General features: G+C 59.0%; 61 protein-coding genes and 6 pseudogenes (2 of these 67 cut by a window edge). 30 read left to right on the plus strand and 37 right to left on the minus strand.

Translation table 11 applies throughout. The features are described from left to right. Together B4V06_RS03025 and B4V06_RS03030 are read left to right on the plus strand one after the other, a co-directional pair. Window positions 1-548, plus strand: the 3' portion of a protein-coding gene (locus B4V06_RS03025) for a methyltransferase family protein (RefSeq protein WP_199708864.1). 148 nt of this gene lie to the left of the window's left edge; 548 of the gene's 696 nt are visible here — the last part of the coding sequence; its start codon lies off the left edge, out of view; its stop codon occupies window positions 546-548. 169 nt (window positions 549-717) lie between these two features. Then, window positions 718-1,911 carry an NAD(P)/FAD-dependent oxidoreductase gene (locus B4V06_RS03030; protein WP_498167354.1) on the plus strand — a complete coding sequence of 398 codons (1,194 nt, stop codon included), beginning with the start codon at window positions 718-720 and terminating at the stop codon, window positions 1,909-1,911. A 95-nt stretch (window positions 1,912-2,006) separates the two neighbouring features. Here B4V06_RS03030 and B4V06_RS03035 read toward each other — a convergent pair whose 3' ends face one another. Continuing rightward, a complete protein-coding gene (locus tag B4V06_RS03035) occupies window positions 2,007-3,005 on the minus strand; it encodes a universal stress protein (protein WP_158589919.1) in 999 nt (332 codons plus the stop codon). Between the two features lie 295 nt (window positions 3,006-3,300). Here B4V06_RS03035 and B4V06_RS03040 point away from each other — a divergent pair. The 6 genes and pseudogenes from B4V06_RS03040 (at window position 3,301) to B4V06_RS03065 (ending at window position 7,642) form a co-directional block, all read left to right on the plus strand. Further along, a pseudogene (locus tag B4V06_RS03040) lies at window positions 3,301-4,578 on the plus strand (IS4 family transposase). 14 nt (window positions 4,579-4,592) lie between these two features. Further along, window positions 4,593-5,203 (plus strand): annotated as a pseudogene (locus B4V06_RS03045) (IS1595 family transposase); the annotation flags it as partial. Between the two features lie 141 nt (window positions 5,204-5,344). Continuing rightward, complete coding sequence (locus B4V06_RS03050; RefSeq protein ID WP_498167358.1) at window positions 5,345-5,845, plus strand: halocyanin domain-containing protein; 501 nt, start codon at window positions 5,345-5,347, stop codon at window positions 5,843-5,845. Window positions 5,846-5,919: 74 nt separating this feature from the next. Continuing rightward, window positions 5,920-6,336, plus strand: a complete 417-nt coding sequence (locus tag B4V06_RS03055; protein ID WP_498167360.1) for a DUF411 domain-containing protein — start codon at window positions 5,920-5,922, stop codon at window positions 6,334-6,336. A gap of 185 nt (window positions 6,337-6,521) precedes the next feature. Further along, window positions 6,522-7,220, plus strand: a complete 699-nt coding sequence (locus tag B4V06_RS03060) for a DUF1405 domain-containing protein (RefSeq protein WP_498167363.1) — start codon at window positions 6,522-6,524, stop codon at window positions 7,218-7,220. 113 nt (window positions 7,221-7,333) lie between these two features. Beyond that, window positions 7,334-7,642, plus strand: coding sequence for a plastocyanin/azurin family copper-binding protein (locus B4V06_RS03065; protein ID WP_498167366.1), 309 nt, complete (start codon window positions 7,334-7,336; stop codon window positions 7,640-7,642). 23 nt (window positions 7,643-7,665) lie between these two features. Here B4V06_RS03065 and B4V06_RS03070 read toward each other — a convergent pair whose 3' ends face one another. The 4 genes from B4V06_RS03070 to B4V06_RS03085 all read right to left on the minus strand — a co-directional run bounded on the left by B4V06_RS03070 (window position 7,666) and on the right by B4V06_RS03085 (window position 10,222). Then, window positions 7,666-8,178 (minus strand): metal-dependent hydrolase, encoded by a 513-nt coding sequence (locus B4V06_RS03070; RefSeq protein ID WP_487331468.1) that lies wholly within the window; start codon window positions 8,176-8,178, stop codon window positions 7,666-7,668. Window positions 8,179-8,235: 57 nt separating this feature from the next. Continuing rightward, a complete protein-coding gene (locus B4V06_RS03075) occupies window positions 8,236-9,534 on the minus strand; it encodes an APC family permease (protein WP_498167369.1) in 1,299 nt (432 codons plus the stop codon). A gap of 92 nt (window positions 9,535-9,626) precedes the next feature. After that, the gene (locus B4V06_RS03080) at window positions 9,627-9,926 is read right to left on the minus strand and encodes a hypothetical protein (RefSeq protein WP_498167372.1); all 300 of its coding nucleotides are present in this window, start codon (window positions 9,924-9,926) and stop codon (window positions 9,627-9,629) included. Then, the gene (locus B4V06_RS03085) at window positions 9,923-10,222 is read right to left on the minus strand and encodes a hypothetical protein (RefSeq protein WP_498167375.1); all 300 of its coding nucleotides are present in this window, start codon (window positions 10,220-10,222) and stop codon (window positions 9,923-9,925) included. Before B4V06_RS03085 ends, B4V06_RS03080 begins: the two co-directional genes overlap by 4 nt. A 181-nt stretch (window positions 10,223-10,403) precedes the next feature. On the opposite strand from B4V06_RS03085, the gene B4V06_RS03090 reads away from it, so the two are divergent. Further along, window positions 10,404-11,738, plus strand: a complete 1,335-nt coding sequence (locus B4V06_RS03090; RefSeq protein WP_498167377.1) for a permease — start codon at window positions 10,404-10,406, stop codon at window positions 11,736-11,738. A gap of 170 nt (window positions 11,739-11,908) precedes the next feature. On the opposite strand, the gene B4V06_RS03095 is transcribed toward B4V06_RS03090, so the two are convergent. The 5 genes and pseudogenes from B4V06_RS03095 to B4V06_RS03115 form a co-directional block, all read right to left on the minus strand. After that, window positions 11,909-12,589 carry a methyltransferase family protein gene (locus B4V06_RS03095; RefSeq protein ID WP_199519517.1) on the minus strand — a complete coding sequence of 227 codons (681 nt, stop codon included), beginning with the start codon at window positions 12,587-12,589 and terminating at the stop codon, window positions 11,909-11,911. A 6-nt stretch (window positions 12,590-12,595) separates the two neighbouring features. Further along, a pseudogene (locus tag B4V06_RS03100) lies at window positions 12,596-13,149 on the minus strand (DoxX family membrane protein). Between the two features lie 95 nt (window positions 13,150-13,244). Then, complete coding sequence (locus B4V06_RS03105) at window positions 13,245-14,414, minus strand: NAD(P)/FAD-dependent oxidoreductase (RefSeq protein ID WP_277524700.1); 1,170 nt, start codon at window positions 14,412-14,414, stop codon at window positions 13,245-13,247. A 113-nt stretch (window positions 14,415-14,527) separates the two neighbouring features. Next, window positions 14,528-17,305, minus strand: a complete 2,778-nt coding sequence (acnA, locus tag B4V06_RS03110) for an aconitate hydratase AcnA (RefSeq protein ID WP_498167382.1) — start codon at window positions 17,303-17,305, stop codon at window positions 14,528-14,530. Window positions 17,306-17,406: 101 nt separating this feature from the next. Then, window positions 17,407-18,183 (minus strand): S16 family serine protease, encoded by a 777-nt coding sequence (locus B4V06_RS03115; protein WP_498167385.1) that lies wholly within the window; start codon window positions 18,181-18,183, stop codon window positions 17,407-17,409. Between the two features lie 101 nt (window positions 18,184-18,284). Here B4V06_RS03115 and B4V06_RS03120 point away from each other — a divergent pair, with 101 nt between their 5' ends. Further along, window positions 18,285-18,818, plus strand: a complete 534-nt coding sequence (locus B4V06_RS03120) for a hypothetical protein (RefSeq protein ID WP_310897838.1) — start codon at window positions 18,285-18,287, stop codon at window positions 18,816-18,818. Here B4V06_RS03120 and B4V06_RS03125 read toward each other — a convergent pair. Together B4V06_RS03125 and B4V06_RS03130 are read right to left on the minus strand one after the other, a co-directional pair. After that, window positions 18,811-19,236: a hypothetical protein gene (locus B4V06_RS03125; RefSeq protein ID WP_310897839.1), complete on the minus strand. Its 426-nt coding sequence runs from the start codon at window positions 19,234-19,236 to the stop codon at window positions 18,811-18,813. The two genes, B4V06_RS03120 and B4V06_RS03125, sit on opposite strands and share 8 nt — an antisense overlap. Window positions 19,237-19,296: 60 nt before the next feature. Further along, window positions 19,297-19,944 (minus strand): plastocyanin/azurin family copper-binding protein, encoded by a 648-nt coding sequence (locus B4V06_RS03130; RefSeq protein WP_142980476.1) that lies wholly within the window; start codon window positions 19,942-19,944, stop codon window positions 19,297-19,299. Between the two features lie 116 nt (window positions 19,945-20,060). Between B4V06_RS03130 and B4V06_RS03135 the strand changes: the two genes are divergently transcribed. Genes B4V06_RS03135 through B4V06_RS03145 form a run of 3 tightly spaced genes read left to right on the plus strand, consistent with a single transcriptional unit; the run spans window position 20,061 to window position 20,980 of the window. Continuing rightward, window positions 20,061-20,411 (plus strand): winged helix-turn-helix domain-containing protein, encoded by a 351-nt coding sequence (locus B4V06_RS03135; protein ID WP_142980477.1) that lies wholly within the window; start codon window positions 20,061-20,063, stop codon window positions 20,409-20,411. A gap of 2 nt (window positions 20,412-20,413) precedes the next feature. Beyond that, complete coding sequence (locus B4V06_RS03140) at window positions 20,414-20,701, plus strand: DUF7521 family protein (protein WP_142980478.1); 288 nt, start codon at window positions 20,414-20,416, stop codon at window positions 20,699-20,701. Window positions 20,702-20,704: 3 nt separating this feature from the next. Beyond that, window positions 20,705-20,980, plus strand: a complete 276-nt coding sequence (locus B4V06_RS03145) for a DUF7521 family protein (protein ID WP_115819528.1) — start codon at window positions 20,705-20,707, stop codon at window positions 20,978-20,980. A 12-nt stretch (window positions 20,981-20,992) separates the two neighbouring features. Here B4V06_RS03145 and B4V06_RS03150 read toward each other — a convergent pair whose 3' ends face one another. Genes B4V06_RS03150 through B4V06_RS03160 form a run of 3 tightly spaced genes read right to left on the minus strand, consistent with a single transcriptional unit; the run spans window position 20,993 to window position 22,766 of the window. Beyond that, on the minus strand, window positions 20,993-21,892 hold the full coding sequence (locus tag B4V06_RS03150; RefSeq protein WP_115819529.1) for a universal stress protein: 900 nt from the start codon (window positions 21,890-21,892) through the stop codon (window positions 20,993-20,995). 24 nt (window positions 21,893-21,916) lie between these two features. Then, a complete protein-coding gene (locus tag B4V06_RS03155) occupies window positions 21,917-22,450 on the minus strand; it encodes an SRPBCC family protein (protein ID WP_310926152.1) in 534 nt (177 codons plus the stop codon). A gap of 19 nt (window positions 22,451-22,469) precedes the next feature. Continuing rightward, a complete protein-coding gene (locus tag B4V06_RS03160) occupies window positions 22,470-22,766 on the minus strand; it encodes a hypothetical protein (RefSeq protein ID WP_310926151.1) in 297 nt (98 codons plus the stop codon). Between the two features lie 322 nt (window positions 22,767-23,088). On the opposite strand from B4V06_RS03160, the gene B4V06_RS03165 reads away from it, so the two are divergent. From B4V06_RS03165 to B4V06_RS03175, 3 genes are all read left to right on the plus strand, one after another. Beyond that, the gene (locus B4V06_RS03165) at window positions 23,089-24,486 is read left to right on the plus strand and encodes a permease (RefSeq protein ID WP_310926150.1); all 1,398 of its coding nucleotides are present in this window, start codon (window positions 23,089-23,091) and stop codon (window positions 24,484-24,486) included. A gap of 292 nt (window positions 24,487-24,778) precedes the next feature. Continuing rightward, complete coding sequence (locus tag B4V06_RS03170; RefSeq protein WP_498167392.1) at window positions 24,779-25,372, plus strand: helix-turn-helix transcriptional regulator; 594 nt, start codon at window positions 24,779-24,781, stop codon at window positions 25,370-25,372. Between the two features lie 127 nt (window positions 25,373-25,499). Next, window positions 25,500-26,924 carry a multicopper oxidase family protein gene (locus B4V06_RS03175; RefSeq protein ID WP_498167395.1) on the plus strand — a complete coding sequence of 475 codons (1,425 nt, stop codon included), beginning with the start codon at window positions 25,500-25,502 and terminating at the stop codon, window positions 26,922-26,924. Between the two features lie 222 nt (window positions 26,925-27,146). On the opposite strand, the gene B4V06_RS03180 is transcribed toward B4V06_RS03175, so the two are convergent. Beyond that, window positions 27,147-28,118: an ion channel gene (locus B4V06_RS03180; protein WP_498167397.1), complete on the minus strand. Its 972-nt coding sequence runs from the start codon at window positions 28,116-28,118 to the stop codon at window positions 27,147-27,149. A gap of 127 nt (window positions 28,119-28,245) precedes the next feature. Beyond that, the gene (locus B4V06_RS03185) at window positions 28,246-28,983 is read right to left on the minus strand and encodes a DUF4396 domain-containing protein (protein ID WP_142980806.1); all 738 of its coding nucleotides are present in this window, start codon (window positions 28,981-28,983) and stop codon (window positions 28,246-28,248) included. Window positions 28,984-29,310: 327 nt separating this feature from the next. On the opposite strand from B4V06_RS03185, the gene B4V06_RS03190 reads away from it, so the two are divergent. The 11 genes from B4V06_RS03190 to B4V06_RS03240 all read left to right on the plus strand — a co-directional run bounded on the left by B4V06_RS03190 (window position 29,311) and on the right by B4V06_RS03240 (window position 38,036). Next, window positions 29,311-29,607: a hypothetical protein gene (locus B4V06_RS03190; RefSeq protein ID WP_498167400.1), complete on the plus strand. Its 297-nt coding sequence runs from the start codon at window positions 29,311-29,313 to the stop codon at window positions 29,605-29,607. Window positions 29,608-29,668: 61 nt separating this feature from the next. Continuing rightward, window positions 29,669-30,031, plus strand: coding sequence for an SHOCT domain-containing protein (locus B4V06_RS03195; RefSeq protein ID WP_312621683.1), 363 nt, complete (start codon window positions 29,669-29,671; stop codon window positions 30,029-30,031). A gap of 524 nt (window positions 30,032-30,555) precedes the next feature. Further along, complete coding sequence (locus B4V06_RS03200; protein WP_312621682.1) at window positions 30,556-30,975, plus strand: DUF302 domain-containing protein; 420 nt, start codon at window positions 30,556-30,558, stop codon at window positions 30,973-30,975. Further along, window positions 30,972-31,301 (plus strand): SHOCT domain-containing protein, encoded by a 330-nt coding sequence (locus B4V06_RS03205; RefSeq protein ID WP_312621681.1) that lies wholly within the window; start codon window positions 30,972-30,974, stop codon window positions 31,299-31,301. Before B4V06_RS03200 ends, B4V06_RS03205 begins: the two co-directional genes overlap by 4 nt. A 922-nt stretch (window positions 31,302-32,223) precedes the next feature. Next, complete coding sequence (locus B4V06_RS03210) at window positions 32,224-32,445, plus strand: SHOCT domain-containing protein (protein ID WP_498167404.1); 222 nt, start codon at window positions 32,224-32,226, stop codon at window positions 32,443-32,445. A gap of 44 nt (window positions 32,446-32,489) precedes the next feature. Next, window positions 32,490-33,476, plus strand: a complete 987-nt coding sequence (locus B4V06_RS03215) for a beta-propeller fold lactonase family protein (protein WP_312621677.1) — start codon at window positions 32,490-32,492, stop codon at window positions 33,474-33,476. Window positions 33,477-33,500: 24 nt separating this feature from the next. Further along, window positions 33,501-34,223, plus strand: coding sequence for a class I SAM-dependent methyltransferase (locus B4V06_RS03220; RefSeq protein ID WP_312621675.1), 723 nt, complete (start codon window positions 33,501-33,503; stop codon window positions 34,221-34,223). 88 nt (window positions 34,224-34,311) lie between these two features. After that, window positions 34,312-34,620: a thioredoxin family protein gene (locus B4V06_RS03225; RefSeq protein WP_312621674.1), complete on the plus strand. Its 309-nt coding sequence runs from the start codon at window positions 34,312-34,314 to the stop codon at window positions 34,618-34,620. A 128-nt stretch (window positions 34,621-34,748) separates the two neighbouring features. Continuing rightward, a complete protein-coding gene (locus tag B4V06_RS03230) occupies window positions 34,749-36,092 on the plus strand; it encodes a M20 family metallopeptidase (protein ID WP_312621673.1) in 1,344 nt (447 codons plus the stop codon). Further along, window positions 36,089-37,204 carry an aminotransferase class V-fold PLP-dependent enzyme gene (locus tag B4V06_RS03235; RefSeq protein WP_312621671.1) on the plus strand — a complete coding sequence of 372 codons (1,116 nt, stop codon included), beginning with the start codon at window positions 36,089-36,091 and terminating at the stop codon, window positions 37,202-37,204. Before B4V06_RS03230 ends, B4V06_RS03235 begins: the two co-directional genes overlap by 4 nt. A 52-nt stretch (window positions 37,205-37,256) precedes the next feature. Continuing rightward, window positions 37,257-38,036: a plastocyanin/azurin family copper-binding protein gene (locus B4V06_RS03240; protein WP_312621670.1), complete on the plus strand. Its 780-nt coding sequence runs from the start codon at window positions 37,257-37,259 to the stop codon at window positions 38,034-38,036. 106 nt (window positions 38,037-38,142) lie between these two features. Here B4V06_RS03240 and B4V06_RS03245 read toward each other — a convergent pair whose 3' ends face one another. The 12 genes and pseudogenes from B4V06_RS03245 to B4V06_RS03300 form a co-directional block, all read right to left on the minus strand. Further along, window positions 38,143-38,388, minus strand: a complete 246-nt coding sequence (locus B4V06_RS03245; RefSeq protein ID WP_498167409.1) for an SHOCT domain-containing protein — start codon at window positions 38,386-38,388, stop codon at window positions 38,143-38,145. A gap of 191 nt (window positions 38,389-38,579) precedes the next feature. Beyond that, window positions 38,580-38,960, minus strand: a pseudogene (locus B4V06_RS03250) (DoxX family protein); the annotation flags it as partial. 164 nt (window positions 38,961-39,124) lie between these two features. Then, window positions 39,125-39,331 (minus strand): hypothetical protein, encoded by a 207-nt coding sequence (locus B4V06_RS03255; protein WP_498167411.1) that lies wholly within the window; start codon window positions 39,329-39,331, stop codon window positions 39,125-39,127. A 69-nt stretch (window positions 39,332-39,400) separates the two neighbouring features. Beyond that, window positions 39,401-40,228, minus strand: a complete 828-nt coding sequence (locus tag B4V06_RS03260) for an IS5 family transposase (protein WP_498167413.1) — start codon at window positions 40,226-40,228, stop codon at window positions 39,401-39,403. Window positions 40,229-40,269: 41 nt separating this feature from the next. Then, the gene (locus tag B4V06_RS03265; protein WP_498167416.1) at window positions 40,270-40,998 is read right to left on the minus strand and encodes a plastocyanin/azurin family copper-binding protein; all 729 of its coding nucleotides are present in this window, start codon (window positions 40,996-40,998) and stop codon (window positions 40,270-40,272) included. A 134-nt stretch (window positions 40,999-41,132) separates the two neighbouring features. Then, entirely contained in the window at window positions 41,133-41,486 is a 354-nt protein-coding gene (locus tag B4V06_RS03270) for an SHOCT domain-containing protein (protein WP_049983674.1), read from the minus strand. Window positions 41,487-41,492: 6 nt separating this feature from the next. Continuing rightward, the gene (locus tag B4V06_RS03275) at window positions 41,493-41,909 is read right to left on the minus strand and encodes a DUF302 domain-containing protein (protein ID WP_498167420.1); all 417 of its coding nucleotides are present in this window, start codon (window positions 41,907-41,909) and stop codon (window positions 41,493-41,495) included. A 105-nt stretch (window positions 41,910-42,014) separates the two neighbouring features. After that, window positions 42,015-42,362, minus strand: a complete 348-nt coding sequence (locus B4V06_RS03280; RefSeq protein ID WP_049986201.1) for an SHOCT domain-containing protein — start codon at window positions 42,360-42,362, stop codon at window positions 42,015-42,017. Window positions 42,363-42,425: 63 nt separating this feature from the next. Next, a complete protein-coding gene (locus tag B4V06_RS03285; protein ID WP_049983672.1) occupies window positions 42,426-42,743 on the minus strand; it encodes a hypothetical protein in 318 nt (105 codons plus the stop codon). Between the two features lie 273 nt (window positions 42,744-43,016). Beyond that, window positions 43,017-43,721, minus strand: coding sequence for a DUF7546 family protein (locus tag B4V06_RS03290; protein ID WP_498167423.1), 705 nt, complete (start codon window positions 43,719-43,721; stop codon window positions 43,017-43,019). 25 nt (window positions 43,722-43,746) lie between these two features. Continuing rightward, window positions 43,747-44,337 carry a helix-turn-helix transcriptional regulator gene (locus B4V06_RS03295; protein ID WP_498167426.1) on the minus strand — a complete coding sequence of 197 codons (591 nt, stop codon included), beginning with the start codon at window positions 44,335-44,337 and terminating at the stop codon, window positions 43,747-43,749. A gap of 125 nt (window positions 44,338-44,462) precedes the next feature. Then, window positions 44,463-45,857: a permease gene (locus tag B4V06_RS03300; protein WP_498167429.1), complete on the minus strand. Its 1,395-nt coding sequence runs from the start codon at window positions 45,855-45,857 to the stop codon at window positions 44,463-44,465. Window positions 45,858-46,185: 328 nt separating this feature from the next. Between B4V06_RS03300 and B4V06_RS03305 the strand changes: the two genes are divergently transcribed. Further along, entirely contained in the window at window positions 46,186-47,652 is a 1,467-nt protein-coding gene (locus tag B4V06_RS03305) for an amidohydrolase family protein (RefSeq protein ID WP_498167432.1), read from the plus strand. Window positions 47,653-48,025: 373 nt separating this feature from the next. Here the strand turns inward: B4V06_RS03305 and B4V06_RS03310 are convergent, their stop codons facing one another. The 4 genes and pseudogenes from B4V06_RS03310 to B4V06_RS03325 all read right to left on the minus strand — a co-directional run. Beyond that, the gene (locus tag B4V06_RS03310; RefSeq protein ID WP_498167435.1) at window positions 48,026-48,712 is read right to left on the minus strand and encodes an NAD(P)-dependent oxidoreductase; all 687 of its coding nucleotides are present in this window, start codon (window positions 48,710-48,712) and stop codon (window positions 48,026-48,028) included. Continuing rightward, on the minus strand, window positions 48,709-49,020 hold the full coding sequence (locus B4V06_RS03315; RefSeq protein WP_498167438.1) for a hypothetical protein: 312 nt from the start codon (window positions 49,018-49,020) through the stop codon (window positions 48,709-48,711). Before B4V06_RS03315 ends, B4V06_RS03310 begins: the two co-directional genes overlap by 4 nt. A 659-nt stretch (window positions 49,021-49,679) precedes the next feature. Further along, on the minus strand, window positions 49,680-50,834 hold the full coding sequence (locus tag B4V06_RS03320) for a DUF63 family protein (protein WP_049983668.1): 1,155 nt from the start codon (window positions 50,832-50,834) through the stop codon (window positions 49,680-49,682). Between the two features lie 72 nt (window positions 50,835-50,906). Continuing rightward, window positions 50,907-51,128, minus strand: a pseudogene (locus B4V06_RS03325) (Lrp/AsnC ligand binding domain-containing protein); the annotation flags it as partial. Between B4V06_RS03325 and B4V06_RS03330 the strand changes: the two are divergent. Then, window positions 51,117-51,657: pseudogene (locus B4V06_RS03330) on the plus strand (hypothetical protein); the annotation flags it as partial. The pseudogenes B4V06_RS03325 and B4V06_RS03330 sit on opposite strands and share 12 nt — an antisense overlap. 35 nt (window positions 51,658-51,692) lie before the next feature. Here B4V06_RS03330 and B4V06_RS03335 read toward each other — a convergent pair. The 4 genes from B4V06_RS03335 to B4V06_RS03350 form a co-directional block, all read right to left on the minus strand. Next, a complete protein-coding gene (locus B4V06_RS03335; protein ID WP_498167441.1) occupies window positions 51,693-52,943 on the minus strand; it encodes a tyrosine-type recombinase/integrase in 1,251 nt (416 codons plus the stop codon). Between the two features lie 27 nt (window positions 52,944-52,970). Further along, window positions 52,971-53,480, minus strand: a complete 510-nt coding sequence (locus B4V06_RS03340; RefSeq protein WP_186313453.1) for a DUF8154 family protein — start codon at window positions 53,478-53,480, stop codon at window positions 52,971-52,973. Then, window positions 53,473-54,168: a nucleotidyltransferase domain-containing protein gene (locus B4V06_RS03345; RefSeq protein ID WP_498167445.1), complete on the minus strand. Its 696-nt coding sequence runs from the start codon at window positions 54,166-54,168 to the stop codon at window positions 53,473-53,475. Before B4V06_RS03345 ends, B4V06_RS03340 begins: the two co-directional genes overlap by 8 nt. A 100-nt stretch (window positions 54,169-54,268) precedes the next feature. After that, the gene (locus B4V06_RS03350) at window positions 54,269-54,850 is read right to left on the minus strand and encodes a DUF7342 family protein (RefSeq protein WP_498167448.1); all 582 of its coding nucleotides are present in this window, start codon (window positions 54,848-54,850) and stop codon (window positions 54,269-54,271) included. Between the two features lie 889 nt (window positions 54,851-55,739). On the opposite strand from B4V06_RS03350, the gene B4V06_RS03355 reads away from it, so the two are divergent. Continuing rightward, window positions 55,740-55,772 carry the start of a ParA family protein gene (locus tag B4V06_RS03355; protein ID WP_271932952.1) on the plus strand. It continues 921 nt past the right edge of the window, so the window shows 33 of its 954 coding nt (coding positions 1-33); it begins with the start codon at window positions 55,740-55,742; the stop codon falls past the right edge of the window.

The raw sequence follows: 55,772 nt of genomic DNA on the forward strand, positions 1-55,772 counted from the left end.
CAGGAGCGGGGGTGGTTCAGGCATTCATCATCGCACTGTACGCTGAAATGTTTGGCTTCCCCCTGACGATCTACCTGCTGGTTCGTTACTTCGGTCTGGATCGGGCGTACGTCAGCGCCAATCTCTGGTCGACGCTGGTCGGAGTGGGTGAAACCGGGATGATCGTCTCGATGCTACTCGGCTATGCAGTGGCGTTCATTGGCGTCGGGTTCTTTATCCAAGGATGGAAACAGGTCTATCGAGCACGACAGGAAGACCGCCTGACCACAGACGGACTCTACAGATTTGTTCGTCACCCTCAGTACACCGGCTTGTTCATCGCCCTCTTCGGGGAAGGTATCATCCACTGGCCGACGATATTTTCTGTTGGTCTCTTTCCGGTTGTCATCGTGACGTTCGCATGGTTAGCGCGCAAAGAAGAACGCGAGATGCTTGATCAGTTCGGCAACGAGTATCGAACGTATCAACGGAACGTTCCGATGTTTGTACCTCGACGTGATCAATGGCGGCGGTTCGTCGGCGAATCGCGATTCGATCCAGATCAATGAAGACGACACCTCTCGACAAATCAGTGTCCCAGTCATCGCGAGAATCGAATGACAAGATAGACGACACAGCCAACCGTGTAACCAACAGCACCGCGTGCGTCGGTGCAGAGATACCTAGTCCTGATCGACTACCTCCGCGCCGACGACAGACTCGGTCAGGGAGCAGACGATGAGCCAGTCTTCGACAGTCGCGGTAATCGGCGGTGCGATAGCAGGGCTGGCAGCTGCCGACGGGTTCCACAACGCTGGATTCGACGTCGACCTCTACGAGCGGCAGTCCTACACCGACAAGCGCGTCAACTGTGGAGAAGCAATGACGAACGTCTCTGCAATACCGCTTGAACCGACAGCAGACCACGGATTTCTCAACCCACTTCAAGCGATGCAAGTCGAGGTGTACGATGGCACTAACGCAGGTCGCAGCTGCACTGGCAGTGGGGAATTCACCGCATCGGATGCCTATATCACCGACCGAAACGTCGTCGAACGCTCGTGGGCCGAACAACTTGGACGGACCGGCGTCAATATCTACGAGAACCAGTCGATCACGCGAACCGAGTTCCTTGAGTTCACGACCGACTATGACCTCGTCGTCGATGCCAGCGGCCAGCCATCGCTTTCCAGCAAGGCACTCGGCACAACTGAGGAGTATTCGGGGCACTTCGTCGCACTCAACGCTGATGTGGAGGGCGACTTTTCGGATCTCTACCCGAATAGCCAGATCGTTCTTGAGAACTACACGGGCTACGCGTGGGCGTTTTCGAAGACAGCACGACGAGCCAACGTCGGTATCGGGTGGACGTTCAGCGAGCGTCCTGATGACTACGTGGCTGCGTTCAGGGCGGCGTGTGACCGAAATGGATGGCCGGAACCGTCACGAGACCGAACGAACGTCGCGATTATCCCGGAGGGCCCGAGTCTAGATCCCAAACGGACCTACCTTCCAGACCGATCCGTCGTACGAGTTGGTGACGCTGCCGGTCTCGCGAACCGATTCACCGGAAAGGGAATTTCCCAGGCCGTACAATCATCGTATCTCGCAGCGGAATTGGCTACGCACGAACGGTTACACGAGTATCCAGACCGCCTGTACCGAACGATGAAACCGGAGTATCTGCTCGCAACAGTTGTGAGGTACTTCATCGAGACGCGCCAGCCACAGATCCTTGGGGCAGCGATTCGGGCAGCCTCCGGGATGGATATCGAAGCCGTTGATCGTTCCCCGCGAGACGTTCTTGCCCGACTGATACGACATCCAGTCCTGTTCGCCCGGATTTTTGGGAGGCCCAGTGTTCTCAAACGCGTTTATGCGGCGGCAACTGACCAGTGGGAGTTTAATAGGCTGGCATCCTCCCCGGGGTAGTAACCGATAGGCTCTGGTCTCGCTACGCTGTAAAGACTCTCACCGACTCGTCGTCAATGATTCCTTGGGGGACGGGGCGTCGCGACTGCAGTTCGCTACTCCGTTATCGGTGAGGATGAGCGAGGCGAGTGAACCGGATACTGCTTCAGTTCGACTGCAGCACTGTTTGTCGTGAGAACCGGAACGTCGGCAGTGCGAACTACTCCAGTTGCTACACTCCCCTGTAAGAATCGACTCACCCCCGTCAATCCCTGTGTTCCCATCGCGATGAAATCGATGTCATTCTCGGTGGCGTATCCGAGAATCTCTTTCCGAGGGTTGCCATGGGTGAGCGTGATTCGGACATCGAGATGTACCGCCTCCGCTTTCTCCGCCACCTGCGTAAGAACGCGCCGACCACGTTGTTCCCACGACTCCTTTGCTTCTTGCCACGTGAATCCTGGCCGGCTCATGTAGGTGCGTTGATCGACGACAAAGAGGCCGTGAACGGTGGCGCCATGTTGGCTTGCGATTTCTACTCCATGTTCGAGCGCAACCGAGGCTTCATCGCGTCCGTCTGTAGGCACGAGGATATCGGTGTACCTCGTCTGGTCACCAGATGAACGCCTATCTGAGGGAGCAGATCGATCTTCCTTCACCGTGAGAACGGGAACCGGAGCGGTCCGAAGCAACTGCTCGGAAATACTTCTGTGTAGGTACCTGGTGAGTCCAGTTCGCCCGTGCGTTCCCAAGACCATCAGGTCGATATCGTTCTCTTCAATGTAGTCTAGAATGACATCGGGAGAGCTGCCGTGTTCGATACCCGGGATTACATTCAGTCCAAGGGTATGGGCTACATCCATCACGGGTTCTATTGCCGCTGCCTCATCCCACGTGTTCTTCTCGGAGGTAGAGGGAATTGCAGTCTTTCCAAGGTGGGAATGGTCCTCGACAATACGTAGCGCATGGACCGTTGCAGCGTATGCATGCGCCAGTGAGACGCCGTGTCGAATCGCGGGAGTGAGCGCATTACCGCCGTCTGTTGGAATGAGAATGCTCTCGTACGGAGTGGATTCCGACTCGTGGTCGAATGGAGCTGGGTCTGCCGTGTTCATAGTAATTAGTACGTGAGCCCGCTTTAAGCGGATTTTTGTTAACATTCGAAAATGCTGGCACGCCCTATTCGAAAGAGCCTAGACACCGGATGTAACCCCGACAGCTCGGAAAATCAGGTGTGCAGCCCGCCGATTTCCCGTCCGGTAGGCGTGGTTCCGAGACTCAGTTACACACTCAAGCATCCGTCTTTAGCTAAGAGACGAACCACGTGACAGCGGCGTCTTATCGAGGCTACTTTTCGAGAGGAACGAGGAGGCGGCAAGTGTGCACCAAGACGCCTCCTCATTGAGACTCATGCGTCGGCTCACTACACTGTTTCCCTCCGAGTTCCTCGAAGAGCACGCCGAGGAACTCGGCGTGGTTGAGCGAGAGAGCAAGCTTCAGGTTCCCGTCCTCGTGTGGGCGCTCGTGTTCGGCTTCGCCGCAGGCGAGAGCCGAACACTCGCTGGCTTCAGACGAAGCTACAACTCCACAGCCGACGAACCGATCTCTCCTGGCGGTTTCTATCACCGGCTGACGCCGTCGCTCGTAGAATACCTCCGCGACCTCGTCGAGACTACGCTCGACGAGGTCGCTGTTCCCGGCGCTGTGGACGTTGATATCGACCGATTCAGGGACGTGATGATCGCTGATGGCACGGTGTTGCGGTTGCACGAATTCCTCTCCGATGAATTTCAAGCCCGCCACGAGGAGCAGGCTGGAGCGACGCTCCACCTGCTCCACAACGCCACCGATCAGACGATTGAACGCACATCGACGTGACGGATGAGAAAACGCACGACAGCACGCTGTTCGAGACTGGTTCGTGGTTGCAAGGGCGGTTGGTTCTGCTCGATTTAACGTACTTCAAGTACCGCCGCTTCGCGTTGATCGACGAGAACGGCGGCTACTTCGTGAGTCGGCTGAAGAAGAGCGCAAATCCAGTGATAACGGCGGAATTACGGGAATGGCGCGGCCGCGCCATTCCCTTGGAAGGCGAGCAGATCTACGATGTGGTCGGTGACCTCTCGCGGAAGTACATCGATGTGGAGGTCGAAACAGAGTTCAAGCGAGGTCAGTACGAGGGGGACGCGCTCACTGGACACGAAGCGGTTCCGCGTCGTCGGCGTCCTCGTTGCGGACGCCGACGACTACCATCTCTACATCACAAATCTGCCGCGAGAGGAGTTTCTACCCGCGGATCTAGCAACGCTGTATCGGTGTCGCTGGGAGATAGAAACGCTGTTCCGCAAGCTGAAGACACAGTACGAACTGGACGAGTTCGACACGAGCAACCCGGATGTCGTGGAAATTCTGTTGTACGCGGCGTTGTTGTCACTGCTAGTGAGTCGTGATCTGTTGGATCTGGTCACCGAGCAGGCTGACGATGAGATCGTGTTCCCGTCGGAACGCTGGGCGGCGACCTTCCGGTCGCACGCCCAGCTCGTCCTTCACGAACTCGGTGAGTATCTCGGCTACTCGCCACCACCACTGTTGGAACGGCTGATCGATGACGCCCAGAAGATCCATCAGCAACGGCCGATCCTGCAAGAGACGCTCACTACCGCTACGCAACCGAGGTGTGAGTCTTAGCTAAAGACGAATGACTTCAGCGAGAGATCGAGGTCACCTACAAGACGATGCACCGGCGCGTCGAGCGCTTCGCCCGAGCGCTCGACGCGCCTTCCGTTACACTGGAAGGACCTGTCGAAATCGACGAAGTGTACGTTTCTGCCGGGAAGAAGGGTCGCGAGCGCGACGCGAGTCGCGCTCGCGTGGCCTGTCCACGCGCGGACGAGGAACGTACGAAGACGACAAACTACCCGTGTTCATTCTGGTCGATCGGGGCACCAAGCAACGGTACGTGATCCCGGCGAAAGCCGCAGACGAATCGACGATTCGACTCCTGCTGGCCGACCGCCAGCAGGAGTCGCTCACCGTCTATACCGACGGCTTTCGAGCGTACGAACCGCTTGAGGAGGACGACGAATCCGACCGCGAATACGTCGTCCACGGCGACGGCGAGTACGCTGATGAAGAGATCCACGTCAACACTTGCGAGAGCCACCGTCGCACCAGCGACGCGTGGCTCTCGCCGCATCGAGGCGTCTCAAAGGACAAGCTAACACAGTATCTCAGAGCATTACAGCTCCGACAAGATCTCTTGCGTAAACCGGGACGAGATGCTCTCAAACACGCTGTTCCAGCCACTCTCTGAAATCAACAACGTGCTACACATGAGCGTTGATGGTACTACCACGTGTATCTCTACTGCTAGCACACATAATCGGAGGAGTCAATTTGCTGGCCCAGCAAATCGACGACTCGCTTAAGATACGTAGCACACAACCTTCGCCCTATGGAGATGTCACGGCGGCAAATACTGGCAGGAAGTGGCGTGGCGCTGATCGGTTCGATCGCTGGCTGTCTCGGCGGCGACGACGCTACCGGGAGCGATGGAAACGGTGAGGACGCGCCCACTGACGGAGAAACCGACGGCAACAACAGCGGGAATCAGGAAGTCGCCGACTACCTCTCGGAGGTTGCGAACTACGACGGAATCGACGACCGTACCGACGAGGGATCAGTGACCGTCAGGAATGGTGCTGTCGACGGTGCCGGCCAACAGTTCGTCTTTGATCCGGCGGCGATCCGTGTTTCCCTCGGCACGGACGTGACCTGGGAGTGGGTCGATAGTAACAGCCACAGCGTCACGGCCGAAGACGAGACGTTCGACAGCAGTCTCATTTCAGGTGAAGGGGAAACCTGGACGTACACCTTCGATGAGCCAGGTACCTACTTGTACTATTGTATAGCACACCGAACACTCGAGCAGAAAGGCGCAGTCGTCGTGGAATAGCGACTCTCTCTGTTTCCCGCCCGATGAGAATTAATAACACTATCGTGTGTACATAGGTCCAAACGGAACTATTCATGTCGTCACAATGGACTCGTCGCCATGCTCTCCAAGTAGGAGGGGCTATCGGAATTTTCGGTGTGGCCGGTTGTCTCGGGTCATCTGGTACGGACACCAACTCGCCAAACCTCAATCAGGCAGCAATTACCCTGCTAAACGGTGGCACGCTCGTAACGTCGCCGTCGTGCCCGTGCTGTCACGGATACGCGGATATCTTGACCGAACGCGGCGTAGACAGGCTCGATATCGTGGAGCAAAAGAACTACGCCGAACCGAAGCAGTGCGCAGGCATCCCACGCGAACTGTGGGCATGCCACACGATTACTACTGAGGGCTACGCGTTGGAGGGACATCTCCCAGTAGAAGCGATCGAAAAATTGGCAATCGAACGACCAGCAATAATCGGGGTTGTATTACCAGGAATGCCAGCATGAACTGGGGAATGGGTGGCGGGATGGGGACCGGTATGGATGACGGAATGGCCAGTAGCATGGGATCAAATATAACCGCCGGGATGGGATCTTGGAATGGTCGCCCTCGCGGTGCTGATGCTGATCAGTGGCATCATCATGACGAACCGGCACGGTGCTGAATCCGGAATGTGTGACCTGTTTCGAGAATGACCACGACAACACGTTCAAGCCGCCTACCTAGCTATCTCGCACCGCTACCAGAGCGCGTCGAGGACCTCGCACTTCGGTACGCGTGGGTCATCGTCGCGATTAATCTGGCCGGGACTGCGTTCGGGTTCTGGTACTACCGCTTCCAGCTGGCCCAAACCCCGATAGTGATGTGGCCGTTCGTCCCCGACAGCCCCGCCGCGACGCTGTTCGTCGCGCTCAGTCTCGCCGCGTGGAAACTGGATTACGACGTCGAGTGGCTCCATATGCTCGCCTTCTTCGGCAACATCAAACTCGGTCTCTGGACGCCGTTCGTCCAGCTGGTTCTCAACGGACCGGGCGGTATCGAACCCTGGCTCTACTGGTTCCTCATCGTAAGCCATCTCGCGATGAGCCTCCAGTCGTTCCTGATCTATCGCTACGCCGAGTTCACGGTCGGTGCGGTCGCCGTCACCACCGTCTGGTACGGCCTCAACGACATCGTGGACTACTTCGCGCCGCTCGTCGGGGAGTTTCACCACACGTTCCTGCGGGCCGAACTCGTCAACGGCGCACTCGATCACTCGGTGCGAGCGCACGACCTCGCAGCGGCCGCGGCCGTGACGCTGACGCTCGCCGCGGCGTTTCTCGCACTAGCGACACGGGTGAAGAAGCTCGAAACAACTGAGGAGTCCTCCGCACGAGGGGTGCGCCGATGAACGGCTATTCACGACGGTCGGTACTTCGCCGGAGCCGGAGTGTGCTAGCAGTCGGGGCAACCGCGATTGCTGGCTGTCTCGGAGGTAGCGGCCCGTCGGGTCCGACGGTCACGATGACGGGCGACCTCCGATTCGATCCGGGCGAAGTCGCAATCGACCCCGGTCAGCAGGTCACCTGGGTGAACGAGAGTGGAGTCCCCCATACCGCATCGGCATACGAAGAAGCGATTCCCAACGAGGCGTCGTACTTCGCAAGCGGCGGCTACGAGTCCGAGCAGGCCGTCCGGCAGAGTACGTCAGCGAGAGGGTTTCTCGAACGAGGCGAAACCTACAGTTACACGTTCGACGTCACGGGGACGTACCAGTATTTCTGCCTGCCACACGAGGAAAGCGGGATGGTCGGACGTGTCATCGTCGAATGACCACGAGACTCGACCTCACTCGATCACTGACGGTGGATCGATGGGTATCCCGGCATTCCATCGGCCATCCATAGCCAGAGCCCCAGTATCGTGACGACGGTTTGTCCGAGTACATACGGGGTCGGAGACACCAGCGCGAGCAGGTCTCCGATCGTCTCGACATGGTGATAATCAGTTACGACCGGCCAGAACAGAAACAGTAGCGTCTCCCCGGGGACGAACAGGTAATCCACGAGGTCCGCAGCGAGGTGTGATCCATATCCGAGCGCGTACGCCGCGCCGACCTCCCACCGGTCTCTGTGTTTCGTGACGTAGAAGACAATCAGGACGACGAGTGCCGCGGCGAACACTGAGTGCGCGACCGACCGACTCGGGAGCGATGGAAGTACAAACGCGAGTGGTTTGTCGACGAGATCCGGGAGCAACGCGCCTCCGAACAGGGCGATGATCGGGACATCGTCACATCGGTCAGTAGGGCCACCAGAAATGCCTCGGTAAACGAGATACGCGACTGCAGCGTGGACCCAAAAGAGCACACTCGACAATACTGTCCAGGTTACGTAAACCGTTCACGCACTGCTGCCCCGTCAGCATCACACGCCATCGATTTCGGAGCGAATAGTCTCGCGCTCGAAGTAGATGATTTCCAGTCCCAGGAGGACGACCGTCACAACGAGAACCACACTAAAGACGGCGGGTTCCATCACGGCGAGGTGGTACACTAACGACGGGAAGAACAGTACTGCACCCACCACGCCGACGGCGGGGAGGATACCTGTTCGAAGCCCCGCTCGATGCCTGAACGCGAGGAAACTCATCGACCCAAAGACAGTGATGAAGGCAAGCGACGCGAACGACGTGATTCCCTGAAGACTACCGTAGGCGGTGAACGCGGCCGTTATCAGGCCCAAGATGAGAAGTGTTCGCGTAGGAGCACCGTCGGCATCGGCATCTCCGATCCGGTCAGGAAGTAGGTCGTCTTCAAGCATTCCCGTCGCAAAGTGGGCCGCCGAGAACAGCGTGGCGTTGATCGCGCTCCCAGTCGAGAACAGCGCCGCCACGGAAATGAGGATGAACCCCATCTGCCCCATGAACGGTTCGGCCGCGATGGCGAGTGACACCTCGGGGTTCGCGGCGATCGTTTCGGGCTGAAGCAGACCCGTCGTGACGACTGCTACGAGGACGTACAGCCCGAGAGACGCGGGAATTGAGAGATAGATCGCCTGCGGAATGGTCGTCCGAGCGTTCCGAAGACTTCCCTCGTCGTAAAAGAGTAGCTGCCAGCCCTGAAAGGCGACGAACGAGAGGGCAGCGGACATGAGCAACCCGCCCGTCGCGACGGAGGAGAACCCGGTCGTCAGCTGTCCTGTCCGCGCTCCAAAATAGAACCCCCACACACCGAAAATGAGGAGAATCCCAACCTTTGCCGCGACGAGGAGCACCTCGGTCACGCCACTCGCCCGGGCACCGAGGACGTTCAGTAGTACAAACCCCAGGACGCTGAGAACCGACACGACGGGGCGGAGTGGAACCCCGAGGGCTGTTTCGACGCCGAGGAGTTTCGTCGCAAAACTACCGAACGCGAACGCGTACATTCCCATCGACCCGATATAGCCGAACAGAAGCGTCCAACCGACCATCCCAGCGACCGTCGTCGACTCACCGAACTCCTGTAAGAAACTGACCGAGCCGCCGGACACGTCGCCAAGCCGCTGGAGACGAACGTACGAGTAGCCAGCGCAGAACGCGACGACACCGCCGCCGGTAAAGGCGAGCCACGCCGCAGGCCCCGACATTTCCGCAACGACGCCAAGTACGGCGAAGATCCCACCCCCGATCATACCCCCGAGCGCAATCGAGACTGCACCGAGAAGGCCCAGCTTCTCGCTCATCGTCTCTCCGTTGGGGTGCCATCTTTAGACGTCTTGTCGTTACGAATCCAAACCACCTCAGCCCGGGGAGTAGAAATCGTCTGCTTCGATGCTCAGGTTCCGAAGAGCGAGTAGAACCACGCTTCAGTGTCCGGATGGAGACCGTTATGGACTGTCCGGACCGCCGCAGCGATTGATACTGCGAAGATAGCGTGAAGAAGATGTGTCGGAACCCAGCCGACCACTACCGCACTCGCCCCGAGGACGGCAGCACAGAGCGCTCCAACGCCGATTCTGAAAAAGAACGGGCGCTGAATCACCAACACGGTGTCCCCGTAGAGCAGGATGTAACAAAGGAACGCAAGCCCACTAGCGACGACTGCCGAGAGTAACGAGAACAGGAGTGCCGTCATCGGGGGTCTCCCTCGGAATATCTAAGGCGCGGGTGAATGTATCCGAGTGCGCCGAGTACGGCCACGAGACTAAGGAGAGCACCGGTTTCCACTGCAGCGAGCAGGCCATGCGGAAGCGGCGTGAGCATCCCGAGATGGGCGATCCCGAACAGTAACCCAACGAGCGGTACGCCAACGAGTAGGTACCCATATATTCCCTCGTACTGGTGCCAGATAGCGGGCGTTTTGCTCACCGTGTACGCGGTGCTCGCGAGAATGATACCCGTCAAGAGAAGTTCGCTGTAGGACGTAAGCATACGACTATCCTCCCCAGCCAGCCACAAGTCAATTACTCCGCACCCGAAGTGGCATACCCCTTGATTCTAAATTCTGCTAGGGTTGTGATGCTGGTATCCAAAGGCTCACAAACGAAATATCCCACAGATGTAGCCACAACCGCATTAGGAGAGGAGCCCCTAGATGTAGGCCACCAAGACAATGGACAGATCAGATTACGCGATCCTCTCGGTTATCGCCGTAATCACCGTCGCCATCGGCATCGTCACGACGACGAAACCGCTCGGGACGTTTTTCGTGGAGAGCACGAGGCAGGCCGCGACGACGACCGCCGCGATGGCGTGGATCACCTGGTGGGCGCTCGTCATCGGGTTCGCCATCGCCGGCGGCGTCGAGGCGTGGGTCTCGACCCAGCAGATTTCGGAGCTGCTCGAGGGACACGGGCCTCGCTCCATCGGCCTCGCGACGTTCTTTGGGTTCGTCTCCTCGTCGTGTTCGTACTCGGCGATCGCCACGGCGAAGAACCTCTACAAGAAGGGGGCGTCGGCTGCGGCGGCGCTGGCGGCGTTCCAGTTTGCCTCGACGAACCTTGTCATCGAGATCGGCATCGTCATCTGGCTGCTGCTGGGTTGGGAGTTCCTGCTTGCCGACGTGGTCGGTGGACTGCTCCTCATCGTCCTGATGTCGGTCGGTTTCGTCTACGTCGTCCCCGACAAGATCCTCGATGAAGCACGCGAGAACGTCACCGACGACGAGGGCATCACGGTACAGGACCCGGTCTGTGGGATGGAGGTCGATCCTGAGGAGACCGACTACTCCATCGAGCACGAGGGCCAGACGTATTACTTCTGCTCGCAGTCCTGCAAGGACTCCTTCGACCCGGAGGAAGCGAACACGTCGATTCCGGAAAAGGCGACCTCGTGGTCCGGGTGGAAATCGCTCGCGGACAAACAGTGGAAGGAGTGGGCGATGCTGTGGGACGAGATCGCTATCGGGTTCATTTTCGCCGGCCTCATTGCCGGGTTCATCCCCGAAGCCGTCTGGACGAGCGTCTTCTCTGGCGCCGTATTCGGTTTGCCGGTGTACGTCCTCTGGACGGCCGCGCTGGGTGCGATCATCGGCGTCGTCACCTTCGTCTGTTCGGTCGGGAACGTCCCGTTCGGGACCGTCCTCTGGACGCGCGGGCTCCCCTTCGGGTCGGTGCTCTCGTACATCTTCGCGGACCTCATCGTCCCGCCGATCATGAAAGCCTACGACGAGTACTACGGGACGACCTTCGCGGCGGTACTCAGTCTGATGATCTTCGTCACCGCCGTTATCGCCGGGTTCGTGGTCCACTTCCTGTTCCTGGGCCTGGGCCTCATCCCCTCACGAGCCTCCGCGCAGATCGCCGAAGTGTCCATCGAGCTCAACTACAAGCTCGTGTTGAACGTCCTCGCGACGGCGTTCTTCGCGTTCCTCTACTGGCTCCACAAACAGGATTCGGTGGCTGGTGGGGAACGCGGTGACGAGAGACATGCGGCAATGACGGACTGACGGGTATCTACCTGCTCACGTAGTTCACAATCTGAATTTCGTCTATCAATAATTCGACGACACAGACAAGGAACATCTACGGTGTCGGGCAATTAATCCCTGACTCCCTTCCACTGCCCAACCACAGTTTCGATACGAATACCATTCATTCCAGAGCGGTCTCGTCGAAGTCATGGGTCTTTGAGATCGTCACTGCTGCTACGAGACTCAGCCACGAGATCGCGCCACTGCTCCCAGCGGGGGATAAACATCGGCACTTTGCGCTGATAAGTGCGGTAGTCCTCACCGAATGTATCGATCATATCACGCTCTTCTCTCCGTGCAAGCCACGTAAAAATCACAACGACGAACGGAAATAGAGCGACAGAGAAGATTGTCGGCCAGTGAATGATGCCCTCGCCAAACAGAGCGATGAACAGACCGGTGTATTGTGGATGGCGGACGTACCTGTAAAGCCCGTCTGTGACCAGTCGGTCGTCCTGTCGGGCACGATAGACTTGTCGCCATCCCTGAGCAAACAGGCCGATGCCGACAAACGCCACAGCGTAGCCGAGGAGCATTGATACGAACATACCCGTTTCGCCAAACCCGATCAGTGTAGACCAGAGATTGGTACTGACGTACTCGCGGTCCAGACCGAAAAACCGGACCAGCAGATAGATCGTCAGTGGAAACCCGTACATCTCCGCATATAATGCGATGATGAACGCCTGTACCACTCCTGCGCCGACCCACTCCCGCCAGCTGTCAGGAGCGAAGTACCGATAGAAGAACCAAGAAACGACGACAATGAAGATAATCGCGAGGCCCCAAGCACCGGGATTCGTAATAGTGGTATCTATTGATGACACGCTTACTTACCCGAGTAGATACTGAGTCCAGGGATGCCGTTCGACAAGCGGCACTCCACCAACCTCGTACTGTTCAATGTACGCGTAAGGCCGAGTATCCGTCCCGCACCGAACGCGGCGACTGAGAGGAACACGAGCATGTACGCGAAATCACCGTTGATGTAGCCATGTGTGACATCCCAGTTGCCGAAATAGAACATGAGCATCATAAATGCCCCCCAGAACGCAGCGAGCCGAGTGAGGGCACCGAACAACAACCCGAGGCCGATAAGCAGCTCTCCCCACGGTACTGCAACGTTCACGAAGTCAACAAACCACGGCGTGTTCCCCATCGCGACGAACAGATCAGCGAGTGGACTCCCGCTATTCGGAACGGCCCCGGTGAGATATCCACCGGCACTAAAACTTCCCGAGAGGACCTTGTCGAGACCACTCTGGAAGAACGCCAGTCCCATCATCAACCGAAGCGCAAAGATAAACCAGACACTCAACGTGTGTAGTCGACCGCTTGCGGTGAACCCCCCGATCGTACTTTCTAATTGAACTTCTTGAGATGCCATATCGTGCTAATTCCCGGGAAGGTGTTATAAAATCGCGTTGGGATCTCGCCATACCGGAATAGAGAGCCCTTTTCGGGGTGATCTCTCCGATACCGTCATACTGGCTGAATAGTATCGTATTCCCAGGCGTCTGTGACGGCGGCATACGTCTGCTTGATTACAGCCGGGTTGGAGAAGATCCGAGCAGCCACCCGTGGATGCCCCAAGAAGCGACGAAGAACCGCCCGTGGGGATCGATCGATGTCTTCGATGTCGATTCCAGACACCACTTGGACGGCATCACCGAGAACGGTCATCTGACGCGTCTCGACGAGGTGCCGCATAATCCGGGCGAGCAGGTACTCCCCTTTCATCGTCCGATAGAGTCGGTCTGGATACTCCTGAAGGCTTCCCTCCGCCGTCAACTTGGCTGCGAGATACGACGACTGAATTGCTTGCGAGATCCCCTTCCCGGTCAGCCGATTCGCGAGTCCAGCCGCATCCCCGACACGAACGACGGGCCACTCAGGTAGATAGGTCAGCGCAGGATCGAGACTCGGTCCTTCGGGGATGATAGCGATATTCGTCTGACTCCGAGATGGTATCGGCCAGCCGTTTCGTTCACACGCCGCCTCAAATGCGGCTATGTAATCGGCTGGGCGTTCGCTCTCAGTCCACCCGATGCCGACGTTTGCCCGCTCGGGCGATTTCGAGAACGCCCACGCGTACCCGGTATAGCCCTCAAGAACGATCTGGCTATTCGGGTAGAGATCTGAAAAGTCGCCCTCCACGTCAGCATTGAGGGCGATCATCCGACCCGCGTACTCGTCCGTTCTCCCTCGAACTTTGCTGGTAATCGACGGTTGGCCAGTCGCGTCGACCAAGAGGTCGTATTTATCGGCCAACGTCCGGAACTCCGCCTTCGTGATCTGGTGGTTTTCGTGAATCGAAACGCCCTTTTCAGCGAGGCGTTCGGACCATCGTCGTTCAACGATGTTTCGGTCGGTGATGTACGTATCGGAGGCCGGGAATCTCCCACTCCCGGTGTGCTGTCTGCTGGATGTCGTTCCGTCGTAGATATCCACACGTAACTCCGGAAGAGCATTGACGAACCCATTCGCCGACATCGAACGGAGTGGAATCTTCGAGACGGCCGTCATCGCTTCCCCACAGTTGACTCGTTTGTCGTCGTACGACTGACGTTCGAAAAGGTCTACTTCGAAACCTCGCTTGGAAAAGCCTTCAGCAGCGGCGAGACCGCCGACTGCTCCACCGAGTACTGCCACGCGTTGGATTCGCGGTAACGGTTCAGACGACTGCTGTGAGCGAGAGTGGAAACTTTCAGATCGTGAAGTGGTTGTCTCTAATACCATTTGTCACTCAGGATAGTTGCCCCTTATTAGTCCTCGGTGAGCAGTCGGCGGAGTACTAGATGCAGGATTCCGCCGTTCTCAACGTATCGAACGGCTGCGGGCGTCCCAACTTGTGCCGTGACCGGGAACTCGACTCTCGAGCCGTCGTCCCGCTCTGCGACGACGGTCAACTCGTCGTTCACGTCTAGGCCGTCGTCCAATCCACGAATCTCAATCCGCGCCGACCCGTCGAGACCGAGGGATTCCCACGAGTCACCGTCAGCGAACTGCAGCGGGAGGACACCCATGCCGACGAGGTTGTCACGGAAGATGCGCTCGTAGCTCTCCGCGATGGTTGCGCGAACGCCCAAGAGGTCAGTCCCTTTTGCGGCCCAATCGCGGCTCGACCCGGTGCCGAGTTCTTCGCCGGCGAACACCACCAGCGGCGTATCATCTTCCCGATAGCGGCGGCTCGCCTCGAAGACGGTCGTCTGCTCGCCCGTCGGCTGGTGAATCGTGTAGCCGCCCTCGACGTCGTCGAGCATCTCGTTCTCGATGCGAACGTTGGCGAAGGTGCCGCGCATCATCACCTCGTGGTTGCCCCGGCGGGCACCGTAGGTGTTGAACTCGTGAGGTTCGACACCCTGGTCGACGAGCCACTCGCCGGCGGGCTGCTCCCGAGAGAACGGTCCGGCCGGGCTGATGTGGTCGGTGGTGACGGTGTCCCCGAGCAGCATCAGGGTGCGAGCGTCGGCGATGTCGCTGACACCGGGCTCCTCCAGCGGGAAGTCCTTGAAAAAGGGCGGCTCGCGGATGTACGTCGAAGAATCGTCCCACTCGTAGACGTCACCGGTCGGCGCGTCGAGTGCCTCCCACCGTTCGTCACCCTCGAACACTTCGGCGTACTTCTCCTCGAACATCGAAGCGTCCACGCTCTCATGGATCGCCGTGTGGATTTCGTCGGCGTCCGGCCAGATGTCGGCGAGGTAGACCGGGTCCCCGTTATCGTCCGTCCCGAGTGGGTCCGTTTCGAGGTCGATGTCCATCCGACCGGCCAGCCCGTAAGCGACCACCAGCGGCGGACTGGCGAGGTAGTTCGCTCTGACCTTCGGGTGGATGCGCGCCTCGAAGTTCCGATTGCCCGAGAGGACGCTCGCCGTCCAGAGGTCCTCGGCGTCGATGGCGCGCTCGATGGGTTCGGGGAGTGGCCCGGCGTTCCCGATGCAGGTCGTACAGCCGTAGCCGACGACGTTGTAGCCGAGGTCTTCGAGATACGGCAGTAATCCCGAGGCTTCGAGGTATTCGGTGACGACGCGGCTCCCGGGCGCGAGGCTAGTCTTGACGTACTCGGGGACATCGAGGCCATGCTCGACGGCGTTGCGGGCGAGCAGGCCTGCGGCGAGCATTACCGAAGGGTTCGACGTGTTCGTACAGCTGGTGATGGCGCTGACGACGACGCTCCCATGCCTGATTTCGGTTGTCTCGCCGTCGAGGTCGACGTCGACCGTGTCGTTTAGTTCGCCCACGTCCGGTTCCGGGAGGTCGGCGTCGGGGCGGTCGGCGGCGACGCTGCTCTCTCCCAGCCAGCGGGTGAGCGCGTCCTCGTCGAGTTCGTCGAGTTCGTCTTCGAACTCGCCGTGGACCAGCCCCCGGAAGTGGGTCTTCATATCGTCCATCGGGACACGATCCTGGGGTCGCTTTGGTCCCGCGAGACTCGGCGTGATCGTCGAGAGATCGAGCTCGACCGTCTCCGTGTACTCGGGGTTCTGCTCGCCGAACAGTCCCTGTGCGTCGAGATATTCGCGAACGAGTTCGATGTGCTCCTCGTCACGACCCGTGAGTTCGAGGTAGTCGAGCGTCGCTTCGTCGACGCCGAACATCGAGATTGTCGATCCCTGCTCGGGGGCCATGTTCGCGATAGTGGCCCGGTCGGGGACCGTGAGGTTCGCCACGCCGGGACCGAAGAACTCGACGAAGCGATCGACGACGCCAACCTCGCGAAGCTGTTCGGTGACGTGAAGCACGAGGTCAGTCGCAGTTGCACCCTCGGGGAGTTCTCCGGTAAGGCGGACCCCGACGACTTCGGGAAGCTTCATTGTGATGGGCTGGCCGAGCATCGCGGCTTCGGCCTCGATGCCACCGACGCCCCAGCCGACGACGCCGATGCCACCGATCATCGGCGTGTGGCTGTCCGTGCCGACGAGCGTGTCGGGGAGGAGCCAGTTCTCGCCGTTCCGCTCGCGGGCGTGAACGACCTGCCCGAGGTATTCGAGGTTCACCTGGTGGACGATACCGGTGCCCGGCGGGACGACGCGGAAGTCGTCGAACGCCTGCTGTGCCCACTTGAGGGCGCGATAGCGTTCGCCGTTGCGCTCGTACTCCAGTTCGACGTTCTTCTCGTAGGCATCCTCGGAGCCGAAATAGTCGACCTGGACGCTGTGGTCGATCACGAGGTCAATTGGAATCTCTGGCTCGACGATCGCGGGATCCTTGCCTTTCCGGTCAACCGCTGATCGGAGCGCGGCGAGGTCGACGACGGCAGGGACACCGGTGAGGTCCTGAAGAACGACTCGTGAGGGAGTGAACGGGAGTTCGACGTCCGGCACGTCAGGTTGCCACGACGCGACGTTTCGAACGTCCTCGGCGGAGATCGTGTCGCCGTCGACGTTCCGGAGGACGGATTCGAGGAGGACACGGATGCTGACCGGGAGACGGTCCAGTTCACAGAGTCCCGCCTCTTCGAGGGCGGTGAGGTCCGCCATCCGATAGGCATCTCCGTCGAACTCGAACTCGCGTATCGCGTCGAAAGGATCGGTTTCGGCCATACCCTGAGCTACGGCGCCCCGGCTCTTGAATCGTTTCCCGTGGGCGATCTGACGACTGGATCATCGCTCCCATGGATTTCGTCGGCCGTGGGGCACTCCGGTCACAGAATCCGGTCGAGTGCATCTGTAATCGAGGGAGATTCGACGATTCGGAACCCTTGAACAGCCACGTCCGTCGGTTCGCCCGCCGGGACGATCAGCTCCCGTGCGCCGACTGCTCGCGCCGCGCGGGCTTTCGTCTCGATCCCGCCGACGGGGAGCAACGTGCCCTCGTCGTCGACGATCCCCGTGATGAGCGTCTCCTGTGAGAGTGACTCCTGACGGAAGCTGGCGACGAGTGCGACGGTGAGACCGGCCTCCCAGCTCTTCCCGCGGAGTGCGAGTACACCAGAGGCGGGGGGCTCGAACGTGACGTGCGTCGCCGTGTTGGTGAGCGACCCCCCTGTGAGACGTGTGGCCGTCTCCCTCGCCTCTCGGAGCGCGAGCTGGAGGTCGTGACGGATTTCGATCCCGTTCAGGTTCACGAACAGCTCACCCTCCCCGTCGGTGAACTCCACCTCGAACGGGACGATGAGACCGTCACCGAAGCTGTCGACCGCTGGAAGGTAGTAGCGCGTTGGGGCGGGAAGCGTGGCCCCACCCGCAAGCGTCGCCAGCGACTGAAAACCCTCCCCCGCTCGCGTTAGACCGAGAACCACCCCAGCGCCGCCGACGCTCCCCAGGCCGAGTCCTGCGAGGAACCCCCGCCGTGACAGAATCGTCTCTTCCACTCGCCCTACAACGTCTCTTTCCGTATCGGACGGGCGAGAGACGGACGCGGAGTCATCGGTGGGCATAGCAGTATGGTGCGTGGCTACGCTGGGTTCCCGTGGTACCATGTAACAGGGGTGCAGTAATAAATGCTCTTCGTGTACGCGTTTCGAACGGGTACGCCTATTTCGGTGCGCGCTGACGTATAGACACTGTCTCGTCACCACTCATGACGCTCCAGTATCGGTCACTGGTCGGGCTCGTGGGCGTGAGCAGCGTCGTGACCGGGGTCGGCGTGTGGATCGCCTACCAGTTCGAACTTCTCTTGCTCGGAGTGACGACCGTCGCGACCTGGACACTTCTGGTCGGACTCGTCGAGGAGGCATTCGTCCGGTTCGTCCCATTGATACTCGTCTTCTACGGCTGGAGTTACTGGCGAGGCCAGCTCCTCTCGAAGACCGAGGGGTTGCTCGCGACCGTGGCTTCCGGGCTGACCGTTGCGCTCCTCGAACTCGTGCTCAAACTCGAGTACCTGTCGCGGCTGGAGGCGACAGTCCAGTTCGACTCGCTCGTGCTCCCGCTGGTGTTCGTCCACCTGCCGTTCGCGTTACTCGCCGGGCGGTTCGCGTACGCACTCGGGGAGCGGATTCACGGCTCCGACGACATCGGGTTCCCATCACTCTCTCGACGAACCCTGGCGGCGCTCGTGCTCGGGTATCTCGCCCTCGCGTTCGCCCACGTCGGGTACAACGTGCTCATCTGAGAGCCGCTCGAACAGAGGGAAGTACTGCAAGACCGACGATCACCACACCCTGGATGAGGTGGGGATACTGCAACCGTTTCCCGAATCCGATGACGACCCCTTCGACGAGGACCCAGACGACGAGCGCGACGCCGACGGCGATAGCCGCCGGCCACGCCCATCGTTTTCGACGGTAGAGACCCCACACGACGACCAGCGGGAACACACCGAGGATACTGAAGAGGATGAGACCGGGAACCAGATAGCTATCGAACGGGAAACCAGCCAGAAGCGTCGGCGAGATTCCAATAAGACGCCCCGAGGGAGCGAGGATGAACTGGCCGCCGCCGGCGAGTCCCGACACGCCGAGCACACCAATCGTCGCGATGAGTGCCCAGAGCGCGAGTGGTCGATCTTGGTGCTGTGTTGAAATACCCATCCGTCGACGCTCCTCCGTCCTGATGAGAAGTGCTTGCTACGGTGGGAAAGCTATGTGGGTCTACTGGCTGTCCTCTTCGTGGTCGTCGCCGAGTGCCGTCCGAATCATCCCATTGAGTTCTTCGAGCTTCTCGCGGACGCGCTCGGGCTTGTCGGCCGGCGGCTCTTCGAGTGCGACCTGCTCGTGGGGGTCCGGCTCGCCGACGATGACGCTACCGATCATCCCGAGGCTCTCGTGGGGCGTACAGTAGTAGTGGTAGACACCCTCGGTCTCGAAGGTGTGTTCGAACGTCGCACCCTGCTCGGAGACGATGCCGCTGTCCCAGGCCGCTGCGCCGTCGGGGACGAGCTGGGGCTGGTCGTTGTCGGGGTGGTAGGCGGTCGTCGAGTGACTCCCACTCTCGTTGTTCCAGGTGACCGTTCCCCCGACGTTCACCCGCACGACGTGGGGCTCGAAGTGGTAGCCACCGTCCTCGGTGATCATCCGCACCTCGGCCGTATCGGACGGTGCCCCGACTGCTTCGTCGTGGTCATCCTCGTCGTCGCTGTGACCGGACTCCGTGCCGCCGTCGTCGTGGCCAGTCTCAGTCGGCGTGCCGTTTGCCGCTCCGCCATCGTTGTTCTGCGTTCCAGTGCACCCGGCAAGCCCAACGACTGCCGCACCGCCAGTCAGCTGGAGCATCCGTCGACGCGTGAGTGAATCGGTCATGGCATCGGTCACCTTACAGGTGAACCTACACGGTCTGGGCATATAGTCCGGAAAGCAGATTTGCTGGGTCAGCAAATCGGCGTTCCTTTATATACCCACCCACAACAACACGGATTGTGAGTGAGGAGCGAGACATCTCGGGGATTCTCGAAATCCTTGACGACGACTATGCACGCGCCATCCTCGAGGCGACTCGCCCAAAACAGCTGTCCGCCAAGGAACTCAGCGAAGAGTGTGACATGTCAGTCTCGACAGTTTCCAGACGGGTCAACACGTTACTGGAGTACGATCTGCTTATCGAGCGAACGCACGTTGATCCCGACGGTCATCATTACAGCGAATACGAAGCCCAACTCGACCGCGTCGAGGTCCAGCTCCTCGAATCAGGATTCGACATCCGTATCGAACTTCGAGAAGACGCGCCCGACAGATTTGCTCGGTTGTGGAACACAATGAGGAACGAATAACCATGCACCCCGGACTCATCGTCGCAAAGCTCGTCACAATGGTTCTGGGATTCGTGATCGCCTATCAGGCCTATCGAGGGTACCGACGTAGCAACAGTCAATCGATGCTGTACCTCGCGGTCGGGTTCGCCATTATCAGCTTCGGCGCGATCGTCGAAGGAATCTTGTTCGACGTGGTTGGCCTGACCTTACATAATGCGGGAACGGTGGCAACAACCATCGTCGCGATTGGTATGCTCACGATCCTCTACGCTCTATACGGACGTGACCCGCAGAAACTGGAGAACTGACTAATGGTGGATACGACAACAGCCGTTCTCGTGGCCGTCCGCCTGGCTGTCCTTGCCCTCGGTATTCTGATCACGTACTACAGTTTCGAGGCGTATCGACGAACGGGGACGTACTATATGAGAAACGCTGCAGTTGGCTTTGGAATTATTACCCTCGGTGTGTTCATCGAAGGAGTACTGTTCGAGTTCGGGGGGCTTGATCTCGCCCTTGTCCACATCATCGAATCGGTCGCCATCGGTCTCGGATTCGTGGTTCTTCTCATCTCGCTTCGCCGGTAGCTCGAGCCACGGCTATACTCCTCGAATGGTCAATACTGGCTCGTCCGAGTTCCGAAGAACCCGTTCGGTCACACTTCCGATGATCCGTCGTGAAAGGCTGGACCGTCCGTGTGTTCCCATCACGACGAGGTCGATTCCGTGTTGATCGCAGTAATCTCCGATTGCCTGATGAGGAACACCGTGGGTGATCTCAGCAGCGACTGAAACACCGTCGGCAGTTGCCCGGGACTGGACATCTTCGAGGACAGTCTCTCCGTTTTGCTCCAGTACTTGCTGCAGTTCGTCCCACGTCCATCCCGGACGAGACGCGTAGGCACCTCTATCCACAACGTAGAGGGCATGAAGTGTCGCATCGTACGTCCGAGCCAAATCAAGAGCGTGCGTGACTGCCTCTCGTGCGGGCTTACTCCCGTCAGTCGGGACGAGGATAGTCTCAAAGCCTCCCCGCATTCCGGGTTCTGATAGCGCCTGTTTTGCTTTGACACTGAGCACGGGGATATCGACAGTACGGACGAGTCGGGTCGTTACACTGCCGAGCAGGACTCGGTCGAGACCGGTGTGTCCTCGGGTTCCCATACAGACGAGGTCGATCCCGGTATCGGTGATGTAGGAACGAATTTCACGCGCTGGAATGCCACGGCGAACCTCAGTTACTGCGTCGAGACCATGTTCTGCAGCTCGAGTTTCGATCTGCTTGGTGGCGGCATCGCCAGCCTCATACCACGTGTCTGGGAGTGTCTCCAGGTCGGTTTCCAGCGCAGTCAGTTCCAGCTTTCGCTCGATGGGCGAACTGTCGACGACGTGGAGCGCGTGGACAGTTGCGTCGTATCGGCGAGCGAGCTCAAGTCCGTATTGGATTGCGGGCTCGACGTTATCGCTGCCATCAGTCGGGATGAGGATGTCGGTATACATGGTTGGATGAGTGCGTTGATGTTGCTACGGACTCTCGTCCGTCGGTTTTGGGGGCTTATGGGCTGTCGACTCGATGCGTTCCTTGAAGAAGACGAGCTCCTTGTTGGTGTGGTCGTAGAGCTTGGCCTTCCCGTCAAGAACGGTGGTAAAGAGCCGCTTTAGCAACCGGCCCCGGCGGTTATTCGGGAAGTCCATCCAGACGGCGTGTGACATCCGGGTTCCATCCTCAGTCTCTTCGAGCCGAATCGTACCACCTTCGGGGATTCGAACGGTGACAAGTCCACGAAGGAGTGGATAGTACGCTGTCCCAGTCCAGACCGCCACGTGTGGATGATCGATGTACTGAAATCGGCCGTGCAGATCGGCGTACATCCCAGCGACTTCTTCCGCCTGGTGGAATGTCGCCCCCTCTTGTGGGCGATTATCGGGTGTGTCGTATTCGAGTCCGTAGTGTTCCTCGGGGTTCGATGCCGTCCAGTGGACGGGGTCAGTTACGTAGTCCCAGATCTCCTCGGGCGATGCGTCGATGACGATTTCGGCGTTGTCGGTGACGTACATGGATTGACTCCTCGATTTATTATGCGAAGGCGTTGTACAGCCACGCGAAGGCGTACACGAGGATGAAGCCGATCACCGCGGCTTCGACCATGCCCGCCACGGTTCCGACGACGGTCGGTTCGAAGAACAGGTGCCACTGTTGCATCATCTCGACCGCACCTTCGTAGACGCCGATTGCTCCGAACACACCGAGCAGGAGCATCACGACGGCGGAGAGTACAGCTGCAGCTCCGGCGAGTGCAAGTGTGTCAAGGTGTAACGTACTGTCGGTGGAGTCCATTTCGTACGTATCTTGGTTTGTGGTAGTAGTGCTCATGACTAGAGATACGCTCTACTCCTTCATTCGGGTTCCTGTTACAATTCGAAAGAGAGATTTCTCTTGTTAACATAGAGCAAGAATCTCGTGGAGGGAACCAGCTGTACAACACCCCGATCTGTGTGACTGAGCCGTCGGGAGACCAAGGAGCAACCACCGACTGGAACCAGTGACGTGCAAAAACTCATGAGCGCGAACACAGTCCTCGAACGGTCGACCACAGCTGCTAGCAAGAATTACCTTTGAATGCAAGATTTACTCCGCCTACAGCCCCGGTTTCTTAAGAACAAATAACAAAACAGATGCCTGTGATAGTGTAGATATGCAAGCCGTTCTCGTCGACGGGATTCTCGAGTCCTTACGAATAGGAGTTGGCTTCCTCTGGACCGCTGCGTGGGCGATCATCATGGGGCTCGTCATCACGAGTCTCGTCCAGGTCTACGTCTCGAAAGAGCGAATGGCCAACGTCCTCGGAGAGGGGGACCTGAACGGTCTCACAAAGGCGACGGTGTTCGGCGCCGCGAGTAGTGGCTGTAGCTTCGGCGCGGTCGCCATCGGGAAGGGACTGTTCAAGAAGGGAGCACATGCGGTGAACTTCCTCGCGTTCATGTTTGCGTCGACGAACCTCATCGTCGAACTCGGATTGATGATCCTGATTCTGCTAGGCTGGGAGTTCCTTCTCGCGGAACTGCTCGGCGGGATCATCCTCATCGCCGTGATGGCTGTCATCGTCCACCTCACGCTCCCCGAGAATCTGTTCGAGCAAGTCCGGCAGGAACTGAATCACAGCGACAACGAGCAGGGAATCACCGAGGATCCGACCTGCGGGATGGAAGGCAAAGACGAGTACTCGCTGGTGACCGATGGTGGCGAGACGCTGAAGTTCTGCTCGGAGGGTTGTCTGGAGACCTACCAACAGGAAGCCGCAAGTAGCGGCGGGTGGCGCGACGAACTCCTCTCGTGGGGTGGGTGGTACAAGGTTGGAAATCAGTACCGCAAGGAGTGGTCGATGATCTGGAAGGATATCGTCGCAGGGTTTCTTATATCCGGATTCGTCATCGTTTTCGTTCCCCAGTGGGTCTGGAACACCCTGTTCATCCAGGGCGACGGCCTGCTTGTGACCGCCGAAAACGCGATTATGGGTGTCACCATCGCCGTTCTCAGTTTCGTCGGCAGTATGGGCAACGTCCCCTTCGCGGTCGCGCTGTGGGGCGGTGGTGTCAGCTTCGCCGGGATCATCGCGTTCGTCTACGCCGACCTCATCACGATTCCCGTTCTGAACGTCTACCGGAAGTACTACGGCTGGAAGATCATGCTGTACATCCTCGGCGTCTTCTTCGTGACGATGGCGTTCACCGGTTTCCTCATGGAACTACTATTCGACGCGTTTGGCATCGTCCCCGACTTGGCCGGTGGCGAGACAGCATCGGAACAGACCTACTTCGAGTTGAACTACACCTTCTACCTCAACATCATCGCGTTCGTCCTCTCGGGGGCCCTCCTCTACGTCTATCGCCGGGGATTAGGTGCACCTGGTCAGTATCGCGACCCCGTTTGTGGGATGCGGACCGACGACAGCGGGCCGAGTCTCACCCACGAGAACGAGACGTACTACTTCTGCTCGAATCAGTGCAAGCGAACGTTCGAGAAGCACCCCTCCGAGTTCGCACATCAACATCCGCAGGTCTCTGAAGAAGGTGAATCCCATGACGATCACTAAAAACATATTGGGGAGTGGGACGACCCTGTTCAATCGATTAGGGAGCGGCGAATGCGAGTACCTCGTTGAGGGTGGTGCCGAGCGCGCAGCGCTCAATTTCCTTCTGGGTGGTGTCACGACGATCATTGTGTCCCCGTACAGGCCGACTCAGGCGGGGTAATGGTAACGCCCGTGTCCCGATCCGGATTTCAGTCTTCACAAAGGTCTTGCATCGGGGAATCAAAACTGGTACAGCGCTGGTTCGCTAACGAGAACGTATGACTACGCGACACGCCAAACTGAGGAGTGAGGTATGAATCGGCGGCGAGCCGATGCAGTGGTTGGCCTCCTCGTCGCTGCCGTCGTTATCGTCGGCGGTGCGCTCAGCTGGGATGCGTATCAGCAACAGCAGGCATTCGGAGAGATGGGGTCGATGATGGATATGGGTGCGTCGATGGGAGGGGTTCACGGCACAAATCCGCTCTGGTACGTCCTTGGAACCCTTCTCGTCTCGACTGTCGTCGGTGGAGGGTATCTCATTGTTCGGGACGAGCTCACCAACACAGATGCAAGCGAACGCGCACAAATAACGAATCCAACAGATCCAGAGAGCGCTGATTCATCGGAGAGATCTACCCAATCAGAGGAAGCCATCAATCCAGAGTCTCAGCCGCAGGCTCGTATATTGGATCTCTTACCGGAAGACGAACGCCGGATTCTTGAACCGGTCCTCTCCTCACCCGGTATCACACAGATCGAACTCAGGGATCGCTCGGACTTCTCGAAGAGCAAGGTCAGTCAGACGGTGAGCGCTCTCGAGAAGCGCGGCCTCCTGTACCGCGAGCGCCAAGGGCGAACGTATCGGATTTACCCGAGCGACGACTTACAACAGAAACAGGCGAACTAGCGGACCATTCCTACGAGTCAATCCCCGTCCAAAACGTAGGTATGAGTTCTGGATTCGGAACCAGTACGGCAGGGTGATCTCACCGTCACCGCGAGGCCTATACCCCCAAGCATCCAATACAACGGATATGCGGTCCACAGGCTTCTCCCGTCGCAAACTCCTCCAGCTGACGGGGGCGACCACCCTCGGCTCGCTCGCGGGGTGTGCCGGTCAGCTACCGGGCACCGACGATGGTGAGGGTCGTGAGGTGACACCGCGCTCGACAGTCACGGCCGAACCAGATACATCCGTCAACCTCACCGCGGCGTCCGGGACCATTCGACCAGCACCCGGTACGTCGACGACTAACTGGATGTACGAGGGCGAATTCCCGGGACCAGAGCTACGCGTTCAGGAAGGAGATGTGCTTAGCGTCGAACTGACCAACGACCTTCAAGATGAGACAACAATTCACTGGCACGGGATTCCCGTCCCGAATCCGGTCGATGGGGTGCCGGACGTAACTCAAGACCCGATCGCTTCCAGCGATACGTTCACGTACACGTTCCGTGCCGAACCCGCCGGGACGTATTTTTACCACAGCCACGTCGGACTCCAACTCGACCGGGGATTGCTGGGGCCACTGATCGTCGAAGAGCGTAACCCACACGTCGAGTACGACCGCGAGTACGTCGTGATCGTCGACGATTACCTCCCTGGAGAGCCGGAACTTCCTTCGGACGGGGGGATGGGCGGCGGTGGTGGAATGGGTGGGGGAGGCGGAATGATGGGGGACGTTCGGCCGCCATACGAAGGGCTCCTGATCAACGGTCGACTCCCTGAGAATCCACAGACGTTCGACGTAACGGAGGGTGAGCGGATTCGCTTCCGGTTCGTGAACGCTGCCAGCGCGACGGTCTTCGGTGTCCGGATTGCCGGCCACGAGATGACAGTGACCCACGCCGATGGTCGACCAGTCGAACCCGTCGACGTGGACTCGTTCGTCTTCGGTGCCGGTGAGCGCTACGATGCCGTGGTTGAGGCTACAAATCCGGGCACGTGGGTCGTTCAAGCGGATGCGCTCGATGGAAACGAACCACCAGCTACAGCCGTCGTCGAGTACGAGTCAGCGGGCGGGGGGAGCCCACAGCGTCCGTCGTCGGCCAGTAACCAACTGCAGTACGGAGACTTGCGGGCGATCTCCTCGCTCGAGGGGGTGAGTGGAGATCCGGATCGAACGTTCGATCTGACGCTCTCCCGTGGTAGGGGCCAGTCCTACACGTGGACGATTGACGGGCAGGTCTATCCGGATGCCGATCCACTCCAGATTCGACCCGAAGAACACGTCCGGATTCGAATGACCAATCAGAGCCCGGTCGTTCACCCGATGCACCTTCACGGACACTTCTTCCAGGTCGGCAACGCAGTCAAAGACACCGTCATCGTCCCCGGCCATCGGGGGCAGGTGACACTGGACTTCCACGCGGACAATCCCGGTCGCTGGTTGTTCCACTGTCACAATTTGTACCATCTCGATGCGGGCATGGCGCGTGTCGTGAGATACGTCGAGTAGCTCAGTAGCGAGTTTCGAGTCGAACAAACGCCTCTTTGCTCGCGTACTCGAATTCATGTTCATCGCCTATTACGGGAACTAGAAGACGTCTGCATTTGACACAGGACTCATACTCAAACAGCTGCCACTAGAATTGAACCTCGTCGTATGCTCTTGGTGTAGCGACGAAATGAAGATCGGTGTGTCAACTATGACTGAGAGTGGGGTGTTCAACCCTCGGTACTACTCCTCCCGGGTTCCCGGCCACTGGCGTGCGTCCGCCTGAATCAATCCATGCATGGTTCGGCGTCGCTCTTTCAGCTCTTCGAGTACGTCATCGAACTCCTCATCGGACACCGTCGGGACACCCGCCTTGCGTAGAACGGCGAGGTCGGGCAGCGGTGGATGCTCGTCGGACTGTGTCGCGAACACACTGACCGTGTCGAGGTAGCTCTGAACACTCGACCGTGCGTTTTCGAGAACCGAGTCACTGGGCCTCTTCGCCTCGGGCGTCGCTCGCTGCCAGAGGGTCAAAGCGTCGTCGAGACTGGCGACGCTCAACACGGCGGCGGCCTCGCGGTCGTCGGTGTAGAAGTAGTGTAGGATTGGGTAGGCTTTGTGGTTAGACGTTAGTTCGTTCAGCGCCGTGGTGATACTGTTGAGAGGGAGCGCGACGTCGTCGAACTCATCACCGTTCCAGGTAGTAGTGACGATCGATTCGCCGTCCAGTCCGAGCCCGCTTACGTTCCGCGCGAACGTGCGTTTCTGCGTAACTGCGTCGAGGACGGAGAGGACGTAGGTGATGCTCAGCGTCACCAGCAACATCCCGCTGGCGGTCATCAGTGCAGTCAGGATCTGCCAGAGGCCATCTCGGGGCGCGAAATCACCGTTCCCCATCGTGAACATCGAATATCCCACGAAGTAGAATCGTTCGACCCAGGAGATGGGGCCTGCGTCGATGGTGTCTCTCAGAGCGTTCTCGGCACTGGCGAAGACGAACATCCACCCGCCCCAGAGTAGGGCGATCCACATCCCAAGCCCGAGGGCGAGAATCACCGGGCCGGCGAGCGTCCGAATGCGGGGGCTGTAGGTCCCAAAGCGTCGTAGCAGCTTCCACGTCCTCCGCATCAGGCGTGCAGTAAGGGGTCCCGCACCGCCCTCAACCCAAAGGGTCGTCCATAGGAGATCGATCGCGGCCACGATGAGCAGACTCACGCCCAAGCCAAAGTATAGATAGTTCACTGGTCTGTCGTTCTCTCCGAAGTCGATTCAAACTGAGCAGCGACAGACAGCGAGTTCATCATCGATGGTGGTGACGGCTGAATCATTATTGTACGATAGGCTAGTCGGCGGCCTGTGCCTGTCCGCCGCTCTGTCTCATTTCGGCTGGATTCTTCATGCCTTCCTTGACGCCGAAGTGGACCAAAACGGCGTTGACCGGGAACGCGAAAACGAACCCAACAGATAGCGAGAACGCGAGTGCACCCCAGAACAGCAGATCGGAGATGTGGGCCTGACTGGCGATCAGCAGATCCGTTCCGATAGCAGCGATCTCCATGATGGTGATGCTTGGCGTCTCGCTATAGAGGGCGTCGAGCATGGCCTCGCCGAAACCGACGCCCTCCTGCATCAGCGGGCCGACTGTCAGGGCGTAGCCGAACAGGTACGCGAGCGCGAACGTTCCTGCAGCGACGAGGACCGTACTCTGGAGTGCGAGCAGGCCTGCGAGGAGCGCGAACCCGAGAACTTCACCGGCCCCACAGCCCGAATAGCAGTGAGCGGTCGAGCGGAAGCCACGCCGCCACAGCGAGTCGTTGCTGATCTGGCTGCGGCCAGAGTACCAGTAGATGGCCAGGCCGAACGGCCCGGAGTAGAGGACGACCAGCGTCCAGACGCCTTTCATCAGCGATGGCAGCGCCTGATTCCGCTCGCGGATGTCCCACCAGAGGGTGACGACGGACGCGAGGACGAACAGCGCCCAGACACCCATCACGAGCGGGTCCGACAGAATCGGTTTCATGATGTGGCGAACCGGTGCGAGCGCGTGTTCGATCTGTGTGAGAAGTCCTTGGAGTGGCATAGTCTACGGAATAGCTGAACTAATTCGAGGCTATGCGGTATCGTCTGCTGCTCGACGGTCGCTACACGACCTAGTTGGGGAGGGAAACTTTCTGCAGTTGTGGTTAACATTCCAAAGTGGGTTGGATCACCGATCTCGGCTCTCATCGGTTGCAGCAGTTCCGGGCGTGCTAACCCACTCCTCGGACGAATTCGGTGGAGATGAACGATTCTATTCTCAGGAAACGATTAGAACGCTCTATACACGTTCTCGAACGTTCTCCTGAGTGGATTTACACCCACGTCGATAACTCCCGAGCAGTTCTACGAGTAACCGAGGAGAAAGACAATGACCAACTTCACACTCGGCCGCTGGCTGCTCGTGGCGCTCGCGATCGTTGGACTCGCGTTCGCCGCCCCCGTGGTCAGCGCACACGGCACCGACACGGCTGCTGACGACGCGCCCACTGACAACGCTACCGCTGATGACTGGGCGGCCTGGATGGAGGCGCAGATGACCGAGCACATGGGCCCTGGTAGCGTCGAGTGGATGGAATCGCACATGGGTGTGACCGTCGACGAGATGGCCCAGGACATGGCTAACGACGACTACAACGGCGGGATGTACGGACAGGGCCACTGCTGATAGGCCCTGACCGTTTCGATCGCTTCGACCGAATACCGAAACTCACCACCAATTCACAATCATGACGCAATTCACCACTCACCTCGGACGCACTGCTCGTCGACTCGCGCTACTCGCCGTCCCACTGCTGGTCGCAGCGACTGGAACCGCTGCTGCCCACGGTAGTGGGAGCTACGGCGGCGGCATGATGGGCGGCGGCTGGGGCGGTATGGGCGGACTCGGCGGCTTCGGGATGCTCGGCGGCGGGATGTTCCTCTGGCCGTTGCTCCTGATCGGACTCGTCCTGCTCTTCGTGTACGGGACTAACCGCGAGGAACCGTCCTCTGGGCCGGATACTGCACTCGCTGAACTCCGCGAGCGCTACGCGCGGGGTGAACTCTCGGACGAGGAGTTCGAGGCTCGGCGAGCCTCGCTCACACAGTGAGTATTGACTCCCTCCACGTATCCTCCCATGTCTTCCACTCGCATTCGTATCGTCGGCTTGCACCTTCGGGGGTGCTACAGCGACCACGAGAGAGTAGACCTGAACGACGGGACGATTTGCTGGGTCAGCAAACGGACTCGGCCGGTTATGCCTCGTGCAATCGTCCATAGTATTGTGGAGAGAAGGAACGGACACACAAAATGTAGAATGAGCACCGGAGCTAACCTGACGACAAGGTCTCTCCAACTCCGTCGGGGACGACTCAAGCGATCTGAACAAAACTCGACGCGCGTCGATTCCAGTCACGGACTGACTCGAAACGCGCGTCACGACAAAACCGACCACCACCACAATGAACGACTCGCAACACAGAGCCCGAATCGACTCACGAGAACAACGCAGACAGGCTGCCGAACGCCGACGACTCCATGCATTCACCGCACCGGAGGCGTGGGGCGGAGCCGGACTGTCGGAAGCCCAGCGGCTAATCACGACCTTGGAAACCCAACACACGGAGTAAATCCATGACGTACACCATCACCACGACGATCGACGCACCGTTCGACGACGCTGTCGCTGCAGTCATGACCGCACTACAGGACGAAGGCTTCGGCATCCTCTGTGACATCGACGTCAAAACAACCCTGAAGGAGAAACTCGATGTCGACGTAGACCAATACCGGATTCTCGGTGCTTGCAATCCACCGCTCGCCCACGAAGGGCTCGTCGAAGAGCCAGACCTGGGTGCTCTCCTCCCGTGCAACGTCGTCGTCTACGAGACGGATGCCGGTGACGTCGTCGTGAGCGCCGTCGACCCACAGCAACTCGTCGCCATCACGGAGAACTCGGAGTTGGACGGGATCGCGACCGAGGTTCACGAACGCTTCGAGAGAGTGCTCGCAGTTGTAACCGACCAGCTTACCACGGAAAGTGAACTCCAATGACGACAACGAATCGAACCAGCACAGCGACGATCGTCCTCCTCGTACTCGGAGCGCTCGTCGTCCTTCCGCTCCTCACGATGGGCGGAGGGATGATGGGATTCGGCGGCTTCGGAATGCTCGGCGGCGGAATGTTCCTCTGGCCGCTCCTCCTGATTGGACTCGTCCTGCTCCTCGTATACGGCGTGGGTAATCGAGACCGGAGCGACGACACCGGCCAAGCCCAGGCAATCGAAACGCTTCGCGAGCGCTACGCTCGCGGAGAACTGACTGAGGACGAATACGACGACCGTCGACGAACGCTTCACAACGAACAACAGGGTTCGTAGGTCCATCAAAAGACCGTGCCGACGACCACCCGAAGACTCCGACGACCCGTCGAACCCGATGCTGCTGAACAGCCACGGTTAGAGGTGACCGGCAGATCAGCTCCGAATAACACCCAGACACGACCGTGACTTTCACACCATCGACCGACGCGCCGAAAGCAGCCAGTAAGAGCGCACAGGCGACGACGCGTCCGCGACTCCCGGCGAACAACTGGCGAGCCATCATCTGTCAGGGGCTCGCCCTCTGGGTCGTCGTCTTCGCTGGATTTCTGGGCCTTCCGCCGAGGCATCCGCTTCAGTTCGGGGTCGCGATCGCCACGATCTACGTGGTTCCGTTAGTTCCGATTAGTCTCTACCTGGACGTGCGTCAGGCCCACCGCACGAGTGGGTGTCAGCTCACCGTCAGGACGTATGCGAGGAATCTGGCGTGCGATTTCGCCAACTGTGTCCGGCGGGACGGCTCGCTCGGCGACGCCCGACGGGATTTGGCCGCGTGTGGTTCAGAGGGTCGCGATGCGTCCGACACACCGTATCCAGAGCCTGCTCTGGCCGGTGATTTCGCACGCAGTGACGGCAATCTCACCGCCGTCCAGGGGCGTCAGTTGTCCGCCGATCAGGTGGGAGGGAGTAGCAGCCCCTTCAATCGATGGGGGGCAAGTGTTGAGCGTAGACTTTCGAAAATGAACAGAAATTCCAATAAAACACAAGACCGTAGATTCAACTGTAGAAGGAGTACCAACTCGCACCCAACAAACCACATATTGCACTCATGACAAGCCTACTCGAAGCAGTACGGACGATCGGAGAACAGTTTTCGACCTCGGAATCCGGAGGATTCCTCGGTAGAAGTGGCCACGCCGCCCCACGCGCAATGCACGGCGGTCGTGGGAGGGGGCTTCGAGGACTCTTCGGCGGTGGAATGATGGGTCACGGCCATGGTCGGCATGGAGGTCGATCTGGCTGTTCGTCGCACCACTCGTCGCACGAATCTACCCCCTCGACGGAGTCTTCAGAGGCGGGATCGAGCGAAGAGCCCGCCGGTTCCGACCGCGCACTCGCGATACTCCGCGAACGGTACGCACGCGGTGAAATCGACGAAGAGGAGTTCGAGACGCGGCGAAACACGTTGAGAGAGATAAAATAAGAACCGGTCGGAAAACACAGCAACACAATCCAACAGATTCACACATGACTCGTAATTACACCAGACGGAACTGGCTGAAGACCCTCGGTATCGCAGGGAGCGTAACCGCCGGAGTTTCATTAGCCGGATGTTCGACCCAGGCACAGAACGGAGGAGAGGTCTACGTAACCAACCAAGGAAGTAACACCGTATCGGTAGTAGATTCAGCCGCGATGGAGGTCCAGACGACCATCGATGTCGAGGAACGGCCACATTTCGTTGCCTTTTCTCCCGATGGCTCGCGAGCGTACGTCGTCAATAACGGTGCGGACATCATCACAGTGATTGACACGGCCGCGCGTCAAGTGATGAGTACCATCGATGTGGGACCAAATCCGCTCCACACAGCGATCAGCCCCGAGGGCAACTACGCGTACACTGCAACTGGGGGTACCAAAGAGGTACGGCGTATCGATCTCCAAAAAGAGATGGTAGACCAAAAGATTCCAGTTGGAACGATCGCCCACGTACCGGCGTTCAGTCCGGACGGAAGCCAACTCTACATCGGTGGTGGTGAGAGCCAGAAGACGATTGTCATCGACACTGAAGCGGGGCAGATACTCACGGAAGTTCAAATCGGTCCGGTAACACACGTGGCGGAACCATCTCCGGATGGGTCGATAATCTACGCCTCCAGCCGCGGCAAGGACCAGGTCACCGTTATCGAGGCCGCTTCATTAAAAGTGAGCGATGTGATTGATATCGGCAGCGGGACGCACGGAATCGCGTTTCACCCCGACGGGCAATACGCGTACGCGACCAGCGAGTCGGCAAACATCGTGTCGGTGATAGACACCGCTACGAAGCAAGTGGAGGAGAAAATAGGCGTAGGAGAGACACCGCACATTGTAAAAGTGAGACCGGACGGACGTTACGCCTACGTGACCAATATCGGCTCCGGCAGCATCTCCGTGATCGACTTGGAGAAGCAGCAGCTGGAGACCGACGTGGAAGTCGGTTCAATGCCCACTGGCGTTGCAGTGCGCCCGTAAGGTCAATACTACAACTACAGAAGAATGACCACAGACGATTCACCATCACACCCGCTGTTTGCGGCCGTGTACGACCCGGTGACGAAACATGCCGAGGAGACACTTCTCCGGGAGCACCGCGAATATCTTACCAGGGATCTGAACGGAGCCGTACTCGATCTCGGGACAGGGACCGGTGCGATGTTCCCGTACTTCGAAGCGGCAACCGAGCACGATCCATCGCTCGTCTTCCACGCGATCGAACCAGATCCACACATGCGACGGCGGGCGGTACAGAAAGCGAATGATCTCGACCTCGACATCGAGATTCGCCCCGAGGGGGCGCAATCGCTTCCGTACGCCGACGATTCGTTCGAGGTCGTCATCGCGTCGCTCGTCTTCTGTACGATTCCCGACATCGACGCGGCACTCGACGAGGTCGCCCGGGTACTCAAACCAGGTGGCGAGTTCCGATTTCTCGAACACGTCCACGCTGACGGGTGGCTCGCGCACGTCCAAGACGCCGCAAATCCCGTCTGGCGGCGCGGCGCAGCCGGCTGTCATCTCAACCGCGACACGGCAGCCACCTTCAGAACCGACGATCGCTTCGAGGTGGCAGAGCTCGATGAGTTGGAAATCGGCATCCCGCCGGTAAAGCCGTTCGTTCGCGGAACGCTCGTCGCTCTCGACGAGCACCGGAATCCGTGGGAACGTGTCTTCGACCGCATTCCATCGCGGCTCGAGACACTGCTCACCCCGGAGCGGTGACCGTCCCTTCGAATCGAAGATCTCGTCGGGTCACGGGCTATGATATTGAATAATAAGTTCAATAACTACCAAGACCATATAGACACCTGTGACCGAAGTTATCCTCTTCACCCAGGAGACGTGTGGAGCGTGCGCCACGCAGCGACAGAAGAACGAGGGAATCGAAGACGAATTCTCCGACGTCGAGTTTCGCGAGGTCGACATCCAGCGGGATCTGGAGATCGCCGAGGAGTACGGCGTCCGCAAGACACCTACGATACTCATCCACGCGGACGGCGTGCGGGTCGACGAATTCATCGGCATCGTCGAGCGTGACGAGCTAGAAGCGGCGATCCAGGAAGCGAAAACCCACCGATCTGGGTTCGCACAACGGCTCGTCGATCTCGTTCGTGGATGACCACTCACAGAAGACAAAGCACACTGACCACTGATAATGAATGAAACCAGGTCCACTCCGAATAGTATTGTACGATTCGAACAAATAAACGTGCGATCGATCCGTCGTACCGCCAGAAACCACAGCCCATGACACGCTCCACTATCGACCCCGCTCTCACCTACCTCCGTGACCATCAGGACGACGTCGTTGACCTGGCGAGTACGCTCGTCGGATTCGACACGCAGAACCCACCGGGCGACACCCGTGAGACCGTGACGTGGGTCGAGTCGTTCTTCGCCGACCTCGACATCGAAACCGAACGAGTCGTCTCCGACCCAAAAAAGCCGAACCTCGTGGCGACCCTTCCGGGCTCGTCCGATCGAAGGCTCCTCTATCAGGGACACCTCGACACCGTACCATTCGACCCTGACGAGTGGACGTTCGATCCACTCGGCGAACGCGACGGTGACCTGATCTACGGCCGCGGCACAACCGACATGAAAGGTGCTGTCGCGGCGATGCTGACCGTGGCACAGGCGTACGCCGAAACCGACACAGAGCCACCGATGACCATCGACTTTGTGCTGGTGAGCGACGAAGAAGTCGCCGGCGATGCGGGGTTGCCGACACTCCTCGAGACGTGGGACGTCTCCGCCGACGCGTGCGTCATCGGCGAGACGACCTGCGAGCAGGGCCGACACTCGACGACAGTTGCTGATCGGGGGAGCATCTGGCTCACCCTCGCCGCGACGGGGCAGTCCGCCCACGGATCACGCCCGATGCTCGGGACGAACGCGATTCGATGTCTGTGCGACGCCGTCGACGACGTCGAATCGACGCTCTCCGAGACGACGTTTGATCTCGACCCCGTCGTCAAGGCGGTCGTCGACGAATCGGTAGAGTACTACGAACCACGGTTCGGTGAACGAACCGCACGGGATCTGTTCGAGCGACCGTCGGTGAACCTCGGCGTCGTCCGTGGCGGTGACCGCGTGAACGTCGTTCCGGGGGCCGCCGAAGCCCATCTCGACGTTCGGCTCACCGCTGGCGTCCATACGCCAGACGTACTCGACACCATCCGCGACATTGTGGCCGGTCACGACTGCGTCGAAATCACCGACGCGAACTGGTCCATCGGGACGTACGAGCATCCCGACGGGCCGCTGGCGAACGCCGTCGTCGCCGTGGCCAGCGACGTCACGGGAGACCGGGTCTACCGTCGCAGTGCGACCGGGGGTGGCGACGCGAAGAAGATGCGAAACGCCGGCGTCCCGACCGTCGAGTTCGGCCTCGGGACCGACACGGCCCACGCCGTCGACGAGTTCACGACGAGAGACGCGCTCGTCGGAAACGCCGAGGTGTACGCGCGCCTTCCGGCCGAACTCCTGAACCACCTCAACACCGGCTCGGAACGAGTCGACGCCACAACTAGTAGGATGGGAGACACCCATCTCCCGAAGCAGACCACGCAAACGGGTGACCAACAGTGACACCCGCCGAACTGCGTGCGTCGATCCCCGCACTCGACGGGGTGACCTACCTGAACACGGGTGCGCACGGGCCCAGCCCCAAGACAGTCGTCGAGCGAGTCGAGCGGTCTCTCGAATATCACGAGTACGAGTCTCCCGCCGACGAAGGACCGTATTCGACGGCGTTCGCAACCTACGAGGACGTTCGAACGGACGTCGCTGACTTTCTCGGCGCGGACGCGAGCGAGATTGCGCTAACACAAAGCACCACGGACGGCATCACCCGAATCGCCACCACCCTCGACTGGTCGCCGGGGGACGTCGTCGTCAGAACCGACCTCGAACACCCCGCAGGCATCCTCCCGTGGCGACGGCTCGAACGCGAGGGCGTCGAAGTACGCGTCGTCGAGAGCGAGGATGGCCACCTCGACCGGGATCAGTACACCGAAGCAGTCGAAGGAGCGTCGCTCGTCTGTTTCAGCGCCGTAACGTGGAACTACGGGACGCGCCTCCCGGTCAGCGAACTCGTCGACGTCGCACGTGACGCGGGAGCACTCACACTCGTCGACGCGGTACAGGCCATCGGGCAGTTCTCCGTGGACATCCGCGAGTGGGGGGCAGACGTGGTCGCCGGGGCCGGACACAAGTGGCTCCTCGGACCGTGGGGCGCGGGATTCCTCTACGTCCGCCGAGCGCTCGCCGACCAACTCGAACCACGGGCGGTCGGCTATCGCGGCGTGACGGAGCCGACGAGTGAGACGACGGAGTTCAAGCCGGGTGCACCTCGATTCGAGATCGGGACGACGAATCCGGCGGTACACGTCGGCCTCCGCGAGGCCATCGACCTCGTCGACCGCGTCGGACTGGATCGAACCGAGGACTACATCACGTCGCTCGCGGGACGATTCGTCGATGCGGTCCCTGACGATAGGCTGGTGAGTCCGCGCGATCCCGATTCCGGCCTCGTCACGGTCGACGTGAACGACCCCGAGACGACAGTCGAACGACTCGCCAACGAGGGCATCGTCGTTCGGGCACTTCCCGAACCGAACGCGGTACGAGCGTCGTTCCACACCTTTAACGACGAATCGGACGTCGACACGCTTCTCGACGAACTCGGCGAGGAGTGGTAGTCAGCGTATCCGGCGACCACGTAACGATGAAACACGCCACAGAAACCGACTCATGAACCCAACTAGAAGACAGTTCCTGCGACTGCTCGGTACTGGTGCCGTCGCAAGCGCGGGACTTACCGGAACGGCAGCCGCACAGGAGACACCCGTCGTGAAGATGGGCAACAACTACTTCGATCCGATCGGACTCCACGTCGACCCCGGTATGACGGTTCGCTTCGAGCTAGCGGCCGGAGCCCACTCGGCGACCGCCTACTCGGAGCGGATTCCGGCCGACGCTGACACGTTCGACAGCGGGACTATCTCCCGAGGGAGCTTCGATCATACCTTCGAGACACCGGGAACCTACGATTATTACTGCATTCCGCACCGCTCGGTGGGGATGGTCGGCCGCATCGTCGTCGGCAACCCCGGCGGGCCAGCCGAAGACAGTCAGATTCCGGACGGCGACGTGCCCGCGAGTCGGACAATCGTCGAGCAGAGCACCGTTCCGTACGGCTCCTCGTCGGGGACAGGGAGTAGTCGAACTGACGACGGAATGATGGGATCTGGCGGGATGGGCGGCGGAATGGGTGGTGGGATGGGCGGTTCCAACACTGGTGTAGACGGCGGGTCACTCGTGGGGGTGTTCGGCGGGCTGGTCGCCATGCTCGGCGTCGCTGGTGGAGCCGTCTACTGGCTGATGCGTCGGGGAGACGCTGAAACGTCTACCGACGCTGATTCGGCCATGGACGCACTCCGGGGGCGCTACGCACGGGGCGAAATCGACGACGAAGAGTTCCACGAACGTCGCGCCCGGCTCGAAGAGGGTGACAGCCACTTCGAAGAGTAAGCCAACTGCAGGTTCGTCGACGAAGGTCTTCGAATCGCGCGGTGTCAAATCGGTGCGGGTGAGGGTACTCGGCTAGCGGTATCGACTCACCGATGGACGGAGAGGTCTACGAGAGACGGGCACGCCGAGTTTCGAATTCTTCCTCGGAGAGTTCGCCGCGTGCGTACCGTTCCCGAAGGAGTTCGAGCGCACGGTCCGAGCCGTTCTCGCGGGACTGACCTTGCGTCGTCACCCAGTAGACGAGAGCGACCGGGAGACCGATGAGGAGAACCATCCAGACGAGGCCGAACAGCAGCATACCACTTCCCCAGACGCCCCATCCCCAGCCATCCATATGGCCGTCATCCCACATGTGATCCCATCCCCAATCAGACTCGCCATCGGCTGCGTGTGCAGCCACGCTTCCAGTGGCAGTCGACAGTACGAGAGTTGCGATGACGAGGATCGTCAGTGAGCGAGTCATCATCCAGCGCATCGTGTGTTGCATTTCGTGTCTCCTGTTTCGTGTGGTTGTGTTGTTGCGTGCTTGTTGGCTCGTGTGGGTTACCCAAGGACGTATTCGAGCGCGGGGTAGCGCTCGACGAGCGCTTTCCCACCGATTTCGTACTGTTCGAGGTGCGCGTCGAGCCCGAGGATGCGTCCTGCGCCGAAGGCGGCGACGGCGAGGAACACGAGCATGTACGCGAAGTCACCGTTGACCAGGCCGTGTTCGACGCTCCAGTTCCCGAAGTAGAACATGAGCATCATGAGCGCGCCGAAGAACGCCGCGAGGCGGACGACGGCACCGACGAGCAGTCCAAGACCGATGAACAACTCACCCCGCGGAACGGCGAGGTTGGCGAACTCGACGAACCACGGGGTCGAACCCATCCACGCGAACAGTCCCGCGAGGGGGTTGCCGTTGGTCGCCGCGACGTTCGCCACACGTCGTTTACGGCGGAGAGGAGGTCACCACCGAACCTTGTACCCGTCCCTACCGAACGCCATCGGTACCGGGGTAGTTCGTGTCGCGCTCGAAGTAGAGGATCTCGGCTCTGTTGAAATCCTATTAGATAGACACGAACACGTGCCAAATAGTGTTCTGCGAATTACGGCGCGGTCACTTCGTCCTGCCCAAATTCCTCATAGGAATAATACAGAAATGCGACGAGTAGCCCCAGTAGAATTGGAGCCCATGACGGAAGAGTTGGAAGTGGAATAAACATAATGAGAAGAACTGCCACCAGCGCGGCTATCAGTCCTAACCCAACCATATTGATGAGTGTCTGCCACGGTACAAGCGTATCTTCGGTCATCGTTTAGCCATTATCGCCACCTCATATGAGGCTTCTGCGGGTTTCGGTAATCACACTCCGATAGTCGCTCTATGATGCGAGGGCCTTGTCGAGGTTGTGAACCAAGCAGACGAGAGTAATCTCACGAAACTGCTTCCACCACCGCCGTGAGCGGATGAACGCCCCGTACTTTCGTTTGAGGCGGGAGTTTACTGTCTCGTTCTGACTACGTTGACCGTAGAGGTCGGCGTCCAGTCGAGCATTCCACGCCTTCTGGAGCGACGAAAACTCTCTGTGTTTGATGAGCGGACGAACGTCCTCCTCGTGAGCTAATGCACGAACCTTCTGGTCGTCGTATCCCTTGTCACCGAGCAGAACCGCGACATCACCAATATTCCGCTTGATAAGCGACGGCGCTATCTGGGAGTCGTGTTTTCGTGTCGTTGTCACGTGTAAGTCGATGATAGCATTCGCTCTCGTGTCCACGAGAAGTGTAACTTTCAATTGCTGAATCGTCAGCTTCGTTCGCTTCGTGTAGTGCTTCGAGGCGTGACTGCGGTCAAAGCCGGAGGCGTCGATGCCGACGACACCGTTGGTCGGGAGAAGCGCGACTGAGAGGTTGAGAAGAACGCGCCAAACCGCCATATCAAGCCCGTTGAACGCTTTACACAGCGTCGAGGGAGACGGGAGTTCCTCAAGGCCGATGGCGCTTCGAATCCGGGGCATCTCGATGAGTTCGTCGAGAAGCGTTCGGTACGTCGTATTTTTCCGAACTTTGAGACAGAGCAAGACGATGTGCTGATGAAGTGTGTACCGCCGTTTCGAGAATTTCGAGGAGTAACGAGCGACGGCTCGCCGAGCCAAGTGTATCGCTTGCTCAACGAACCTGAGTAACCGCGACTTCGGGAGGGCTTCCATCTGGTCAGACTACGAGGCGAACCTGTAACTCTCTGAGGATTTCAACAGAGCCGAGAATTTTGGTTTCCAAGCCAGTAGAGCCCGCCACCGAGAATGCCCAGCATTCCGAGTACTCCACCAACAGCTGGGAGCCCTCCAGCTCCTCCTCCGTTGCGGCCACTCATCATTCCAGAACCATCCCGTCCCAGCATTCCACCACCAGTATTCCCGCTTCTATCGCTGCTTGAGCCGTAGGCGACTGTGCCCTGCTCAACAATCGCCTCACTCGATGGGACCTCTCCATCCGGGATTGAACTCTCCTCTGCCGGTCCGCCAGGGCTGCCAACCACGATCCGTCCGACCATCCCAATCGCCTTGTGCGGGATACAGTAGTAATCATACGTCCCTGGCGTTTCGAACGTATATTCGAAGCTCCCGTCTGAGATCGTCCCACTATCGAAGGCGGAAGCGTCCTCCGGAATACGATCTGAGTACGCCGTAGCGGAATGTGCCCCCGCTGCGAGTTCAAATTGAACGGTTGTCCCGGGATCAACACGTAGGCCGATCGGGTCGAAGTAATTGTTTCCCATCTCTACGATGGGCGTCTCCTGTGCGTTCGCTGACTGAGCAAAGCCGGTGCTGGCGACTGCGCTGGCACCGACAATGCCTAAGAATTGACGTCGGCTGTGATGTGTCATGTGGTCTGTATCATTCGTCAGGGAGTAGCTACGCGCGATACTGGTGCGAAGACTTCGGACGTGACTCACTCCGAACTTGTCGTTTGTTCCCATTACTACTCATAACCATATGCTGAATCGAGCACACCATTTCGATGTAACGGAACGATGCTGCCGAACGGTTGGTTTCGATACCCTCGAGTCGATCCGCAGGTGTTCAAACGGGTGAAACGCGGTTTGGGTAGTGGTCACTCTGATTGTTCGAGCTTTTCTCGTCGGGCTTCGAACTCTTCGTCCGTGAGATCGCCACGAGCGTACGCCAGACGTAACTCTTCCATCGCGGGATTATGAGACGTCTGTGTCTCGCTCATCCGCCGGAAGATGAGATATCCACCGCCCAGAAGCGCAAGGAGGAAGATGACCGGGACGAGCATCCCGATGAGGGGCCACCAACCACCTGTGGTACCGTACTGGCCCATCATTCCTCCGTATCCCATCATCCCACCGAACCCCATACCCATTGTGAGCAAGGGAAGGAGGATGAACGCTCCGAGGACGATGAGCAGTATCGTCGTCGTATCCAGTTGATCCGATGATGCCATCAGAGATCAGGCCTCCGATGCGGATCCGAACTCGTCAGTTACGGCTGCCAGTACGCGGTCGAATCGTTCGCTGACCTCGGTCGCGACGGAGTCAAGCGCGTCGTTATCAGCGATCCCGACTAACTGTTCCGGGTCGACCGCACTCACCACGATGACGCCGTCATCGTTCTCGTAGACGATGACGTTACAGGGCAAGAGCGCACCGAGTTCAGTTTCTACACTCAACCCTTCGTATGCCAGCGGAGGATTGCACGCACCGAGGATGCGATACTGGCGGAACTCCTCGCCGAGTTTCTCCTTGAGCGTCGCCTGAATGTCGATGTCACAGAGAACACCGAATCCCTCGTCTTTGAGCGCGGCATTCGTTGCGTCGACGACATCGTCGAACTCTCCATCAATCTTGGTTTGTATTGTGTAAACCATGTAATACGGTATCCTGTTTACGCACTTAAGCGTTCGGTCCCGTCGCCCCAACTGGCAGACGAGAATTTTTTCTCGACGATGCTCCTTCTATTTCGGTCATGGGCACTACTCGAGTTGCTTTCGTCGACGTTCGAACTCTTCATCGGAGAGTTCACCGCGAGCGTAACGCTCACGAAGAACCGAAAGCGGCCGACTATCACTCCTCTCAGAATCTCTGTTGAGGAGTGAGTAGACGAGATAGAGCGGGACGACGATTAGGAGCCCCATCCAAAGGAAGCTCCAGAGGCCCATTCCACCGCTGAAGACCCCCCAACCGCCGCTACCCATCATACCGCCGCCGTAGCCTCCACCACCGTGAGCCGCTGCGGTGCCCGTTGCTACAATCAACAGCGGAACCGCTAGTATTGCGATTCGACGAGTCGTCCGCCCGAGAGTGTTGGTGTAGTGTGTCATTGTGATCGTTGAGTCAGTAAGTCGAATATCTATCGTGTCAGACGAGGATCCGAACAGGGATCGTTAGCAGCCGTACCCCTGTCCGTTCATCCCCGTCGCGGTGTGATTGTCGTCCGCCATATCTTGGGCCATCTCGTCGACGGTCACGCCCATGTGCGCTTCCATCTCGTCAACGGCATTCGGGCCCATGTAGTCGGTCATGTGACCTTCCATCCAGGCCGCCCAGTCTGCTGCACTACCATCGGCTGGCGTCCCTTCAGCTGCCGTCTTGTTCCCCTGGATCGGTTCGTCACCGTGTGCGCTAACTACCGGGGCGGCAAACGCGAGTCCGACAATCGCGAGCGCCACGAGCAGCCATCGTCCGAGGTTTCGGTTGGTCATTGTTTTTCGCCTCACGTAGTCATACGGTGGGTTCGGAGTTATCTTCGTGGGAGTGAACTCAAACAGGAGAGCGTTCAAGAACGTCTATAACGCCATCTAAACGTTTTTTTACTGACGGGATCGTTCATACCTGCCGAATTCGAAAGGATCACAGGAATGGTGAGAGCAAAGGGGATCCGTCGAGACTGTTCACCTCATTGCGGCGATCCAGACAATAACCACGGTTCAGGAGGCGAGGGAGGCTCGGGTATTGCTGACCACGAACGAGATGGATCAGTTCCCTCGGAACTGGTGATACTGCCTCGTGAGTGCCTGACGATGGTAGAGGATTCCAATTGTCACGAGAAACAGAACGGTCGCAATCTCGTAGCCATACGCACCAAGCAATAGCATCGTTGAAGAACCACTTAGTCCGCCTGCAAGTAGAACAGCAAACAACGGACTAACGCAGGCAGGACACGCTACAATCCCGACAATTCCTCCGACCGCCGACTGCGAGAAATCAAGCAACGCATCATAGACGAGATACGCCAGCGCGAACAGGCCAACCGCCTGATAAGGAATGAGCGAGACCGTGATCAGGTCACCTGTATAGATGAAGACCGGACTCCACCCCAAAGATCGACCCCACGTTATTCCGAAGCCGTTTGGTCCAGTGAGCTGTCCGAAATGAGAGGTGCTCGGTCCAAGTAATCCTGAAAAATAAAACATCACGATGAGGTATAGAGCAACGACAAGTGCGGCACCAAGACGATACACGCGACGTGTCGTCTCAGGTCGGGTGTGCCAGATCACCCAGAGTGAGGCGGTGAACCAAATGAACGGAAGGACGAAATGGGTCCACCGACTCCCCATATCTCCTGTGAAAAATGCATACACCAGCCCGGCAATCAACTGTGCGGCGAGGAGGAGATTCAGCCACGTGCTTGACTTGAGAAGTCGGCTCACATGATCGCTTTCGAGTGTTGCTTGTGGCATGATGGGGTAGTGTGTGTATGAAGTTCTAGGTTTGTTGGTTCTGTAGATCATCACTCGGATACACGCGATAGGTCCGACCCTGTCGTTCCCGATACAGCAGCCCGCGCTCCTCGAGTGAACTCACAGTCTGGCTCACTTTACTCTTCGAGAACTCAGATCGATCCCGAAGTTCGATCTGCGTTATTCCGGGGGAGTTCAAGACGGGTTCGAGAACGCGTCGTTCATCATCCGGTAAGAGATCGAGAACGCGTGCTTGTGGGTCCGATTCAGGATTGATAGACGTCGCCGGCGAGGCTTCATCGTCCATCGACGTAGCCGTTGCCGATGTCTGTACGGAATCGACAGGCGTCGTTGTGTCAGCCACTTCTGGATCGGTGAGTTCTCCCCGGACCACGTAATAGACGCTACCGGTAACGCCAGCGACCAGCAGGGTTCCAACCACGTACCAGAGGGGGTCTGTGCCGTGCATCGTCCCCATAGATGAACCCATCATCGACCCCATCGATTGCTCGATAGCCCGACGCTGTTGATAGGCTCGCCAACTGAGTACCCCGCCGGCCAGGAGAACGAACCCGAGAAGCACACCGACGACGGTATCTGCTCGACGGCGATTCATATGACGGCTCCGAGTTGTGAGATTTGACTATTCATACCGTCTATTTAGGCGCATTAGGTGTGACAATTGCGGATTGAAACTGTGATGATGAACCCCTTCACAGCGGATGAACCACAGTGCGATCATCAGTGGTCATGGTCGTGATCGTGGCTCGATATCTGCGGGCTTTGATCAGCAAATCCCGTTGGTTCTTCTTCGAACGTACGCTTGCATCTCTTTGAGCAAAAATAGTACGTCGTCCCATCATGGGACGCACTCGGGCCCTCATGGTCGGTTCGCATCCCGCACACTGGATCACGATACTGACCCGGTGCGCCGAGTCCGCGCCGGTAAACGTAGAGAAGGAATCCAGAGAGTGCGAAAGCGATAATATTGAGATAGAACGTGTAGTTGAGCTCGAAGTACGTCTGCTCGGTCGCCGTCTCGCCGCCTGCCAGGTCTGGAACGATACCCAGCGCGTCGAACAGCACCTCCATGAGGAAGCCGGTGAACGCCATCGTCACGAAAAAGACACCGAGGATGTACAGCATGATCTTCCAGCCGTAGTACTTCCGGTAGACGTTCAACACGGGAATCGTGATGAGGTCGGCGTAGACGAACGCGATGATCCCGGCGAAGCTGACGCCACCGCCCCACAGCGCGACGGCGAACGGGACGTTGCCCATACTGCCGACGAAACTGAGGACGGCGATGATGACGCCCATGACGGCGTTCTCGGCAGTCACGAGCAGGCCGTCGCCCTGAATGAACAGCGTGTTCCACACCCACTGCGGGACGAAGACGATGACGAACCCAGAAATAAGGAAGCCGGCGACGATGTCTTTCCAGATCATCGACCACTCCTTGCGGTACTGATTCCCGACCTTGTACCAGCCACCCCACGACAGCAACTCGTCACGCCACCCACCGCGACTCGACGTCTCCTGGCGATAGGTCTCCATACAGCCCTCCGAGCAGAATTTGAGCGTCTCACCGCCGTCGGTCGTGAGCGTGTACTCGTCTTTCCCCTCCATCCCGCAGGTGGGATCTTCCGTGACGCCCGCCTGGCGGTCGCGCTCGTTGAGCTTCTCGCGGACTTCGTTAAACAGGTTTTCGGGAAGCGTAAGGTGGACGATGGCGGCCATGACGGCGATGAGAATCAGGCCGCCGAGCAGTTCCGCGACGAGGAACTCCCAGCCAAGCAGGATGAGAATCATCAGCCCTAGTTCGACGATGAGGTTCGTCGACGCGAACATGAACGCGAGGAAGTTCACCGCGTGCGCCCCCTTCTTGAACAGGCCCTTCCCGATGGCGACGGCGCCGAAACTACAGCCACTGCTTGCTGCTCCGAACACAGTCGCCTTGGTAAGTCCAGTTAGATCGCCCTCACCCAGCACCTGTGCCATCCGCTCCTTCGAGACGTAGACCTGGACCAGACTCGTAATCGTGAGGCCCATGATGATCGCCCACGCCGCCGTCCAGAGAAATCCGACACCGATACGAAGGGATTCAAGAACTCCGTCGATTATCGTCGCCTGCATAGGTGTATCATTGTAGGGATCATCTATTGCGGTTTTGATTAGAATATACTGCCTATGAGGGTATCAGTACTATGGCATCGTAACCGTCGGCCATAGATGATCTATCGTGAAGAGGGGAAAACATTGCAAACCTCCACAAGCTCCACGGAATCCGACTTCAGATTCAAAAGGGGAATCTGATTAAATCACGCCGACGTATTAGAGGCTAATGGGACCAGTAGAGACCGATGATATCCCAAATGAGGGGAACACCACCTGGAGGAACAGCCTTCGCCGGCCTGCTCGGTTGTCCAGTACGGTAACTGTCACATCCACTTCCTAATTTACGATGGCTGTCGATCTGGCAATCCATGATGCACTCGTTCTCACAGCCGACGAGCGGAACCGCCTGTACGAGCGCGGCACAGTATGCATCACCGATGGCTGTATCGAAGAAGTCCGACCATCACGTGCAGGAGACGGAGAATTAGAAGCGTCCACCGTTATCGACGGGAACGGGAAACTGGTGATGCCGGGGTTGGTGAACGCCCACACGCACTTGGAGATGACACCGCTCATCGGTGCGTTTAGCGAACTCGAGCTGACGGAGATGCTTGGGAGTGGGACGGCCTTGTTTAACAGATTAGGGAACGGCGAATTCGAGTACCTCGTCGAGGCAGGCGTCGAGCTCGCAGCGCTCAATTTCCTCTTGGGCGGTGTCACGACCGTGAACTCGATGGACGCACGGCCTGCCGCAGGTGCAGAGGCGTTCGGGGAAGCAGGGCTCCGCGGATTTTTCGGCCCGGCGATCTCGGACCTCTTCTGGGACCAACCAGTCGATCAGCAGTTCTCCCGTGCTCGCGAGTTCGTCGAAACGTACCACGACACGTACGAGGGCCGAATCAGGGCGACGATCTGCCCGCACGACGACTGGTCGTGTACCAGGCAGCTGTGGGAACGGACCGCATCCCTCGCCGCAGAGTACCCGGACCTGCTCGTCCACACGCACTTGCTCGAACTCGAGGAAAGTAACACGATGGCACGAGCGAACGGCGGCGAGGACTCGGTGGGGCTACTCGACGATGTTGGACTCCTGGACGATCGACTGGTCGCTGCTCACTTCCGCCTCGCCGACGAAGAGGACATCCAGCGAACCGCCGAGGCGGACGCGGCTGTTGCGCACTGCCCGTCCGTCTTCTGTTACTGGAATCCGGACGGGGAGACGCAGTGGACGCCCGTCCCCGAGCTTCGAGCCGCTGGTGTCGATGTCGGGGTAGGGATTGACGACCACTACTGGCACGACTCGTACAGCATGTTCGGTGAAGCGCGGCAAGCCCGTCTGGCGGCAAATCTCAAGCGTTCAGCCGGGCAGTTCGACTCGATGGAACTGATACGAATGCTCACTATTGAAGGCGCACGCGCGCTGGGGATGGGCGACGAGATCGGCAGTATCGAAGCGGGAAAGCGCGCGGATATTATCCTCCTCGACGTCGACAAACCGAAGTTCACGCCACGGACCAATATTCCTGCACAAGTCGTGAACAACGCGGTGCCGGCCGACGTCGAGACAGTGATCGTCGACGGCGACGTCGTCCTCCGGAATGGTGTGCCCGAGACAATGGACTCGGACGACGTGCGACAGCGAGCAAATCAGGCTGTCGAACGCTTCGAGGACGAGACGGGCTGGGAGTTACACGTCGGTGGTAGCGAACCGCCAACCAACATCGAGACTGTCCGGGACCTCCCAAAGCGTGGCCCTGCGCGACTCCTGACTCGCCTCGCGATTCAATCTGCGCGTGATCGGTTCCCATTCTAAGCGGGTGGCAAAGAACAGTCCACACCACCCTTCAGCGCGATAGACGGAGCAGCCGGTCTTGCAGTACGCTCTTCAAGGATTCGCCGACTATGTACAGCTATGCCCGGTAGAAAGAGTGATTCCCCACTCAGTCGGGTGATTGGTCTCGTTGTCGCCGGCCTCGCTGTGGTGTTGCTGGTGTTGGATCAGACCACCGACCTGCCGGTTCCCTACGGATATATGGACGTGGCTTTAGGTTCCTGATCGGGGGTGTAGTGGCACTTCTGGTCGTGATTGTCCTGGGGTGGCAGTATCGTGATATTTTTTTAAGTAATTCGCTCGGGGAGCAACTCGCTTTTGCGCAATCAGTCGCGGGACTCGTACAGCTGTTGTCTCAGTTAGTTCTGAGTCGCTTCGCGATCGTCGCAATCTGATCAAGGAAAAATCCGAGATCGGCGTTCTCTTGGCTGGTGACTATCGGCGTCTCTCGAACGTATAGGTCCTCTTGAACGATTTGAAGCAGAAAATCGGCGACATCAGCCCGTGAAATCGGCCGGGCACTGGCATCAATATCGGCACCGTGGACGTATTCCCCGGTTCGCGGTGCGTCCGTCAACCCTCCGGGCCGTACGATCGTCCAGTCGAGGTCGCTTTGCATGACCAGTTCTTCTTGCCGTGCCTTGTCTGCCATCAGATCGTGGAGAGCGGTTGCGTTTACAATTCGGATATACCACGGAACGGTTTCAGAGCTCGAGCCGAGGCCCATCGACGTTAGCACGAGTAATCGGCTGACTGGCCGGTCATCCATCGCCTCGATAATGTTCCGAGTCCCCCGCGACACGACATCCGGTGGGTTATTCGGCGTTCGCCCAAGGAGACAAACCACGGCGTCTGTATGCTCGACTGTTTCAGAGACTGCCCCTGGCTCCAAGACATTTCCCTCGATAGCTGTGATCTGCTCACCTGGCGGGAGTTTAGCCTGGGTTCGGGTGAGGGCCCGAACGTCATAATCGGCTGCGAGCGCCTGCGTTATCAAACGTCGTCCTGTCCCGCCAGTCGCCCCGAATACAGCGAGTTTCATGAGAGTGAACTGGTAAAGCGGTTATACAACTCAGCAAACAGGTCGGTGAATACACCAGTAATGACCACGGCTTCAAGGATTCCAGCGATAGTCCCAACGGGTGTCGGCGTGAAGAACAAATGCCACTGCTCCATCATCTCGACCCCACCTTCGTAGACTCCAATCGCCCCGAAGAGGCCGAGTAAAAGCATGATCACAGCTGCGACCGTAGCTGCTGCCACAGCAAATGGAAGTGGATCGAGACCCGGTGATACCCGACTGGATTCCGGGATCTCACGAACGCCGGTTTGCTCGGGTGGAGTGCTCATATGAGATACTACGAGCGGGTAATTCACTGAGTTTGTGGATACGATTCGAAACCGGCTACATCAAACTGCTACCCGCCAAAATATGATGACAAAAAAGCGCCACCGCACGGGGTTTGACCCATTACTGAACCCTTCTCTTAGCACGATCCAGCCCGATGAGTCAGCGTGACAGCGCGAAGGCTCCCAGAATGAGATTGGATTCGAACGCAGAACTGTTGCAAAGCTGGGATGTCGAAAGTATTCCCGAGGTAGCCCACAAGAAGGTAAGACACAATCGCATTGAATAGGGAACTCGTATTGAGAACTGGAGACGCATTTCACGGAGGGAAAATATGTCTGACAAAACAGACGATACACGACTCATTACGATTGTTCTCATTATCATCGGTGCGTTCGTCCTCTTCCCGATGTTCTTCATGGGCTTCGGGATGATGGGAGTTGGCCCGATGATGGGTGGCACATGGGCGGCCATATGTGGGGAGACGGGACCATACCAACTTGGATGTTTATCGCCGGTATCATCATGCAGCTCCTTTTTTTAGCTGCCCTCGTCGGCGGTGCCTACCTCCTCTACCAGGCAATTACGGGAAGTGAGAGCGACTCAGACGACGTCACCGGTAGTAGCCAAATAAACGAACGACGGAACGAGAGTCCGGTACTTATACGCCGAACGTCGCGCGCAGCATGTCCCGCGTGCCCGGGCCGAGCCCCACGGCCAGCACCGTGATCAACAGCAGCAGCGTGTACCGCGGCGACTCCTCGTACATTTCCCCGTTGAACACCCAGACGACGAACGTCGCGGCCGCGAGCTTCACCAACAGAAACGGCCACGCGTCGCCGGTGACGGAGACGATCGACGCCGGCAGCAGCCGCCCGGTCCAGTCGACGATCAGCGCGTTGACGACGTGTTTCGGGACGAGGTTCGCGGTGCCGGTCAGGGCGGGCATCCAGTTGAGCCCGATCACGTTCGCGACGCCGTCGATCGCGTGCCCCCAGATGATCACGATCCCCGCCGCGCCGGTCCCCTGTCGGATCGTCGGAATCTGCCGGGTCGCCAGCGCCCACGTGCCCGCGGTCGCGGCCGTCGCGATGACGAGCGTGGGAACGAGCACCTGCGGATAGAAGGTGACGTAACCGGTCGTGGCCGCGAGATAGGACAGATACCCGACCGCGAGCGCGAGCCCCGCGGCGCCCGACGCGAACAGCGGCCGCGCGTAGTCGTCGACGACGCCACGGCGTTCGAGCCCGAACGCGGCGAGCACGCACGCGAGCGTGAACAGGAACACCGTGAAGTAGATGAACGGGCTGATCAGCACCGCACTCGCCGGGAACGCGATCAGCGGTTCGACGCCGGCCGCGGTCGCGGCGACGCCCGCGTCCTCGACCGTCCGCATCGCCCCGCCGAACAGCATGAACGGGAACAGCGCGTAGAAGAAGCGGAGCTCCGTGGCGATGTCGAGCCGGCGGAGGAGGAAGACGACGCCGATCAGCATCGCCAGCAGGATCACCACGTAGCTCACCGTCGAGAAGGTGGTGTACCCCGGGGCGGCAACGACCTCCCCGGCGCCCCGAGCCGCCTGACACGCCGCGGTGCTGCCAAGCAGCTCCGTCCCGCCGGCGTCGCGGACCGCGCACTGCGCGCCCTCGCCGTCCGCGACCACCGGCCCCCAGAAGTAGCGCCAGAGGAACTGGTCGTAGACGACGCGCGGGAAGACGACCGATCCGACCGCCAACAACGCCGTGACGCCGCCGACGACCGCCGCCCACGCGCGCTCCGGCGACGGGTCGAACCCGTCCGCCACACCTGTGCTCATGGTCACCGTTCGGGGAGGTCCCGAGTTGAGCGTTCCGGTCCCGTAGCGCGGGCGGCGGCGCCACGCGCTCCGCTACAGCGGCGGCCCGGGCTGCTCGTAGTCGGTGCCGAGAATCACCATCGTCTGCGAGCGCGAGAACCCCTCGGTCTCCGCGATCCGCTCGAACATCAGCTCCCGGAGCCGGTCCGTGTCGGCCGCGACGACGCGGAGGATGATGTCCCACTCGCCGGTGGTGAGGTGGATCTCGCGCACGCCGTCGATGCCGCGGAGGCGTTCGAGCGCGTCCTCGAACCGGACGACCCGTTCGTCACCACCTATAGAAATGTAGTGGAAGAGGCGGGACACTCCTGTCCGACTGCCTCGAACGCCTACCGGATCGTCCGGTTCGGGCTCGACGCCCTGTATCCCGACGACTTTCCAGTTCGGAGCGAAACCGAGGTGCAGGCGGCCGGCCCGCAGGACGATGCTGCGTACGGCGTGATGAGCCGCATCATCTCGTACGTGACTGCGCGACCGACGATGACGGATTCAACGGGCTCGCCGGCGGCTACGGCGGCCGCCGCGACCTCCTCGTCTTCGACGCATTCGACCCGGACACGGCGGAGCTGACGTTCCGATTCCGGCGAACCGACACGGACGAGACCGTCGAAGTGGCCTACCACGTCAGCGACGTTCCTGGCGGTGACCCGCGATCGGGAACCTCCAGGGGATTCTCGACGGATCGGCAAGCGACCAGCAACGGGAGGCCTTCGCTGACGCCTGGCACCGCCGCGTGCAAGTCGTTCTCAGCGACGACTCGGTGTTCACCGTCGACGCGGTGTGAACGCGGCGGTGTATCCTTCGTACTCGAAATACGAGTTACCGGGGTATACTGTCGATCTCGTTGAGCGCCTCGGTGGCGACATCCCCCAGTTCGCCGGCCTCGATATGCGAGTACCGCTCACGGACCATCTCCTCCGAATTATCGAGATACCGGGCGGCGACAGTATATCCGAATGCTCGAACGAGAACTTCACCCATCCCACGCCGACCACCGTGCGGAGCAAGATAATCGTGTTTCGGATGGTCGATGTCGATCTCTGCAGCCTCTGAGAGTCGTTGGAGAATCGACCGTGCGCCATCCGTCGTGATCGACGGCGGCCGAATATCCTCCTCAAGCGCCAGCAGGAGGTCGCGAGCGTATTCTTCACGGCGCTCAGTAATTGCCTCTGGGCGTTCCCCTCGGTCGGCGAACTCATCCTGGACAAGCCCTGCGAGCGTCCGTTGGTCGAACGTTGGAAACACCGGCCACCGCTCCGTCGGTGGGTCCATCAGCTGGCGATAGCTTCGCAGCGGCGAGATCACCGGGTCGGGAAGACTCGCGGCGTCCCATTGCTGTTTCTTCCGGTAGACGTCCATACTCCCGTCCTCGAGCGAGAGGTCCTCCCAGCGAACGCCGCGCCGGCGCGGGTCGTTCGGGTCCCGGAGGAGTTCCCCGACGCGGACGGCCGTGTACGCGAGGACGAACACCAGAGCCCGGTCACGAGCCGCTTTGAGCGCGGCGTAGCGCGCTCGCTGCTTGTCGAGTGGGTCAGTATCCTGTGAGAGTGTCGTGTACGCCTCGACGGCGTCGCGGGCCCGTTCGTCGACGTGGCGGGTGAGGGCGTGGCGCTGTTCAGACGTCCAGGCCTGTTGGTCGCCGGGCTTGCGGCCGTCGTCCTCCGGCAGCGGCGCCATCGCACTCGCTCGCTGCGCGTAGTGGGCCTCAAGATATCCCTCGTTGACGCACCAGCCACACCACGCAGAGATATAGCGATAGTAGGTTTGTACCGTGTTCTGTTTGAGTCCTCGATCGCCGGCGAGATGCCGGGCGTACTCCCGGAACACGCGTTCGTCGAGGTCCTCGAAAGTGGGGTCGCGGTCGACGTCGTCGGGGACGATCCCGGTCCAGTCGTCGCCCCCGCGGTCGCCGGCGGCCCACTCGGCGAACCGCTCGAGTTCGCGGGCGGCGTTGCGTCGATAATTCCCGCCGTCGCCTCCACGGCCTTTCCCCTTGTCCTGGAGGTAGCGCTCGAACGACTCGGAGAGTGAGGTCAATGGCGTCCGTTCCGTCGGTGTATTCCGGTCCATAGTGCTCTCCTGAACTGTTGAACGTAGTCAGTCACACAGACAGACGCCGCCTTCCCGAATCTGGCTCACTGCGAACTGATGGACAGCGCCGGCGAGGTCAGTCATTGCTTCCGCCTGCTCTTCGGTTGGACGCCCCCCGCCGTAATAACTCTCTGTCCGGTTCTCGCTGTAGAGGTCCTTCATCGCCTCTGCAGTCTCCCGCTCAAACAGCCCAATTTGGTGGGCACGCTCGTAGCTGAACTGGTGGTCCTGAAAGTCCTGAAGCGTATCGTTCGTCATCGCGAGCGCGTACGCCTCGATCGACCGTTCAATCGCGCCGAAACAGACTTCGATGACGGCCGTGTAATACCCATCCTGTGACTGGAGAGTGTCCACGACCTCGAGGAGGCGGCACGCTTTCGTCAACTGTGTCTTCCAGTCTTCGTCGGCACTAATCCCGTCCTCGAACGCTGTTCGCCCGCGTCCGACCATCTCGAAGGCATCCTGTACACGGTCGAGTGCTGTGAGCACAGCGGTCGGGTCCGAGCCGTTACTCATCAGAGGCTCCTTCCTCCAAGAGGAGGTTCTCGACGGTTTCGAAGTCATTCGTCTTGTAGACCGGAATCCCTGAAACGACGATTTCTCGGATGTCTTCGGTGTACGCCGGGATCGCCTGGACGGCCTCGACATCGATATCGTAGGCGTATCGGTCACCATCGAACTCCGTGTCTTCGAGGTCACGGGCAATGGTGTTCGCTTCTCGTTGGCTTTCGGCCCGCCCAGACCGGGTTAGCACCCAGAGGTCGATATCGCTCCGTCGGTCAGCCTCGCCCCGAGCCACACTTCCATAGAGGATGATGCCGACGACGTCGTTGATGTTCTCACGGAGCTTCGTAACTGCCGCTTTGACCGGTTGCTGATACTCAGGTTGGGGAATCCGGAGGATCGGATCGTCTGGAATCGACAAGCGCTGTCTGTTGATCTGGACGAGTCGCTGGTTGCTTTCGGGCGATTCGACGACCAAGTCGTTCGCGCTGAGAACGTTTACTGCCCGTCGGACAGACTGGTGTGAGTGACCGATCTGTGTCGCGAGTTCTCGCAGTGAGAAGTCACTGAATCGGTGGTTTGTTAAAAAGAGAAGGACGTCGCTCGTCGCCTTGTGTTTGAATAAAGTCGGATCTGAAGGGGGTATTGAAAGAGAAATAGCTGCTCCAGACGAATTCGTACTATCCGTCTCGCGGTTCATGTGCCGTATCACGGACCACTACTATAAAAACATTATATGTGAGTCGGAATCAGCCTAAATATTCATCTGCCAGCAACGGACGTGCGGAGAACGAGGTCCGTCACCTCCGGGTCTCACCGCGTTCGGTCGCTGGGGCTAGAAAGTCCCACTCTCGGATAGCAAAACCCACAATTTCGATTCGCCGTTGGAGCTGTTCCCACTCACGCGCGATCTCTCGGCGACGATCCTCTTCGGTGACGTCGAGTACCTGGTCAGCGATCGTCTCGCGAAGTTGGTTCGGTGACTCGACATCGAACTCGACCTTCCATCCTCGGATCTGAGCGTTCATCTCGGTGAGCTGTTCGGTGAGGTCTTCGACGGTGTAGTCGCTGTCCCGAAGGCGTATGGCCTCCGTGAGCGCTTGACGGCGATAATCGGGGAAGTATGTCGTGTGGCCCCCGGTGTCGTCACGGTGGAGGATGTCGTCGTCGACGAGATGTTCGAGGACGCGTTTGGTCGGCCCGTGTGACCAGTCTGCTTCGGAGGCGATCCAGTTTGCTGTCCGCGGCTCTGAAACCTGTCGGGCGACCATCCGCACCCGGTCTTCACCCGTGGGTTGGCGTTCCATCGGACCCTCGGAAATCGATTCACCTCCAGTCATACAACCCCGTTCGTGCTGTGTCATAAAATAGGTCACAGGCATTTAGTCTATCACGAGGACTGCCCTCGCCATCTCCGCGGACTCGGCTGAAAAGAGTCAGAGAAATCTCGAACCCTGTTCTTGGCGGCTCTACTCCGGGGGAAGCGTCTTTCTGAGCCGATTGCAGCATTCGTGCTTCACCGACGGCGTCGGGGTACTTCAAAGTGGTCGTGATTATTGGAGTAATCAGGACCACCAGTGACAGAAGTCTCATCTCCTATATTCCTGCGATAGAGGGGTTCTACTCACTAATAACCGAATATGAGTCAATAATAAATCGTATGCCGCTATACCAAAATCGCAACCGGCGGTTGCCGATTCATTGTCAAAGCTAAATCGGGAAATACTGGGGCTGAGTCGATTGTCCTTCCCACTCGTGTCATCTATTCCTGGCGAGATCACGCCACGGTTGTATTGACCACATTGGCGAGATCACACTTTCTGCCGCCCCCGCAACGCCGCGAGAGTGTAGTCTTCTTCGGCGAACTCAGGGAATCAACCGTCCAAGGGAGATAGCGGATGGCCTTTCTTGACATCTTCACGACTGATTACGGAGCTGGGAACTTGGCTGGGAGATCATCTGAACCCCGTCGATCACGGTACGAGTTCTATGCAGAGCGTCGGTACCTGATGTAGCTGAATGATTCTCGCCGTATCGAGGGAGAAGAATGGTCGACGGCCCGACCTTGTTCTGCCTAGCGTGCCGACGTCCGGCGAATTTTGCTTCACTCACCCACATACATCAGTTGTGGCAGTCCGTTATGAACGTCCATTGTGAACACTCATTATGAACGTACAGTATGATCACAAGGCGTGGTCTGTAATTGTTACAGTACGTAATGTGGCGTGTGTCTGACTAACTCTTATTATCGATGCGAATGATGGTGCGTACATGCTACCAATAACGGTCTATAACCAGAGTGGT

This window comes from Halorubrum sp. B53, from assembly GCF_059752395.1.

Coding starts and splice junctions, on each gene's coding strand:
- B4V06_RS03085 (WP_498167375.1), bottom strand. CDS start 10,222: ATGCTTACGTCCTACAGCGAACTTCTCTTGACGGGTATCATTCTCGCG.
- B4V06_RS03160 (WP_310926151.1), bottom strand. CDS start 22,766: ATGAGCACTACTACCACAAACCAAGATACGTACGAAATGGACTCCACC.
- B4V06_RS03240 (WP_312621670.1), top strand. CDS start 37,257: ATGAACCCAACTAGAAGACAGTTCCTGCGACTGCTCGGTACTGGTGCC.
- B4V06_RS03075 (WP_498167369.1), bottom strand. CDS start 9,534: ATGAGCGAGAAGCTGGGCCTTCTCGGTGCAGTCTCGATTGCGCTCGGG.
- B4V06_RS03080 (WP_498167372.1), bottom strand. CDS start 9,926: ATGACGGCACTCCTGTTCTCGTTACTCTCGGCAGTCGTCGCTAGTGGG.
- B4V06_RS03210 (WP_498167404.1), top strand. CDS start 32,224: ATGGGTCACGGCCATGGTCGGCATGGAGGTCGATCTGGCTGTTCGTCG.
- B4V06_RS03300 (WP_498167429.1), bottom strand. CDS start 45,857: ATGCAGGCGACGATAATCGACGGAGTTCTTGAATCCCTTCGTATCGGT.
- B4V06_RS03170 (WP_498167392.1), top strand. CDS start 24,779: ATGAATCGGCGGCGAGCCGATGCAGTGGTTGGCCTCCTCGTCGCTGCC.
- B4V06_RS03195 (WP_312621683.1), top strand. CDS start 29,669: ATGACGCAATTCACCACTCACCTCGGACGCACTGCTCGTCGACTCGCG.
- B4V06_RS03115 (WP_498167385.1), bottom strand. CDS start 18,183: ATGGTACCACGGGAACCCAGCGTAGCCACGCACCATACTGCTATGCCC.
- B4V06_RS03190 (WP_498167400.1), top strand. CDS start 29,311: ATGACCAACTTCACACTCGGCCGCTGGCTGCTCGTGGCGCTCGCGATC.
- B4V06_RS03205 (WP_312621681.1), top strand. CDS start 30,972: ATGACGACAACGAATCGAACCAGCACAGCGACGATCGTCCTCCTCGTA.
- B4V06_RS03035 (WP_158589919.1), bottom strand. CDS start 3,005: ATGAACACGGCAGACCCAGCTCCATTCGACCACGAGTCGGAATCCACT.
- B4V06_RS03270 (WP_049983674.1), bottom strand. CDS start 41,486: ATGGCATCATCGGATCAACTGGATACGACGACGATACTGCTCATCGTC.
- B4V06_RS03295 (WP_498167426.1), bottom strand. CDS start 44,337: ATGAATCGCCGTCGAGCAGATACCGTCGTCGGTGTGCTTCTCGGGTTC.
- B4V06_RS03280 (WP_049986201.1), bottom strand. CDS start 42,362: ATGACACACTACACCAACACTCTCGGGCGGACGACTCGTCGAATCGCA.
- B4V06_RS03340 (WP_186313453.1), bottom strand. CDS start 53,480: ATGAGTAACGGCTCGGACCCGACCGCTGTGCTCACAGCACTCGACCGT.
- B4V06_RS03220 (WP_312621675.1), top strand. CDS start 33,501: ATGACCACAGACGATTCACCATCACACCCGCTGTTTGCGGCCGTGTAC.
- B4V06_RS03125 (WP_310897839.1), bottom strand. CDS start 19,236: ATGGGTATTTCAACACAGCACCAAGATCGACCACTCGCGCTCTGGGCA.
- B4V06_RS03165 (WP_310926150.1), top strand. CDS start 23,089: ATGCAAGCCGTTCTCGTCGACGGGATTCTCGAGTCCTTACGAATAGGA.
- B4V06_RS03335 (WP_498167441.1), bottom strand. CDS start 52,943: ATGGACCGGAATACACCGACGGAACGGACGCCATTGACCTCACTCTCC.
- B4V06_RS03290 (WP_498167423.1), bottom strand. CDS start 43,721: ATGCCACAAGCAACACTCGAAAGCGATCATGTGAGCCGACTTCTCAAG.
- B4V06_RS03310 (WP_498167435.1), bottom strand. CDS start 48,712: ATGAAACTCGCTGTATTCGGGGCGACTGGCGGGACAGGACGACGTTTG.
- B4V06_RS03215 (WP_312621677.1), top strand. CDS start 32,490: ATGACTCGTAATTACACCAGACGGAACTGGCTGAAGACCCTCGGTATC.
- B4V06_RS03315 (WP_498167438.1), bottom strand. CDS start 49,020: ATGAGCACTCCACCCGAGCAAACCGGCGTTCGTGAGATCCCGGAATCC.
- B4V06_RS03350 (WP_498167448.1), bottom strand. CDS start 54,850: ATGCCTGTGACCTATTTTATGACACAGCACGAACGGGGTTGTATGACT.
- B4V06_RS03320 (WP_049983668.1), bottom strand. CDS start 50,834: ATGAGCACAGGTGTGGCGGACGGGTTCGACCCGTCGCCGGAGCGCGCG.
- acnA (WP_498167382.1), bottom strand. CDS start 17,305: ATGGCCGAAACCGATCCTTTCGACGCGATACGCGAGTTCGAGTTCGAC.
- B4V06_RS03305 (WP_498167432.1), top strand. CDS start 46,186: ATGGCTGTCGATCTGGCAATCCATGATGCACTCGTTCTCACAGCCGAC.
- B4V06_RS03150 (WP_115819529.1), bottom strand. CDS start 21,892: ATGTATACCGACATCCTCATCCCGACTGATGGCAGCGATAACGTCGAG.
- B4V06_RS03185 (WP_142980806.1), bottom strand. CDS start 28,983: ATGCCACTCCAAGGACTTCTCACACAGATCGAACACGCGCTCGCACCG.
- B4V06_RS03230 (WP_312621673.1), top strand. CDS start 34,749: ATGACACGCTCCACTATCGACCCCGCTCTCACCTACCTCCGTGACCAT.
- B4V06_RS03260 (WP_498167413.1), bottom strand. CDS start 40,228: ATGGAAGCCCTCCCGAAGTCGCGGTTACTCAGGTTCGTTGAGCAAGCG.
- B4V06_RS03055 (WP_498167360.1), top strand. CDS start 5,920: ATGTCGTCACAATGGACTCGTCGCCATGCTCTCCAAGTAGGAGGGGCT.
- B4V06_RS03265 (WP_498167416.1), bottom strand. CDS start 40,998: ATGGGAACAAACGACAAGTTCGGAGTGAGTCACGTCCGAAGTCTTCGC.
- B4V06_RS03255 (WP_498167411.1), bottom strand. CDS start 39,331: ATGACCGAAGATACGCTTGTACCGTGGCAGACACTCATCAATATGGTT.
- B4V06_RS03345 (WP_498167445.1), bottom strand. CDS start 54,168: ATGAACCGCGAGACGGATAGTACGAATTCGTCTGGAGCAGCTATTTCT.
- B4V06_RS03060 (WP_498167363.1), top strand. CDS start 6,522: ATGACCACGACAACACGTTCAAGCCGCCTACCTAGCTATCTCGCACCG.
- B4V06_RS03200 (WP_312621682.1), top strand. CDS start 30,556: ATGACGTACACCATCACCACGACGATCGACGCACCGTTCGACGACGCT.
- B4V06_RS03130 (WP_142980476.1), bottom strand. CDS start 19,944: ATGACCGATTCACTCACGCGTCGACGGATGCTCCAGCTGACTGGCGGT.
- B4V06_RS03050 (WP_498167358.1), top strand. CDS start 5,345: ATGGAGATGTCACGGCGGCAAATACTGGCAGGAAGTGGCGTGGCGCTG.
- B4V06_RS03175 (WP_498167395.1), top strand. CDS start 25,500: ATGCGGTCCACAGGCTTCTCCCGTCGCAAACTCCTCCAGCTGACGGGG.
- B4V06_RS03030 (WP_498167354.1), top strand. CDS start 718: ATGAGCCAGTCTTCGACAGTCGCGGTAATCGGCGGTGCGATAGCAGGG.
- B4V06_RS03245 (WP_498167409.1), bottom strand. CDS start 38,388: ATGTGGGATGACGGCCATATGGATGGCTGGGGATGGGGCGTCTGGGGA.
- B4V06_RS03275 (WP_498167420.1), bottom strand. CDS start 41,909: ATGGTTTACACAATACAAACCAAGATTGATGGAGAGTTCGACGATGTC.
- B4V06_RS03285 (WP_049983672.1), bottom strand. CDS start 42,743: ATGACCAACCGAAACCTCGGACGATGGCTGCTCGTGGCGCTCGCGATT.
- B4V06_RS03090 (WP_498167377.1), top strand. CDS start 10,404: ATGGACAGATCAGATTACGCGATCCTCTCGGTTATCGCCGTAATCACC.
- B4V06_RS03065 (WP_498167366.1), top strand. CDS start 7,334: ATGACGGGCGACCTCCGATTCGATCCGGGCGAAGTCGCAATCGACCCC.
- B4V06_RS03155 (WP_310926152.1), bottom strand. CDS start 22,450: ATGTACGTCACCGACAACGCCGAAATCGTCATCGACGCATCGCCCGAG.
- B4V06_RS03145 (WP_115819528.1), top strand. CDS start 20,705: ATGGTGGATACGACAACAGCCGTTCTCGTGGCCGTCCGCCTGGCTGTC.
- B4V06_RS03120 (WP_310897838.1), top strand. CDS start 18,285: ATGACGCTCCAGTATCGGTCACTGGTCGGGCTCGTGGGCGTGAGCAGC.
- B4V06_RS03140 (WP_142980478.1), top strand. CDS start 20,414: ATGCACCCCGGACTCATCGTCGCAAAGCTCGTCACAATGGTTCTGGGA.